A 57671-nucleotide genomic window follows, 5' to 3' on the forward strand; every position below is an offset into this window, starting at 1 on the left:
GATACCCTGCCATTCCTCGGTGATATTCCGCCACTGCTGACCCGCCTGTATGCGGCGCGGGGCGTGCAATCCGAAGCGGAGCTGGACAAGAGCCTGGCGCGGTTGATTCCGTTCCAGCAGCTCAAGGGCATCGATGCCGCCGTGGACTTGTTGGTGACGGCGCTCGAACAGCGCCAGCGCATTCTGATCGTCGGCGACTTCGATGCCGACGGCGCGACGGCCAGTACCGTGGGCACGCTGGGCCTGCGTCTGCTGGGGGCGGCGCATGTCGATTATCTGGTGCCCAACCGTTTCGACTACGGCTATGGCCTGACCCCGGAGATCGTCACGGTCGCGCTGGAGCGTCAGCCTCATTTGCTGATCACCGTGGACAACGGCATCTCCAGTGTCGAAGGCGTGGCGGCGGCGAAAAAGGCCGGGCTCAAGGTGCTGGTAACCGATCACCACTTGCCCGGTGACGAACTGCCCTTGGCTGATGCCATCGTCAACCCGAACCAGCCGGGTTGCGCATTCCCGAGCAAGGCGCTGGCCGGTGTCGGAGTGATTTTCTATGTGCTGATGGCCCTGCGTGCGCGGTTGCGCGAGCTCGGCTGGTACACCACCAAGCCACAGCCGAACATCGGCGAATTGCTCGATCTGGTGGCCTTGGGCAGCGTGGCCGACGTGGTGCCGCTGGATGCCAACAACCGGATTCTGGTGCATCAGGGCCTGGAGCGGATTCGTGCCGGACGTGCGCGGCCGGGGATCAAGGCGATCCTCGAAGTGGCCAAGCGCGACCCTGCGCGCATCACTTCCACCGACCTGGGTTTCATTGTCGGCCCGCGCCTGAATGCGGCAGGGCGCCTGGATGACATGAGCCTGGGCATCGAATGCCTGCTGACTGAAGAAGCGGGTCTGGCCCGTGAGATGGCTGCTCAATTGGACGGCATGAACCAGGATCGCAAGTCCATCGAGCAGGGCATGCAGCGCGAAGCTCTGGCGCAGCTCAAGGAGTTGCCGGAGGAGTCGATGCCGTTCGGATTGTGCCTGTTCGATCCCGAGTGGCACCAGGGCGTCATCGGTATTCTCGCGTCGCGGATGAAAGAGCGTTATTTCCGCCCGACCATCGCTTTTGCCGATGCCGGAGATGGCCTGCTCAAGGGCTCGGGGCGTTCGGTCCAGGGCTTTCACATCCGCGACGCCCTGAGCGTGGTGGCGGCGCAGTATCCGAACCTGATCACCAAGTACGGCGGCCACGCGATGGCGGCCGGCCTGACGCTGCCGGAGGCGAACTTCCCGTTGTTCGCCGAAGCCTTTGACGCTGAAGTGCGTCGGCAACTGCGCGAAGAGGACCTGACTGGCCGCCTGTTGTCGGACGGCACGCTGGCGGTGGAAGAGTTTCACCTGGAGCTGGCCCGTGCCCTGCGGCATGCCGGTCCTTGGGGGCAGCACTTCCCGGAGCCGTTGTTTCATGGGGTGTTCCAGTTGGTCGAGCAGCGGGTTGTGGGTGAACGGCACCTTAAAGTCGTGCTCAAAAGTGAATGTGGTTCCGTGAAGCTCGACGGCATCGCTTTCGGGATCGACCGCGACATCTGGCCGAATCCGACCGTCAAGTGGGTGGAACTGGCCTACAAACTCGACCTCAACGAGTTTCGGGGCAACGAGACTGTGCAACTGATGATTGCCCACATCGAGCCGCGTTGACCCGAAACCTCTGCAGGAGCGAGCACGCTCGCGATGGACGTTAACGATGGCGCTGGGGACCTGATGCCCCGCGGTGTCTTGTCGTCCATCGCGAGCTTGCTCGCTCCTACAGGGGGGCGACATCCCTCGATGTCGACTAGGCTCTAAGCACTGCTTGATTTTAGCCTTGTGACGTCTTGTCGAATTTTTTGCCCGCGGGGGCGGGTGCCGTACCTTTTTCCTGTCACTCGTCGACTATTCAAACAGAACCTGGAGCCTGCCCACTGATTCGAGAGGTGCCCCATGAGTCTGCTGCTTGAACCCTTTACCCTTCGCCAATTGACCCTGCCCAACCGTATCGCGGTATCGCCGATGTGCCAGTACTCCAGTGCCGACGGCCTGGCCAATGACTGGCACCTGGTCCACCTCGGCAGCCGCGCTGTCGGCGGGGCCGGGCTGGTGTTTACCGAAGCCACGGCGGTCACCGCCGACGGCCGTATCACTGCTCAGGACCTCGGCCTGTGGAATGACGAGCAGATCGAACCCCTGCAACGCATCACCCGTTTCATCAGTGCCCAGGGCGCCGTTGCCGGCATTCAACTGGCCCATGCCGGGCGCAAGGCCAGCACCCACAGGCCATGGCTCGGCAAGCATGGTAGCGTCAAGCCCGACGAGGGCGGCTGGGTGCCGGTCGGGCCTTCACCGATTGCGTTCGATCCTCAACACACACAACCCAGGCCGCTGGATGACGCTGAGATCGCCAAGGTGATCCAGGCCTTTGTCGATGCGGCAAAACGCTCACTGACGGCCGGTTTCAAGGTGGTCGAGGTGCACGCCGCCCATGGTTACCTGTTGCATCAGTTCCTTTCGCCGTTGAGCAACCAGCGGCGCGATCAATATGGCGGTTCGTTCGAAAATCGAATTCGGCTGGTGTTGCAGGTCACCGAAGCGGTGCGTGCGGTGTGGCCTGAAGAGTTGCCGGTGTTTGTCCGGGTCTCGGCCACTGACTGGGTGGAAGACGGCTGGAACCCGGATGAAACCGTGGAGCTGGCGCGCCGCCTCAAAGCCTTGGGTGCGGACCTGATCGATGTCTCGTCGGGGGGAACAGCGGTGAATGCCGAAATTCCCACAGGCCCCGGTTATCAGACTCGCTTCGCCGAACGTGTGCGCAAGGAATCGGGCATGGCCACCGGCACAGTGGGCATGATCACTGAGCCGGCCCAGGCCGAGCACATCCTGCGTACCTGTCAGGCGGACATCATCTTCCTGGCCCGTGAGTTGTTGCGTGATCCGTACTGGGCGTTGCATGCAGATGACGACCTGGGCGGGCACAAGGCCGTGTGGCCGGCGCAGTACCAGCGGGCGACTCACCGCGAGCAGCCCATCCACGAATCGGATTTGCGCGACTGAAATCCATCGATACGAAAAAGCCCCTGAATCGCGAGATCCAGGGGCTTTTGTTTATGCCAGTGAGCGATCAGGCCGCTTCGATCTTGCTGCGGTTCTGTTCGACCTGGTTCAGGTAGTCCTTGAGCTTTTCCTGCTCGGCCACCGTTGTGAACAGGCCGAGCTTGCTGCGACGCCAAAGGATGTCGTGGGCGCTGGTTGCCCATTCTTCGCTGCACAGGTAGTCGACTTCGCGGGTGTAGAGACCGCCGCCGATGTGTTCGCCCAGATCGCTGAGGTCCTGTACGCCTTCGAGCATGCGCCAGGTACGGCTGCCATAGCTGGTGGCCCAGCGGCGAGCGATCTCGCTCGGTACCCAGTCGAACTGGTCGCGGATACGCGAACTCAAGGCTTGCGGGGTAGTCATGTCTTCACCGCCCGGCAGCGTGGCGCTGGCGGTCCAGCCTGGCTGGATGTGCTTGAAGTAGGGCGCCAGTTGCGCCAGTGCCGACTCGGCCAGTTTGCGATAAGTGGTGAGCTTGCCGCCGAATACGGAGAGCAACGGCGCTTCTTCGCCGCTGCCGGACAGCGCCAGGGTGTAATCGCGGGTCACGGCCGACGGGTTGTCGGATTCGTCGTTGCACAGCGGGCGCACACCGGAATAGCTGTGCAGGATGTCGTCGCGGCTGATCTGCTTTTTGAAGTGGGCATTGACCACGTTCATCAGATAATCGGTTTCACCGTCGGTAATCGCAACGGCTGCCGGATCGCCAGTGTATTCCCGGTCGGTGGTGCCGATCAGTGTGAAGCGGTTCAGGTACGGAATGGTGAACACGATGCGCTGATCTTCGTTTTGCAGGATGTGCGCGTGTTCGCCTTCATACAGTTTTGGCACGATCAGGTGGCTGCCCTGGATCAGGCGGATGCCGTAAGGCGATTCCATCTTCAGGTCATCGCGAATGAACTTCGCAACCCAGGGGCCGGCCGCATTGACCAATGCCTTGGCGCGGATCGAAAACAGGCTGCCATCGGCGCGCTCCAGGTGAAGGTGCCACAGGCCTTTGGTCCGGCGCGCGCTGACGCAGCGAGTCCGGGTGTGAATGTGGGCGCCTTTTTCCCGGGCGGCCATGGCGTTCAACACCACCAGGCGCGCGTCGTCGACCCAGCAGTCGGAGTATTCGAAGCCTTTGGTGATCTCGCTTTTCAGTGCGCTGTCGGGGCCGAATTTCAGGCCTTTCGAACCTTGCAGTTGCTCGCGCTTGCCCAGGTTGTCATAGAGGAACAGACCGGCGCGAATCATCCAGGCCGGGCGCAAGTGTGGGCGGTGTGGCAACACGAAGCGCATTTGCTTGACGATGTGCGGAGCCTTGGCCAACAGCACTTCACGTTCGGCCAGTGCTTCGCGCACCAGGCGGAATTCGTAATGTTCGAGGTAACGCAGGCCGCCGTGGATCAGCTTGCTGCTGGCCGACGAGGTATGGCTGGCCAGGTCATCCTTTTCGCAAAGGAACACCGAGAGGCCGCGACCGGCGGCATCCGCTGCGATCCCCACGCCATTGATGCCGCCACCGATGACGGCGATATCGTAGACCTCGGCAAGAGGGGGTGCAGGCAAGGTAGAAGTGGGCATCGGCACGGCCTCGGATATCTTTGATGTTCTGTATTTGAATTCGAACATTTATGTTCATTTACGAAAATACTAGCCCATAAAGACGCGCGCAGCCAGTCAGCTTCGATTGAAAATACTCATCGAAGGGCCGGTAAAGGAAAATATTCGAACATTGAACGTGGAGGAAGGGCGTGTTGAAGTGGGATTTACTGTAGGGACCAGCCTGCTGGCGATGGCGTACTCAAGGGCACCATCGCCAGCAGGCTGGCTCCTACAGGTTGTTTAACCGCCTTCGGCGTTAAACAACTTCCAGCCGGACCTTGTGCTGGTGCAACAGCTGCGCCAGCGCCGGGGAAGGTTGCCGGTCGGTGACCAGGCAATCGACCAGGCTGATCGGCCCCAGGCGAATCATGGCGTTGCGCCCGAACTTGCTGGAGTCGGCCGCGAGGATCACTTGTCGGGCATTGGCGATGATCGCCTGGGATACCCGCACCTCCTGATAGTCGAAATCCAGCAGGCTGCCGTCTTCATCGATGCCGCTGATGCCGACCAGGGCGAAATCGACCTTGAACTGGTTGATGAAGTCGACACTGGCCTGACCCACCACGCCGCCGTCGCGCCGCACGTTGCCGCCGGTCAGCAGCACGTCGAAGTCGTCCTTGGCGCTGAGCATCGAAGCCACATGCAGGTTGTTGGTGATGATTTTCAGGTGACTGTGGTTGAGCAGTGCTCGGGCAATGGATTCGGTGGTCGTGCCGATGTTGATGAACAGCGAGGCATGGTCGGGAATCTGCGCGGCAATGGCTTCGCCGATACGCTGTTTCTCATCGCGCATCTGATCGGCGCGCATGGCGTAGGCGGTGTTTTCAACGCTGGAGTCGTAAGCTGCGCCGCCGTGATAGCGACGCAACAAATTGGCTTCCGCGAGCTGATTGATGTCGCGGCGGATGGTTTGCGGTGTAACAACGAACAACGTGGCCATTTCCTCGATGCTGACATAGCCGCGTTCGCGAACCAGCTCGAGGATTTGCTGCTGACGGGGAGGCAGATTCATGGGGCGTCCTTTGGGCTGCCGTGCAAAATTTGCCCATGATGACGCAGGAATCTGCTCCCGACCAGTTCCACCGTGTCGCGGCTTATTCAGCCTCGTCTTCAACGGCCCAATCGCGGGTGCGGCTGACGGCTTTTTTCCAACCAGCGTAGAGTTTTTCCTTTGCCGTTTCATCCAGCGTCGGCTCGAACTGGCGTTCGATCACGGCCTTGCCGCGCAACTCCTCCAGGCTGCCCCAGAAGCCACAGGCCAGGCCTGCCAGGTATGCCGCGCCGAGTGCCGTGGTTTCGCGCATTTGCGGGCGCTCGACCTGGGTGCCGAGGATGTCGGCCTGGAACTGCATGAGGAAATTGTTGGCCACTGCACCACCATCCACGCGCAGTGCCTTGAGGCGTTCGCCGGAGTCCTGCTGCATGGCGTCGAGCACGTCGCGGGTCTGGTAGGCGATCGACTCCAGTGCCGCACGAATGATGTGATCCACGCGAACACCACGGGTCAGGCCGAACAACGCGCCTCGGGCGTACGGGTCCCAGTACGGTGCGCCAAGACCGGTAAAGGCCGGCACCAGGTACACACCGTTGCTGTCCTTGACCTTGTTGGCGAAGTACTCGGTGTCGTGGGCGTCATTGATGATCTTCAGTTCATCGCGCAGCCATTGCACGGTGGAACCGCCGTTGAACACTGCGCCCTCCAGCGCGTAAGCGACTTCGCCGCGAGGGCCGCAAGCGATGGTGGTCAGCATGCCGTGTCGGGATTTCACCGCTTTTTCGCCGGTGTTCATCAGCAGGAAGCAGCCAGTGCCATAGGTGTTTTTCGCCTGGCCTGGCTCGACGCACATCTGGCCGAACAGGGCCGCTTGCTGGTCGCCGGCAATGCCGCCGATGGCGATGCCGCTTTTGGTGTGGCCGTAGATTTCGGACGACGATTTGACCGCCGGGAGCATCTCGCGCGGGATGTCGAGGACTTCCAGCATCTTCGTGTCCCACTCCAGGGTGTGGATGTTGAAGAGCATGGTGCGCGACGCGTTGGTGTAGTCGGTAACATGCACCTTGCCGCCGCTGAATTTCCAGATCAGCCAGCTGTCGACGGTGCCGAACAACAGTTCACCGTTGCGTGCGCGCTCGCGGCTGCCTTCGACGTTATCGAGGATCCACTTGAGCTTGGTGCCGGAGAAGTATGGATCGGTGACCAGGCCGGTGGTTTCGCTGATGTATTGCTCGTGGCCATCGCGTTTGAGTTGCTGGCAGATCTCGGTGCTGCGTCGGCACTGCCAGACGATTGCGTTGTAGATCGGGCGGCCGGTGTTCTTGTCCCAGACAACCGTGGTTTCGCGCTGGTTGGTGATGCCGATGGCAGCCACCTGGTCGTGGTGCAGGCCGGCTTGTGCCAGTGCCTCGACCATCACGGCGCTTTGGGTGGCGAAGATCTCCATCGGATCATGCTCGACCCAGCCAGCTTGGGGGTAATGCTGTGCGAACTCCCGTTGGGCAGTGCAGACCACGTTCGCGTCGCGGTCGAAAATGATCGCGCGAGAGCTGGTCGTACCCTGATCGAGGGCAATGATGTAGTTCTTATTCTGTGTGTCGGTCATGTCGATTGCCTTGGACGAAGTAAGGGAGTGAGGTCTGGCGCGTGATCCGAGGGCACGTGCCTACGGTATCAAGAAGTTCTGGGTTTGCCGTCAATGGCTGGTGTTTCATCCTTCGCAGCAGTTACGGCGCCAGTCAGATGACGGGCAATCAGCCCGCGATAGGCAGCGGCGCCGAGGCAGGCACCGACAATCGGTGCAAAAACAGGAATCAGGAAGTACGGAATATCGCGTCCGCCAGTGAAGGAAATTTCACCCCAGCCAGCGAAGAAAGTCATCAGTTTAGGGCCGAAGTCCCGCGCCGGGTTCATGGCGAAGCCGGTCAGCGGTCCCATCGAACTGCCGATCACCGCAATCAGCAGGCCGATCAGCAGCGGTGCCAGCGGGCCTTTTGGCAGGCCGTTGTTGTCGTCGGTCAAGGACATGATCACGCCCATCAGGATGGCCGTGATGATGACTTCGACCAGAAAGGCCTGAGCGGTGGTCAGCACGGGATTAGGGAAGGTGGAAAACACCGAAGCCAATTCAAGGCTGGCCTGGGTACCGCGAACCATGTGATGCGTTTGTTCGAATTCGAAGAACAGATTGCTGTAGAGCGTGTAAACCAACATCGCGCCACAGAACGCCCCGGCCACTTGGGCGAGTACGTAGAAAGGCAGTTTGCGCTTTTCGAAATCCGTAAAAATGCTCAGTGCAATGCTGACGGCAGGGTTCAGGTGCGCCCCGGAAACCCCGGCGGTGAGGTAGATCGCCATGCTGACGCCGACGCCCCAGATAATGCTGATTTCCCACAAGCCAAAACTGGCACCCGCGACTTTGAGCGCGGCAACGCAACCCGTACCAAAAAAGATCAGCAGCGCCGTACCCAGAAACTCGGCCATGCATTGGCTCGAGAGCGACGGTTGTTGTAAAGCGGATGTCATTGAAACCTCATTTTTCTTGTTGTCTGGCGCTTGTCCCATCGTGGTCGAAGCGCGGTTTTCGCCGAGGCAGGATTCTCATCCTGATCGCGGTTTACTGCTGGGTGCTGCGGTAGGATGTTTCGTACAGTTTCATAAACGAAAAAATATAGACAAGAAACACTGCTGTCAAAGGTCGAAAGTGAACCGTCGGTCATAAAGAAACTATTCGTCGCATGAATGAACGAGTCATTGAATGATGGAAAAGCCGGGCTGTGGCGTTATGGATGTGCTGCCCTGGAGCCTTTTAACGATCAGATGTCCTAGAATCCGGCGCAGTGTTTTTCTTCTGCCGCCCAGTCTGGAGCTGTCATGACCCCCGCATTGGATTTGTTGAAAAAGGTTCGGGCCGAACATCGCGTACACAGTTACGAACATGACCCGAAGGCCGCTTCCTATGGTCTGGAAGCTGCGGAAAAACTCGGGCTCGACCCGGCGCAGGTGTTCAAGACCTTGCTGGCAGCCAGCGAAAAAGGCGAGTTGCTGGTGGCCGTGGTGCCGGTTGTCGGTAGTCTGGACTTGAAAGGGCTGGCCCATGCCGCTGGCGTGAAAAAGGTCGAAATGGCCGATCCGGCAGCGGCGCAGCGTTCCACTGGCTATCTGTTGGGCGGCATCAGTCCGCTGGGGCAGAAAAAGCGTTTGCGTACTTTCATCGATAATTCAGCCCAGCCCTTCGCCAGCATTTTTGTCAGTGCGGGTCGACGCGGGCTGGAAGTCGAACTGGCACCGGCCGTGCTGGCCGAGCACACCCAGGCGAAGTTTGCCGATATCGGTCGTGCTTGAAGAACCCGCGTTGCGCTGTATGGTGAAAATCAGCCTGCTCTGTCACTGGTGCCGGTTCGGCCGGCGCGGCATGCTCGACGGTCTGACAAAGGGAGAAGGTTATGCAGCTTGAGTTTCATCAGGTCGACGCGTTCAGCAATCAGCCATTCAGTGGCAACCCGGCGATGGTCTATCGGCTCGATGCCTGGCTCGCCGATGAATTGATGCAGAAGATTGCCGCAGAGCACAACCTCGCCGAAACGGCGTTTGTCGTGCGTGAAGGGCAGGGCTGGCACATCCGCTGGTTTACGCCGACCACCGAAGTGCCATTGTGCGGGCACGCGACGCTGGCCAGTGCCTATGTGTTGTTTGAGGTCTATAAAGAACCCGTCGAGCGACTGGATTTCACCTGTAGATCCGGCCCGTTGAGCGTGACCCGTGAAGATGGGCGCCTGTGGCTGGATTTCCCGTCGATCATCCCCTCGGAGATCGGCGTGACCCTGGATGTCGAGCGTGCCCTCGGCGTCGAGGCTGTCGATGTGCTGGGCTCGAATGAGTTGTTCGTGGTGCTGGAGTCTGAGCAGGCAGTGCTCGACTGCAAGCCGGACATGGTGGCGCTGGCGAATTTGCCATGGTTGGGCGCCATCGTCACTGCACGAGGTGACCAGCACGATTTCGTGTCCCGCTATTTCGCCCCGGCGATCGGCATCAACGAAGACCCGGTGACCGGATCGACCCATTGCCTTCTGATTCCATACTGGTCGGAGCGTTTGGGCAAATCGAGCCTGACGGCCTGTCAGCGCTCGGCGCGGGGCGGTGAGTTGTTCTGCAGGCTGGAAGGCGATCGGGTGAAGATCGGTGGGGATGCGACGCTCGTAGCAAGCGGAACGCTGATGCTGGGCTGATCCAAAACCTCTGTAGGAGCGGGTGCCCGCTTGCGGCACGCTCGCGATGGAGGCACAGGCACCGCGGGGTGTCAGGCAGCCAGTGTCATCGTTAACGTCCATCGCGAGCTTGCTCGCTCCTACAGGGGGTGGTGTTTAGTTGGCTGTGCTGTAGCGCCGGACACCTGATTCAACAACGGGAATCTGCGCCGCCATGCTGCCTGACGCCTGGAACAACACCAGGTGTTCGGCTGCGACACGAATACCTACATCCGTCCCGACCTGGCGATCGACATGGCTCGGGAAGATCGATTCCAGCTGTGCGCCTGTCGGCAGTTGCAAGCGATACAGGGTCGACGCCCCCAGGAATGTCTTGCCAGCGATTCGCGCCTTCAATGCGCTGTCCGGTGCATAGACGATATCGTCCGGGCGCAGCAGCACATCCACCGCGCCACCTACCGGCCAGGTGTAGGCCCGGTTGCCGCGCAACTCACCCAGTTCGGTTTGCACCGACTCGGGGCTGCTCAACTGACCGCGAATGAAATAGCCCTGGCCGATGAAGCTGGCCACAAAGGGTGTCAGCGGTTCGTGATACAGGTTGTAGGGCGTATCCCACTGTTCCAGTCGACCTTCCTTGAACACGCCAACGTGGTCGCTGACCGCGAAGGCTTCTTCCTGGTCGTGAGTCACCAGAATCGCGCTGGTGCCACGGGCCTTGAGGATGTCGCGTACTTCGTGGCTGAGCTTGCGGCGCAATTCGCCATCGAGGTTGGAGAACGGTTCGTCGAGCAAAAGCAGTTGCGGTTCCGGCGCCAGGGCGCGGGCCAGGGCGACACGTTGCTGTTGCCCGCCGGAAAGCTCATGGGGGAAGCGTTTGCCGAGGTTCTTCAGGTTGACCAGTTCCAGCATTTCTTCGGTAACGCGATCCATTTGCGGATGCTTGCGAATGCCGAAGGCGATGTTGTCTGCCACGCTCAAATGTGGAAAGAGTGCGTAGTCCTGGAACACCATGCCGATACGACGTTTTTCCGGGGCAAGGGTGAAACCGGCGCTGGAGATGGTCTCGCCAGCCAGCTGGATTTCGCCTTCATGCACCGGTTCGAAGCCGGCGATCGCCCGCAGCGTGGTGGTCTTGCCGCAGCCCGAAGAACCCAGCAGGCAACCAATGTCGCCGGCGTTCAAATGCAGGTTCAGGTTCTGCACGACGCGCTGGTCTTGATAGCCGCAAGCGAGGTTACGCAGGTTAAGCAGTAATGGCTGGCTCATGCGTGGTGATACGCCGGTTCGACGAGGAATTCGAGCAGGGCTTTTTGCGCATGAAGACGGTTTTCGGCTTGATCCCAGGCCACCGAGCGTTTGTCGTCGAGCAGGTCGACGCTGATTTCTTCGCCGCGGTGCGCCGGCAGGCAGTGCATGAACAGCACATCGTCAGCGGCCAGGTCGAGCAGGGCGCGGTTGACCTGGTACGGTGCGAACAGTTTCAGGCGCTTGGCGGTTTCCTCTTCCTGGCCCATGGAGGTCCAGACGTCGGTGCTCACCAGATGTGCACCGCGCACGGCATCTTTCGGGTCGCGTACGATGGTGACCCGATCGCCGGCCTTGGCCACGAATTCAGGATTGGGCTCGTAGCCTTCCGGGCAGGCAACGCGCAACTGGAAGTCGAACTGGATCGCCGCTTCTATATAGCTGTTGCACATGTTGTTGCCATCGCCGATCCAGGCCACGGTCTTGCCCTGAATGGAACCGCGGTGTTCGAGGAACGTCTGCATGTCCGCCAGCAACTGGCACGGATGCAGGTCATCGGACAGGCCATTGATGACGGGTACGCGGGAGTTGGCGGCGAATTCGGTCAGGGTGCTGTGGGCAAAGGTACGAATCATCACCGCGTCGAGCATACTCGACATGACGATGGCGCAGTCTCCGATCGGCTCGCCGCGACCCAGTTGGGTGTCACGTGGCGACAGGAAGATTGCCTGGCCGCCGAGCTGGATCATGCCGGCCTCGAAGGAGATCCGGGTGCGGGTCGAGGATTTCTCGAAAATCATCCCCAGGACGCGGTTTTTCAGAGGCTCGAACAGTACGCCGCGGTTACGCAGGTCCTTGAGCTCAACGCCTCGACGGATCACGCTGACCAGCTCTTCGGGCGTGCAATCCATCAGGGAGAGAAAGTGCCTTGCGCTCATCATTGACTACCTTTTTGCTACAAACCGCAGATGCTCAAAGCCTTGTTTATCGGAACAACGGGCGAGACCTGCGGCGTAAGCCGCACGGGGCGACGAAATAGGGGAAGGCGCGATCTTATAATTAAATGTCGCGTCTTACCAATAGGGCTACAGTTTTTAGGGAGTTTCAGAGGTGCTACGGGTTCACCGAGGTAGCGCTTTGAAGCCTGATTCCTTATAGCAGCGGCTCATTTGTACACCGGCCTCTCGGGGCTTGGCAATCAAACGGGGCGGCAATGGTGTGATGGCAGTCGGTTTCTGACCTGTCATTCATCAGGGCCAGGCTCGCTGAGCACTGGCGCCGGGCGGCCATCGGCTGGCCTGATGACCCTCGATTCACAAGATGAACGTCGCTGGCGTGGTAGCGGGCCTGGCGCCATAGTTTTGTTTCCGCGGCCAACGTTGCCCGCCCATAACAAGACAGAGACTGGCCATGACCAAGACTCTCCATCACCGTGCCTGCCATTTGTGCGAAGCCATCTGTGGCCTGACCATCGAAACCTCCGAGGTCGAAGGCGGTAGCGTCCAGATCACGTCGATCAAGGGCGACCCCCAGGACACGTTCAGTCGTGGGCACATCTGCCCAAAGGCGGTGGCGCTGCAAGACATCCAGAACGATCCGGATCGCCTGCGCCAGCCGATGCAGCGGGTGGGCAATGAATGGCGGCCTATCGAGTGGGAAGCGGCATTCGATCTGGTCGCCGAACGCCTCGCTGCAATTCAGGAGCATCACGGACAAAATGCCGTGGCGGTCTATCAAGGCAACCCGAGCGTGCACAATTACGGGCTGATGACCCACAGCAATTACTTCCTCGGCCTGCTGAAGACCCGCAACCGTTTTTCTGCGACGTCGGTCGATCAGTTACCCCATCACCTGTCCAGCCATTTGATGTACGGCCATGGTTTGTTGCTGCCGATCCCGGACATCGATCACACCGATTTCATGCTGATCCTTGGCGGCAACCCGCTGGCTTCGAACGGCAGCATCATGACCGTGCCGGATGTGGAAAAGCGTTTGAAGGCGATACAGGCCCGCGGCGGCAAAGTGGTGGTGGTCGACCCGCGTCGCAGTGAAACGGCGGCCATTGCCGATCAGCATCTGTTCGTGCGTCCGGGTGGGGATGCTGCGTTGTTGTTCGGGCTGCTCAACACCTTGTTCGCAGAAGGTCTGACCCGCGACAGTCATCTGCCGGTAGACGGTCTGGAGGAAGTGCGGGAGGTTGTAGCGCCATTCACCGCCGAAACCATGAGCCCGTTGTGCGCCGTGCCGGCCGGGCAGATCCGCCAATTGGCGAGGGACTTTGCCGCGGCACCGAGTGCTGTCTGCTATGGCCGCATGGGCGTTTCGACCCAGGCTTTCGGTACGCTGTGTCACTGGGTGGTGCAGTTGATCAACCTGGTCACCGGTAACCTTGATCGCGTGGGAGGGGCCTTGTGCACCGAGCCGGCGGTGGACCTGGTGGCGTCGACCTCGGGCGGGCATTTCAATCGGTGGCAGAGCCGGGTGTCCGGGCGCCCGGAATACGCCGGAGAACTGCCGGTCTCGGCACTGGCCGAAGAGATGCTCACCGAAGGCGAGGGGCAGGTCCGTGCGCTGATCACCGTGGCGGGCAATCCGGTGTTGTCCACGCCCAATGGCCGAAAGCTCGAGCAGGCACTGGAGGGGTTGGAGTTCATGGTCAGCGTCGACCTGTACATCAATGAAACCACGCGTTATGCCGACCTGATCCTGCCGTCCACGTCAGCGCTGGAAAACGACCATTACGACACCACGTTCAACCTGTTTGCGGTGCGCAACGTCAGTCGTTTCAATCGCGCCATCCTCGCCAAACCCAAAGGCGCGTTGCACGACTGGGAAATCTTCGTCGGACTGGCCAAGGCATTTGCCGCCAGGACCGGCAAAGAGTTGAAGCCCACCATTGCTCCCGCGCAAATGATCGATCGCGGCCTGCGCATGGGGATGTACGGCGACACGTCAGCGCACAAGCTGTCGCTGGCGACGTTGTTCGATCATCCCCATGGCGTCGATCTGGGCGCGCTCAAGCCTAACCTTGCACCGCGGCTGAAGACTGCCAATCAACGCATCCAGGCCGCGCCGGCCGCGATTCTCGCTGACCTGGCGCGCTTTGCAGACTTGAAGGCACCCGCCGCCGACGAGTTGTTGATGATTGGCCGCCGGCATGTGCGCAGCAACAACTCATGGATGCATAACTATCATCGGTTGGTGAAGGGCAAGCCACGTCATCAGTTGCTGATGCATCCGGACGATCTGGCAGTTCGCGGGCTGAGCGACGGGCAGCGCGTAAGGGTCAGTTCGCGGGTGGGTGTGATTGAAGTCGAAGTGCTTGGCAGTCTGGACATGATGAAAGGCGTGGTCAGCCTGCCACATGGCTGGGGCCATGCACGGCCCGGCGTGCAGATGTCGATTGCCAGCAGTCAGCCAGGCTCCAGCGCCAATGATCTGACCGACGAATGCCAGATTGACGAATTGTCGGGAAATGCCGCGCTCAATGGTGTTCCGGTAACCGTGGCAGCTGCTTGAATCAGTCTGACGGAGAGACCGAGCAGGGCGCTCGGCTTTCCGTTACAATGCGCCACCGTGCCGACCCATGAGTCGGAAAGTTCAGCCGAGGTGCTCCATGGATATCATCGAAACGATTAAAGAGCAGATTGCCAACAACACCATTCTGCTTTACATGAAAGGCTCGCCGAATGCCCCGCAGTGCGGCTTCTCCGCAAAAGCCGCGCAGGCCGTGATGGCTTGTGGCGAAAAGTTCGCGTACGTGGACATCCTGCAGAACCCGGAAATCCGCGCCAACCTGCCAAAATACGCCAACTGGCCGACCTTCCCACAACTGTGGGTTGCCGGTGAGCTGGTCGGCGGTAGCGATATCATGATTGAGATGGCTGCTGACGGTTCGCTGCAGAGCCTGATCAAGGACGCTGCTGCAAAAGCTGCTGCTCCAAAGACCGAAGCCTGATTACGTTTCTCTGTAGGAGCGAGCAGGCTCGCGATGGACGTCAACGATGACGCTGGCTGCCTGATGCCCCGAGGTGTCTGGTCCACCATCGCGAGCGTGCCGCAAGCGGGCACCCGCTCCTACAGGTACAGCGCAGGCAATAAAAAGCCCCGCCACTCGATAGAGGGCGGGGCTTTTTATTATGTCGAGATTAATGGCGCAGAACTTACTCGTCGTCGCCCATTTGCGATTGCAGGTAGTTCTCGATACCGATCTTGTCGATCAGGCCCAACTGGGTTTCCAGCCAGTCGATATGTTCTTCTTCGGACTCGAGAATATCTTCAAGCAGTTCACGGCTACCGAAGTCGCCAACTGTTTCGCAATGAGCGATGGCGGCTTTCAGGTCGGCGTGGCCGGTTCTTTCGATTTTCAGGTCGCACTCAAGCATTTCCTTGGTGTGCTCGCCGATCAGCAGCTTGCCCAGGTCCTGGACGTTGGGAATTCCCTCGAGGAACAGGATGCGCTTGATCAGCTTGTCCGCGTGCTTCATCTCGTCGATGGATTCGTGGTACTCGTGCTTGCCGAGTTTGTTCAGGCCCCAATCTTCATACATGCGCGCATGCAGGAAATATTGATTGATCGCGACCAGCTCATTGGCAAGGATCTTGTTGAGATGCTGGATGACTGTAATGTCGCCTTTCATGATGGGGTCCTGCCCTGTGCTAGCTGTCAATACAACAGAGTTTGAGCCGCGTAATTGTTAGTGTCAAACCTAAGTTATTGAAACTTATATGAAAATTAATCGGAATAAGAATGTTTGTGTTCCGCGTCTAGAGCATAACCAGTTGATTTTCAGACATAAAAAAACCGGACATATGTCCGGTTCTTTGAAATTCGAAATTCAAGCGGCTGTAAATTCTGCTGGATATGGAATTGCAGCCTGGGCCGTTTGCAATTTGGTCAGGGTCTCGCGGACCACTTCCTTGGCGAGGCAGGCACATTTGCCGCATTGGCTGGCAACGCCGGTGGCCACACGGACTTCCTTGTAGCTGCAGCATCCTTCATAGATCGCATCGCGGATTTGACCGTCGGTGACGCCAGTGCAGAGGCAAACATACATAAGGAAGGACCGTCGCTGATTTTGACTCGATTGCGATGGATCTTAATGTTAACGAGAATGATTGTCAAAGTGGTTTCAGAGCACTTTTCGTCATAAGTGCGGATGGCTGACGAACGGTCTGCCTGGCAAGTCGGTGATGCAAAACCGTCGTGGATTTCATCGTTCAGGGAAAAAAACAGCTAAGCCAGCTCAAACACGCGGTGTATGATGTTCGGTCTTTGCGACCGGGGATCGTGTCACAGGGCTGTCGCCTCAGGGTGGCAGGCTGATGCGAACCCTGTCATTCACGCTATTACACCAGGAGATATCCAATGAGCGTACTCGTAGGCAAACAAGCCCCTGACTTCACCGTACCGGCCGTACTCGGCAATGGCGAGATCGTTGACAGCTTCACCCTGTCTTCGGCGATCAAAGGCAAATACGGCCTGGTGTTCTTCTACCCACTGGACTTCACCTTCGTTTGCCCGTCCGAGCTGATCGCTCTGGACAACCGCATGTCCGAGTTCAAGGCACGCAACGTTGAAGTGGTCGCCGTGTCGATCGACTCGCACTTCACCCACAACGCCTGGCGCAACACCCCGGTCAACAATGGTGGTATCGGCGAAGTTCGTTACACCATGGCTGCCGACATCAAGCAGGAAATCATGAAGGCCTACGACGTTCAGTCCGCTGACGGTGTGGCTTTCCGTGGCGCGTTCCTGATCGACGACAAAGGTGTTGTCCGCTCGCAGATCATCAACGACCTGCCGCTGGGTCGTAACATGGAAGAGCTGCTGCGTCTGGTCGACGCTCTGCAATTCCACGAAGAGCACGGCGAAGTTTGCCCTGCCAACTGGAAGAAAGGCGACAAAGGCATGAACGCTTCGCCTGAAGGCGTTGCGGCTTACCTGACCGAGCACGCTGCCGCTCTGTAAGGCGCACGCTCCGGCTGTAAAAGCAGGTACAAAAAAACCGGCCTTCGCGGCCGGTTTTTTTATGCGTTGGATTCTGACCCTGTAGGAGCGAGCATGCTCGCGATGCGGGGTGTCAGGCTCCCTGCGTTATCGCTGACGACCATCGAGCGTGCTCGTTCCTGCAGAAAATCATCAATCGTCGAAGTCTTCCCAGCCACCCATCTGTTTCCAGCGATTGACGATGCCGCAAAACAGCTCGGCGGTCTTCTCGGTATCGTAGCGGGCCGAGTGGGCCTCACGACCATCGAAGTCGATGTCTGCTGCCTGGCAGGCCTTGGCCAGCACGGTTTGACCGTAGGCCAGGCCAGCGAGCGTAGCGGTATCGAAACTGGAGAACGGATGGAACGGATTGCGCTTCATGTCCAGTCGCGCAACCGCTGCATTCAGGAAACCCAGGTCGAAGCTGCTGTTATGCCCGACCAGGATCGCCCGTTTGCAGCCATTGGCCTTGAGGGCCTTGCGCACGCCGCGGAAGATATCGTTCAGGGCAGACTCTTCGCTCACGGCCATGCGCAGCGGGTGATCGAGCTTGATCCCGGTGAACTCCAGGGCGGCCGCTTCGATGTTCGCGCCTTCGAATGGTTCGACACGGAAGAAGTAGGTGTGATCCGGGTAGACAAAACCCTTTTCATCCATGGCGATGGTGGTCGCGGCGATTTCCAGCAAGGCATCGGTGGCCGAGTTGAAGCCACCGGTCTCTACGTCGACGACAACCGGCAGGTAACCACGAAACCGTGCGGCCATGGGATGACGAGAACCGCCGCCGCCACCTTGACCTTCCAGTTCGTCGTCGAAATGGTCTTCACTCACGCGTGTTCCTCCAGCAGGCGCCAGCGCAGTTTTTCACCGGCGCGCAGCGGGACAACGGTCAGCTCGCCGAAGGGCAGGCTGGCAGGGGCGGTCCATTCTTCGCGGACCAGGGTGATGCGATCGGTGTTGGCCGGCAGACCATAGAACCGAGGGCCGTTGAGGCTGGCGAAGGCCTCGAGCTTGTCCAGCGCATTGCGCTGTTCGAAGGCTTCGGCATACATCTCGATCGCCGCATAAGCGGTGTAGCAACCAGCACAACCGCAGGCCGCTTCCTTGGCGTGCCGGGCGTGGGGCGCCGAGTCGGTGCCGAGGAAGAACTTTTCGCTGCCGCTGGTGGCGGCGTCGAGCAGGGCTTCCTGGTGGGTGTTGCGCTTGAGGATCGGCAGGCAATAGAAGTGCGGCCGAATCCCGCCCACCAGCATGTGGTTGCGGTTGTACAGCAGGTGATGCGCTGTGATGGTCGCGCCGACGTTGGCCGAAGCCGAGTTGACGAACTGCACGGCGTCTGCGGTGGTGATGTGTTCGAAGACCACCTTGAGGGTCGGGAAACGTTCGACCACACGGCGCATGTGCTCATCGATGAAGATTTTTTCGCGGTCGAACACGTCGACATCGCCACGGGTGACTTCACCGTGGATCAACAGGGGCATCCCGACTTCGGCCATGGCCTCGAGCGCAGGGAAGATCTTGTCGATGCTGGTGACGCCAGAGTCCGAGTTGGTGGTCGCGCCGGCCGGGTACAGCTTGGCGGCATGCACGAATCCGGTGGCCTTGGCCTCGCGAATCTCTTCAGGCTGGGTGCGGTCGGTCAAGTACAGGACCATCAGCGGCTCGAACGGGCTGCCGGCCGGGCGGGCAGCGAGAATCCGCTGGCGATAGCCGTCGGCTTCGGCCGCGTTGCGCACCGGTGGAACCAGGTTGGGCATGATGATGGCGCGGCCAAAGGTGCGCGCGACATCCGCGACGGTATTGGTCAGCACGGCACCATCGCGAAGATGAATGTGCCAGTCGTCGGGACGCAGCAGGGTCAGGCGGTCGGACATGAGGGGATTCCAGGCGGGTCAAACTCAAGGGAATGCTACCGGAAAAGACTCTTGCAGGCACTCGCTATCAAGTTTTGCCGGAAGCTTCCGATATCCAACAGGTATGCCGTAAACATCTGTGTGTCGGTCTTTTTGTTGTAGAAGCCAGTGGAGCCCCCCGTGCGCCAGCGTTATTTAGCCTTGCTCAGTGTGTTTGCCAGCCTTCCCGCGATGGCGCTCACTTTCCAGACGCGTCTGGAGAACATTGAGTGGACGGTCGAAGGCGACAAGTTCGAATGCCGCCTGGCGCAGCCGATTACCGACTTCGGTTCGGGCGAGTTCGTACGCAAGGCCGGTGAGCAGGCAACGTTTCGCCTGAAAGCCTATAACCCGATGATGGGCGGCGGTTCGGCGACCTTGCTGGCCGCAGCGGCACCGTGGCAACCGGGGCGTGACGATATCAACCTGGGAACGGTGAGAATCGGCAGCGGCAACGTCCTGTTCAACAGTTCACAGGTTCAGGCTGGACGCCTGATCAGTGGCCTGATGGACGGTCGCAGCCCGGTGGTTCGCCATTCCTCGGGGGATGGTCGGGTATCGGAAGTGCGATTGCTGCCGGTCAGGTTCACCAAGGCATATGCCGACTACCAGGGGTGCGTGGCGAAACTGTTGCCACAGAATTTCGAACAGGTGAAGCAATCCGAAATAGGCTTCCCCGGCGGCGGAATCGAACTCGACAGCGCTGCAAAAGCCAAACTGCAGGTGATGCTGGAGTACATGAAGGCCGATCCGACGGTCAATCACATCGAACTTGACGGTCATTCCGACAATAGCGGCAACCGCCTGACCAACCGAGACCTGTCGCGGCGCCGAGCCCTGGCTGTGATGGAGTTCTTCAAGGCCAACGGCATCCAGGAGTCGCAAATCACCGTGCGTTTCCATGGCGAACGTTATCCGCTGGCGCCTAACACCAGCAATGCCAACCGCGCGAAGAACCGTCGTGTGGCGGTACGCCTTGAGCGCGGAGCGCCGGCGGAGCAAGTCGCCCCGCAAGCGACGAAAGCGGCCACGTCGGCAACTTCCTGACTTGGCGGTCATCGTCGCCCTCTCGACATAATCTGTCGCTTCGTCGTCATAAGCTGTCGCCCCACTGTAAATTATTCTGCATGAGCGGTAGACTTCCCGGCTTTCCGTAGAACCCCGTGGAGTGATGGCATGGCGGACGTAAACAAGGTCGTTCTGGCGTATTCCGGCGGCCTGGACACTTCGGTGATCCTCAAGTGGCTGCAGGATACTTATAACTGTGAAGTGGTGACCTTCACCGCTGACCTGGGGCAGGGCGAAGAGGTCGAGCCTGCACGCGCCAAAGCTCAGGCCATGGGCGTCAAAGAGGTCTACATCGACGACTTGCGCGAAGAGTTCGTGCGCGATTTCGTTTTCCCGATGTTCCGCGCCAACACCGTTTACGAAGGCGAGTACCTGCTGGGTACCTCCATCGCTCGTCCGTTGATCGCCAAGCGTCTGATCGAAATCGCCAACGAAACAGGCGCTGACGCCATTTCCCATGGTGCCACCGGCAAGGGTAACGACCAGGTTCGTTTCGAACTGGGTGCGTACGCCTTGAAGCCTGGCGTGAAAGTGATCGCTCCGTGGCGCGAATGGGACCTGCTGTCCCGTGAAAAGCTGATGGATTACGCCGATAAGCACGCGATCCCGATCGAGCGCCATGGCAAGAAGAAATCCCCGTACTCCATGGATGCCAACCTGCTGCACATCTCCTATGAAGGCGGCGTGCTGGAAGACACCTGGACCGAGCACGAAGAAGACATGTGGCGCTGGACCGTCTCCCCGGAGAACGCTCCCGACAAGCCGCAGTACCTGGAACTGACCTACCGCAACGGCGACATCGTCGCACTGGACGGCGTCGAAATGACTCCAGCTACCGTGCTGGCGACCCTGAACCGTATCGGTGGCGAACATGGTATCGGTCGTCTGGACATCGTCGAGAACCGTTACGTGGGCATGAAGTCCCGTGGCTGCTACGAAACGCCTGGCGGTACCATCATGCTGCGCGCCCACCGTGCGATCGAATCGATCACACTGGACCGTGAAGTGGCTCACCTCAAAGACGAGCTGATGCCCAAGTACGCCAGCCTGATCTACACCGGTTACTGGTGGAGCCCCGAGCGTCTGATGCTGCAACAGATGATCGATGCGTCCCAGGTCAATGTGAACGGCGTAGTGCGCCTGAAACTGTACAAGGGCAATGTGATCGTCACTGGCCGCAAGTCCGACGATTCGTTGTTCGACGCCAACATTGCTACCTTCGAAGAAGATGGCGGCGCGTACAACCAGGCGGATGCAGCGGGCTTCATCAAGCTCAACGCCTTGCGCATGCGCATTGCGGCGAACAAAGGCCGGAAGCTGTTCTGAGGCCTTTGAGTCGCTGATGGATGCCTGATCTCGTCCAGGACGAGGTCAGGCACCTGAAAACGGGGGGATGCCTGTTCCTGCGTTGTCTGTTGTTTTCGTTTGCGCTGACGATTTCCTGTCTTTTTTCCTTCCTGTGGCCTTTCTGTTCTACGTATTGTTGTTTGCCGGTTGTCCGGCTTGATCAATGACCGTCAACCTGTGCGAGTCCGGGTCGTAGGCAAGGCAAATGGCGGAGCTGCGCTTCCTGGTCTGCTGTGAATGTTTGAGCGCACTGGCTTTCAGTAAAGTCTCCGAAATGGCGCAAGTGACAAATAAAATCACGTACGCCGTCTTTTCCCGTGGCCTCTGGATTTTCTCCAGCAGCGCCCCAAATTCGATTTCCTGGCTCATCCTGCGTATATCAACGATGCACAGGTCTTTGACAAGTTCTGGTAACTGAAGTTGATGCTGCACAAGGACGGTGGAGTGCAGGCCAATCTCCCTGGGCGGATCCTGTGCGCCGCAGGGCGTCCGAGCTGACGGCTGGTCATTCCTGGACTCGGATGCCTTCCCGGAAGTCTTTTTTTCCGACCGCCCAGCATCATCCATGAGCTTCATGAAGTGTTTTCCCTTTTCAAAGTCGGAAGGCGCATACAGTGATTTGTAGTTGAAGTTCAGTGTCGCGAAAAAAAGTAAAAGCAAATAAAACGGAAAGCTGATCAGAAACCAGACGTAGATCCCTCTTTCTTCCTGGCCCAAAAAAGGTAGAGAAACAGCGGCCGAAGTTTCAGAGAGTGCTGCGAATATCGCGATAATGGTCATTGGGTTGGCAATCCGTTTTCTATCCTGTTCTGTGCTCATGTCGAATTTTCTTTTTTTGAATGGTTTATGAAGATTGGTTTATCGGTGGGTCGTTGTGGTGGGTTTTTCTGTTTGTCGCTCCTTTGTATTATGAGATTGATGGTGTTTTAATGATTGCCCAAAAAATATTATTTACTGTAAGAGTAAATGGATGCTTGTTGTGTGATATTTCTGGTGTGAGTGTTGATCGCGTAAGTAACTGTTACGTTTTAACGAGGTGGTAAGCGCTTATGTTTATCAGCCCGCAATCACTAAGGCTGGCTTCCGGAGTATTTTGGTTGTAAGTCGGTAGGGTCGATCGCTGGAAACTGCGACAACATGACACTGTTACAGTTTTCAACTCATTCCGTTCGACGGTTTTTTGTAGGAGAAATCCGTGTTGTTTGTAGGGGATGTCTCTTGGTGCGGGTGGGTGGAAGGGGCGACATGCCATGTGTGAAACGACTAGGCTATTGTGCGGGCTCTGAAAATTCGAACAGCGAAAATTGGACTTGCCCATGAATAAAGTGCTGATCGTGGATGATCACCCCGTCATTCGTCTTGCGGTACGTATGCTAATGGAGCGTCATGGCTACGAAGTTATTGCGGAAACCGATAATGGTGTGGATGCACTGCAACTGGCTCGTGAACTTGCGCCGGATATTGTCATTCTGGATATCGGAATTCCGAAGCTGGACGGATTGGAAGTCATCGCGCGTTTGTCTTCGACCTCAATGCCAATGAAAGTGCTGATCCTGACTTCCCAGGCGCCGGGGCATTTTTCCATGCGTTGCATGCAGTCCGGTGCGGCCGGCTATGTTTGCAAACAACAAGACTTGACGGAGTTGCTCAGTGCAATAAAGGCTGTGTTGTCAGGTTATAGTTACTTTCCCAATCAAGCCTTGCATACGGTGCGTTGCAGTTTGGGGAACGCCAGTGAGGCCGATATGGTTGATCGGTTGTCGGGGCGGGAAATGATGGTCCTGCAACAGTTGGCCAGAGGAAAGACCAATAAAGAGATTGCCGATGGCATGTTTCTCAGCAACAAAACAGTCAGTACTTACAAGACCCGCCTGTTGCTCAAGCTGAATGCGAGATCCCTGGTCGATTTGATCGAACTGGCACAACGCAATGGTCTGGTGTGATGAGGCAACTGTGCGACAAGGGGGGCAATCGGGGGAAGGCACATAAAAAAAGCCTCCGTTTCGGGAGGCTTTCAGGTGTCATAAGTCAAAATCGTAATCGGCCAATTGCTTTTGCAGTCGGCGCTCCTCCAGCAGATTGTCGATGGTGCGGCGTTTGCTCAGATTAGTTTTCGCTACTTCAACCACCGGTTCTGCGTCATCGGGTTCGGCGGTGGTGAAGTCGTCTTCTACGTCCAATTGCTCTTTGCCAGTACTCATTTAGTTACTCCAGGCTAAGAAGGCCTTTGGCGCTCCTTATATCGACAATCTCCCGGCGGGTAAAAAAGATTTTTTCAATCGATAATCGAATAAACCCAATAGCGCCTCAATCGTCGGAGGTTTTGTGCTTGTATTCGCACAAGTCTTCGATCCGGCAGCTTCCGCATCGCGGCTTGCGGGCCAGGCACACATAACGCCCGTGCAGGATCAGCCAGTGGTGCGAGTCGAGCAGGTACTCCCTGGGCACGAATTTCATCAGCTTTTTCTCGACTTCCACCACGTTTTTGCCGGGTGCAATGCCAGTCCGGTTACTGACTCTGAAAATATGCGTATCGACGGCCATGGTCAGCTGACGAAATGCGGTATTGAGTACCACATTGGCAGTTTTGCGGCCGACACCGGGCAGCGCTTCCAGCTCTTCACGGGTTTGTGGCACTTCGCCGGCGTGGCGCTCGACCAGCAGGCGGCAGGTTTCAATCACGTTTTTCGCTTTGCTGTTGTATAGACCGATGGTCTTGATGTATTCCGACAGTCCCTCGACCCCCAATGCATGGATCGCTGCCGGGGTATTGGCGACCGGGAACAGCCTGGCGGTGGCCTTGTTGACGCCCACATCGGTCGACTGCGCCGAGAGAATCACGGCAATCAGCAATTCGAACGGCGAGGAATAGGCCAGTTCGGTTTTCGGTTCCGGGTTGTCCTCGTGCAGTCTGCGGAAAATTTCCAGACGTTTTGCGGCATTCATGGGCGGTGCGTTTCCTCGAAGGCAATCAAAGTGTGGGCGCGGGGCGCCAGGCCCGCCAGGCGGCGATCAGCAGTCCGAGCAGAATGAATCCGCCGGGGACCAACGTGGCCAGGCGCAGACCGCCATCAGCTACCAGCACCCAGCCTTGCCAGTCAGTTTGTGTTGCGTCGATCAACCACGATAGATGGTTTCCAATTGTTCCATTGCCGATGAGCTCGCGCAGCAGGCCGAGCGCGATCAGCAGCGTGGCGAACAGGCCATTGAGTCGCAGACGTTGGCGCCAACCGTTCTGAAAGAACCCGGTTTGCTCCAGCACAACGCATTGCAAGGCGATCAGGGCGCCATAGAACCCTAGTTGTTGCTGCCATTGCAGCGACCAGGCTTGTGCCATGAGTTCCGTGCAACTGGTGAGCGTGGCGGCCAACAGGATGCTGGCCGCCAAGCGGGCCGTCGGGACCAGTCGGGATCGCAGGGCGCCCATGGCCAGGCTGAACAGCTGGGTCACCACCATGAACATCAGGCACAGGCCAAGCGCGGCCGTCAGCGACTGGGTGGCACCGATCAGCGGCGTCAGCATCAAGGTATTGCGCAGAGTCGATGAGTTATCCATGGGCAGGTTTTCCGAGCAGTTGTTGCCGGTGCTCATCGAAGTAGCGCAAGGCATCGTGGACGCCATTGATCACCGCTCTTGAGGTGATGGTTGCACCTGCGATCTGATCGAACTGCCCCTGGTCCTTTTTCAGCGCCCAGCCGCTGTCACCAGGTTCTGTTCGAGATTTGCCGGAAAAAATCTGCAGCCATGAATTGGGCCAGTCAGCGATCCGCGCTCCCAGCCCTGGTGTTTCCGACTGTTTGAGGGTTTTCACGCCCAGCAACCTGCCATTGGCATCGACAGCGATCATCAGGTCGATGGCACCGGCGTAGCCAATGGTCTGAATGCGCAGCAACACCGCGACAGGTTGATCGTCCCTGGTCGCCAGATAACCACCGAGCACAGTGCTGTTGGTCAGGGCAGTTGTTTCGAGCTTGATGGGGTGTTCGAGTGGTTGATTGTCGTAGCTGTCCGGCGCGATCAGGTCCAGCAGATTGCGGCTGTCGATCAGGCGCTGTTCGGCTGCAATGCGTGGCGCGCTGCCGAGTTGCACGAAGTACGTCACGCCAAGGCCAAGTGTGGCCAAAAGCACGAGAAGTGCGATGCTCGATGTCCGGTTCATGGCACCTCCGGCTGTTGTCTGGCTGCCACGAACCGCTCCAGTGTCGGTACGCACAGGTTCATCGCCAGCACGGCAAAGGCGATGCCGTCCGGATAGCCGCCCCAGGTACGAATGAAGTAAGTCAGGAGACCGACGCCGACGCCGAACAGAAGTTTTGCCCTGGGGCTTCTGGCACCGGATACCGGTTCGGTGATGATGAAGAACGCCCCCAGCATGGTCGCGCCGGTCAGCAGATGAAACAGCGGCGAGCCGTGGGAGTCGGAGCCCGAGCCGTTCCAGCACAGCAGGCTGATGATGAACAGACTGGCCAGCATGCCAACCGGGGCGTGCCAACTGATTACCCGTCGCTGCAAGAGAAGCATTCCGCCCGCCAGGAACGCCAGGTTCATCCACTCCACCCCGCGACCGCCGTAGTGGCCGAATGCCGGGTTGCCGGCAAACAGTTCATCCATGGTCAGGCTTTTATTGATCCGCAGACTATCCAGTGGTGTGGCCTGCACCCACGCATCCGGTGCTTGGCCGACACCGAACACCTGCTGCAATCCACTCAGCAAATCCATGCCATGGGGCGATGGCCAATGGGTCATGGGTTGCGGAAAAGTCACCAGCGCCAGAGCAAAACCGAGCATCGCCGGATTGAAGGGGTTCGAGCCGACGCCGCCATACAAGTGCTTTCCAAAGACCATCGCAAAAGCGGCAGCGCTGAGGGTCAGCCACCATGGGCAGTAAGGCGGCAGCGCCAGGGCCAGCAACGTTGCACTGACCAGCGCGCTGCCGTCACACAAGGTTGGCCCCAGCGGTCGCTTGCGCCATTGCACGATGGCGGCTTCGATGGCCAGCATGGCCAGGGCTGCCAGAACCAGGTTGATCAATACACCCCAGCCGTACAGCCAGAACGCCGCGAGCACTCCCGGTAGCGTGGCCAGCAGCACCAGCTTCATCGCTTGCTGCAGGCGAACATCGACTGCTTCAAGGGCCGGCATGGGCGTTCACCTGGCGTTCGGCCTCGCCGAGTGCGCGCTCCAGGGCTTCGATTTGCTCCGCCGGTGCTTCGTTGGCCTGAGCTTTCTTCAGTTCGGCACGGCGCATGGCCAACTGGATCTTGGCCCGTTTCAGGTCGGCATCATTTGACGACACCGTTGCCGACGTCGGCGCAGGGGGGGGCGGGGCGGCGCTTTCCAGTTGCGCCAGGTTTTTTTCGGCGGCTTCGAACTGCTGTTGCAGGACGATCAATTGCGACTGCTGTTCGAAGGTCGGCGGATGTCCGAAGGCCTTCAGCGATTTGTGCAGTTGCGCCCGACTCATCGCCATATCGATCTTGGCTTTTTTCAACGCGGCGTCGGCATTGGCGGCTTTCTGTGCGCGGACGCGCTCGAGGGCCGCCTGTACCGGGTCGGCTGTTGGCTCTGCGGGTTGCGCGGCGCGCTGTCGAGCCTGCCGCTCGGTGATTTTCTGTTGCTCCTCACGCTGCAAGCGGGCATTGCGTTGTTCGAAACGGCGCCGTGCGTGCTCGCGCTTGAGGGTGCGGGCCTCCCGCGCCTGCGGTGTGAAAGCCAGGCCCCCGACAACGGGCAGCACCGTGTTCGGCAGCAGTGGCCGCATTTCGATGCAGTCCACCGGGCAGGGTGCCACGCAGAGGTCGCAACCGGTGCACTCATCGATGATCACCGTGTGCATCAGCTTGGCCGCGCCGACGATGGCATCCACCGGGCAGGCCTGGATGCACTTGGTGCAACCAATGCACTCGGCTTCGCGGATGTAGGCGATCTGCGCAGGTGCAGAACCTCGGGTGATGTCCAGTTCCAGCACCGGCACCTTCAACAGTTCGGCCAGGGCGGCGATGGTTTCGTTGCCGCCGGGTGGGCACTTGTTGATCGGCTCACCGCTGGCGATGCCTTCGGCATACGGCTTGCACCCGGGGTGGCCGCATTTGCCGCATTGGGTTTGCGGCAAGAGTGCATCGATGAGTTGAATCAGACTCATGTTTTGATCAGTCCGCTGAATCCGAGAAAAACCACTGCGATCAGGCCGGCACCGATCAGGTCGATCGGCAAGCCGCGAAAGGGTAGTGGCACATCGTTGTCGGCCGTGCGCTCACGCAAATCCGTGAACAGGCTCAACACCAGCCAGAAGCCCAGCCCTGCACCCAGGCTCAAGGCTGTGGCGTGAAAGAAGCCCTTGTCTTCCTGAGCATTGAGCAAAGCCACGCCGAGCACGCCGGCATTGCCCAGCAGCAACAGCCAGAGACCTTCGAATGGCAGTGTCGAAAACACCCGTGCCAGCAACTTCAGCAACGGGCTGACCAGCAACACGCTCAATGGCAGAAACACGAACAGACGCAACGGCGTCAATTGCAGTGGCACCAGCAGCCATTGATAGAGCGCGTAGCCGAGCATACCCACGATCAGCATCAGGCAGGTCGTCGCAATACCCAAGGCATGGACCTGAGGGCGCTGGCCGGCCAACAGCGGATCGACGGCCAACGGCCAGTGCAACACAAGGTTGTTGATCAAGGCGGCGCTGATAAGCGTAAGCAGGATTTCGGTCATTGTTCGTGCCGGCAGGAACAGGGCTTTTTAGCGCAGTTGTCTAAAAAGAGTAGGCATTATCCGGCAAGGCGGGAGGGTGGGCCAGACATGAAAATCCCACAGCCGCGTCAGGCACGACTGTGGGATCGATTTGCTGCAGGCCTTACTTGATGCGCTGACCCGGCTTGGCGCCGCTGTCAGGGCTGAGCAAGTAGATTTCTTCTCCGCCAGGGCCGGCTGCCATCACCATGCCTTCGGAGATACCGAACTTCATTTTCCGTGGCTTGAGGTTGGCGATCATCATGGTCAGGCGGCCATCGAGCTTGGACGGGTCCGGGTAAGCGCTCTTGATACCGGAGAACACGTTGCGTTGCTCGTCACCGATGTCCAGGGTCAGGCGCAGCAGCTTGTCGGCGCCTTCCACGTGTTCAGCCTTGACGATCAGCGCGACGCGCAAATCGACTGCCGCGAAGGTGTCGAATTCGATTTCCGGCGACAGAGGATCCTTGGCCAGTTCGCCATTGCCGGCAGGTGCGGCTTCGCCGGTGTCGGTCTGGCTGGCGGTCAGGTCTTCCTTCGAAGCATCGGTCATGGCTTGCACTTTGACCGGGTCGATTCGGGTCATCAGCGGCTTGAACTCGTTCAACTGATGGTTGCCGAGCAAGGTCGCGTGGTCGTTCCAGGTCAGCGGCGCAACGTTCAGGAACGCCTCGGCGTCGGCGGCCAGCAGCGGCAGGACCGGTTTGAGGAAGATCACCAGCTGGCGGAACAGGTTGACGCCGGTGGCGCAGATGGCCTGGACTTCATCCTGTTTGCCTTCCTGTTTGTTCAGCGACCACGGCGCCTTGTCGGCGATCCAGGCGTTGGCGCGGTCGGCCAGGCCCATGATCTCGCGCATGGCGCGGGCGAAGTCGCGGGCTTCATAAGCGTCGGCAATGCTCGGCGCAGCAGCCAGGAAGGCTTCGGTCAGTTCCGGCGCGGCGTTGGTGTCGACCATCACGCCAGCATTGCCCTTGTTGATGAAACCGGCGCAACGGCTGGCGATGTTGACGACTTTGCCCACCAGGTCGGAGTTGACCTTCTGCACGAAGTCTTCGAGGTTCAGGTCGAGGTCATCGACACCGCGGCCCAGCTTGGCCGCGTAGTAGTAGCGCAGGTATTCCGGCGACAGGTGTTCCAGGTAGGTGCGGGCCTTGATGAACGTGCCGCGGGACTTGGACATCTTCTGGCCGTTGACGGTCAGGTAACCGTGCACGTTGATCCCGGTGGGCTTGCGGTAGCCCGCGCCTTCGAGCATGGCTGGCCAGAACAGGGCGTGGAAGTTGACGATGTCCTTGCCGATGAAGTGATACAGCTCGGCGGTGGAGTCCTTGCCCCAGAACGCGTCGAAGTCCAGCTCCGGCGTGCGGTTGCACAGGTTCTTGAAGCTGGCCATGTAGCCGATCGGCGCATCCAGCCAGACATAGAAGTACTTGCCCGGTTCGTCGGGAATTTCGAAGCCGAAGTACGGCGCATCGCGGGAGATGTCCCACTGTTGCAGGCCGGAATCCAGCCATTCGGCGATCTTGTTGGCCACGGCATCTTGCAGGGTGCCGCTGCGGGTCCAGGTCTGCAGCATTTGCTGGAAGTCTGGCAGCTTGAAGAAGAAGTGCTGGGAATCCTTGAGCACCGGGGTGGCACCGGAGATCGCCGATTTCGGATCCTTCAGGTCGGTTGGCGCGTAGGTTGCGCCGCATTTTTCGCAGTTGTCGCCGTACTGGTCTTCGGTGCCGCATTTCGGGCAGGTGCCCTTGATGAAGCGGTCGGCCAGGAACATTTTCTTTTCCGGGTCGAAATACTGGGTGATCGAGCGCGTGGCAATGTGCCCGGCGTCACGCAGCTTCAGGTAGATCTGGCTCGACAGCTCACGGTTTTCTTCGGCGTGAGTGGAGTGGAAGTTGTCGAAGTCCACCAGGAAGTCGGCAAAGTCGGCGCTGTGTTCAGCCTGGACGTTGGCGATCAGTTGTTCCGGGGTGATGCCTTCCTTTTCCGCGCGCAGCATGATCGCCGAACCGTGGGCGTCGTCGGCGCAGACATAGATGCATTGATTGCCGCGGTGCTTCTGGAAGCGCACCCACATATCGGTCTGGATGTATTCCAGCATATGGCCGAGGTGAATCGAACCATTGGCATAGGGCAGGGCGCTGGTGACGAGGATCTTGCGTGGCTCGGACATGGGGCTCGGCTACTTGATGAAACGGAGGTCGGCCACTATAAAGCGCTGGCGCATATTTTTCACCCTGTGAGCCTGTTTCATTGGATGAGTAACGGGTCGATGCCATCTTTTGAGCATCCCGCCGAGCGCTCGGAACGGGTACGATACCCGATATCTTTTCCAGTCCTGTTTTCGGAGTTGCCCATGAGCGCCGTCAATCGCGCAGCGGTGGAAGCCGTCCTTCGCCAATACACCGACCCTTACCTGAACCAGGACCCGGTCAGCGCCGGGTGCGTGCGCAATATCGAGATCCAGGGCGACCGCGTCAGCGTCCAGCTAGAGCTGGGTTACGCCGCCGGTCTGTTCAAGAGTGGCTGGGCTCAGATGCTGGAAATGGCCATTCAGGGGTTGGACGGGGTGGCAAGCGCCCGCGTCGAGATCACCAGCGTGATCGCTGCGCACAAGGCCCAGGCACAGATTCCGGGGCTTGCCAACGTCAAGAACGTGGTAGCCGTGGCCTCCGGCAAGGGCGGCGTGGGCAAGTCCACCACGGCGGCCAACCTGGCCCTGGCCCTGGCCCGTGAAGGCGCCAGGGTCGGGATTCTGGATGCGGACATCTACGGCCCGAGCCAGGGCATCATGTTCGGTATCCCCGAGCGCACCCGTCCCGAGGTCAAGGATCAGAAGTGGTTCGTTCCGCTCAAGTCCCATGGCGTCGAAGTGATGTCCATGGCCTTCCTCACCGATGACAACACACCGATGGTCTGGCGTGGTCCGATGGTCTCCGGTGCCTTGCTGCAACTGGTAACGCAAACCGCATGGGGCGACCTGGATTACCTGGTCATCGATATGCCGCCGGGCACCGGTGACATCCAGTTGACCCTGGCGCAGAAAGTGCCTGTGGCCGGTGCAGTCATCGTTACCACCCCGCAGGACCTGGCATTGCTGGACGCGCGCAAGGGCGTGGAAATGTTCCGCAAGGTCAACATTCCGGTGCTTGGCGTGGTGGAAAACATGGCCGTGCACATCTGCTCGAACTGCGGCCATGCCGAGCATCTGTTCGGTGAGGGTGGTGGCGTGAAGCTGGCCAGCCAGTATGGCGTCGAGTTGCTGGCCTCGTTGCCGCTGTCGATGGCGATCCGCGAGCAGGCCGATGGTGGCAAGCCAACGGTGATCGCCGAGCCTGACAGCCCGATCGCCCTGGTTTACCAGGAGCTGGCGCGCCATGTCGGTGCGCGGATCGTATTGCAGGAAGCGTTGACGCCGGCGATGCCGAACATCAGCGTCAGCGACGATTGAGGGTGTGAACGCAATCGCCCTGTAGGAGCGAGCAAGCTCGCGATAGCGGCACTTCAGTCAACGAATCTGTTGAATGATAATCCGTCATCGCGAGCTTGCTTGCTCCTACAGGAGTCGTTTTGTGGGGGCTTTAGATACGCAGCCCGCCATCCATCTCCAGGATCCGGCCGGTGTAATAGTCGTTCTCGAAGATGTACGCCGCCGAATGGGCGATTTCCTCCGGCTTGCCCATGCGCTTGAGCGGAATGCCGGCGGTCATTTTCTCCAGGGCTTCAGGCTTCATGCCCAGGGTCATTTCGGTTTCGATGAAGCCCGGCGCAATGCCGGCGACGCGAATACCGTAGCGCGCCAGTTCCTTGGCCCAGGTCACGGTAGCCGCCGCGACCCCGGCCTTGGCCGCCGAGTAGTTGGTCTGGCCGACGTTGCCGGCGCGGGAAATCGACGAGATATTGATAATCGCGCCGCTGTTTTCCAGCTCGACCATTTTCGCCGCGACTTCGCGGGTGCACAGGAACACGCCAGTCAGGTTGACGTCGATCACGGCCTGCCACTGGGCCAGGCTCATCTTGGTCATTTCACCATCCTTGACCTTGAGCAACAGGCCGTCGCGCAGAATCCCGGCATTGTTGATCAAGCCGTGGATCGCACCGAAATCTTCGGCGACCTGGGCCACCATGTGGGTCACTTGCTCTTCATTGGCGACGTTGCACAGGTAGGCGCGGGCTTCGACGCCCTTGGCCTTGCAGGCCGCGACGGCGGCGTCGAGTTTTTCCTGATTGAGGTCGACCAGTGCGAGCTTCGCGCCCTTGCTGGCGAAATACTCGGCCATGGAGCGACCTAAACCCTGGCAACCGCCAGTGATAATGATTACTTTGTCAGTGAGTTGCATTCGCATGCCCCCGGTAGCAGGTCTGAGTGGTTTACTTGTGGAGGGCCTCTCGATCTGCGCCTGACATGGCCCGGCTGCACATGAGATCTGCCCCCCGATGCGTGCTGGGGTTTTCACCAGCAGCTTGTCCGTTTTGTGACGGATTCTATTTAAGGAGTCATAAATTGAGCGTTGAAGCGGCTAAGCATGCACGAGAATTGCTTCTCAAGGAATACCGTGGTGTGCTCTCGACACACTCCAAGTCGATGCCCGGTTTTCCGTTCGGCTCCGTGGTTCCGTACTGTCTGGACGAGCTGGGCCGACCGCTGATCCTGATCAGCCGCATCGCCCAGCACACGCATAACCTGCAAAAAGATCCGAAGTGCTCGCTCTTTGTCGGTGAGCGTGGAGCTGAAGATGTCCAGGCCGTTGGTCGACTGACATACCTGGCCGAAGCGCATCAGATAGAAGACGAAGCCGCCATTGAGGCCGCCTCCGAGCGTTATTACCGCTATTTCCCGGAGTCGCAGGGTTATCACCAGGCTCACGATTTCGATTTCTGGGTGCTCAAGCCTGTACGCCATCGCTATATCGGCGGTTTTGGCGCGATTCACTGGGTCAACGAGCTGACCCTGGCCAACCCGTTCGCCGGCAAGGCCGAGGTGAGCATGGTCGAGCACATGAATGCCGATCATGCCAAAGCCATTGCCCACTACGTGGACCTGGCGGGCCTGCCGAAAACTTCACCGGCGCAGATGGTCGGTATCGACACCGAAGGCATGCACCTGCGTATTGGTCAAAGCCTGTACTGGTTGCCGTTTCAAGCGCCTTGTAATACCCCGACACAAGTCCGCGAAGCCTTGGTTTCTCTGGCTCACGCCGAACATTGGCCGAAAAATGAAGTGACCGACGCTTGAATTCACGAAACGGCGACGTCATCTAATGTGAACTGGCAAGGCATTCTTGCGTTGAGGAACCATTTGATGCGCCCTTTTTTGTTGCTCTTTCTGCTGTTTCCGGTGTTGGAGCTGTTCGTATTCGTCAAGGTGGCAGGGGCTATCGGGTTTTTCCCGGCCCTGCTGCTGATCATTCTCGGCTCGATGTTCGGCGTGTTCGTGCTGCGTATCGCCGGCCTGGCCACGGCCCTGCGTGCCCGTGAAAGCCTGAGCCGCGGCGAACTGCCGGCCCAGACCATGCTCGAGGGCCTGATGCTGGCATTGGCAGGCGGTCTGTTGATTCTTCCGGGCTTTATCAGCGATGTGATCGGTCTGTTCCTGTTGCTGCCGTTCAGTCGCCGTCTGTTGGCGGGCAAAATGCGCCAGCGCGCCGAAGAGCAGGCCATGCGTCAGCGAGCGTTCGCCGACGACCTGCAGGCACGCGGCGGCCCAGCCCCGCGCGAGCCACTGGGGCGTGAACCGACCGTGATCGAAGGCGAGTTTGAACACCGCGACACCAAGTAATACCAGGCAACACACGGCACCTTGGGGTGCCGTGTTCGTTTGCGGAGTCTCGATCTGAAAAATTTTCGATCCCGCCCTTGTAATAAGCTTGTGCGCCCTTATGTAACGGTCACCGCAAGGTTTCTGGCAATCACGCCAGACAGACTTCCGCGGTTCGCTTGACGAACCGCAACCGGCACCGCCGGCCTTTGTTAAACCCGCCGGGACAACACCGGCCGATGAAAACCACAATTAGGAGAGATCGACAATGAAGCTTCGTCCTCTGCATGACCGCGTCGTCATCCGTCGCAGCGAAGAAGAAAAGAAAACCGCTGGCGGTATCGTCCTGCCAGGTTCGGCTGCTGAAAAAGCCAACAGCGGCGAAATCCTCGCTGTAGGCACCGGCCGCGTACTGGACAACGGTGAAGTGCGTGCACTGTCCGTGAAAGTGGGCGACAAGGTTGTGTTCGGTCCTTACTCCGGCAGCAACACTGTGAAAGTCGACGGCGAAGACCTGCTGGTAATGAGCGAGAACGAAATCCTCGCTGTTATCGAAGGCTGATTACCCGCTCATTTTCCCGCTACTTCAAAGTATTTAAGGAATATCGATCATGGCTGCTAAAGAAGTTAAATTCGGCGATTCCGCCCGCAAGAAAATGCTCACCGGTGTCAACGTCCTGGCTGACGCAGTAAAAGCGACCCTGGGCCCGAAAGGCCGTAACGTGATCATCGAGAAGAGCTTCGGCGCTCCGACCATCACCAAGGACGGCGTTTCCGTAGCCAAAGAAATCGAACTGGAAGACCGTTTCGAAAACATGGGCGCGCAGCTGGTCAAAGACGTTGCCTCCCGTGCCAACGATGACGCGGGCGACGGCACCACCACCGCTACCGTTCTGGCTCAATCGATCGTCAACGAAGGCCTGAAAGCCGTCGCTGCCGGCATGAACCCGATGGACCTCAAGCGTGGTATCGACAAAGCGACCATCGCTATCGTCAAGGAATTGAAAGCCCTGTCCAAGCCTTGCGCCGACACCAAGGCAATCGCTCAGGTAGGCACCATCTCCGCCAACTCCGACAACTCCATCGGCGACATCATTGCCGAAGCCATGGAAAAGGTCGGTAAAGAAGGCGTGATCACCGTTGAAGAAGGCTCGGGCCTGGAAAACGAACTGTCGGTTGTCGAAGGCATGCAGTTCGACCGTGGCTACCTGTCCCCGTACTTCGTCAACAAGCCGGACACCATGGTTGCCGAGCTCGACGGCCCACTGATCCTGCTGGTCGACAAGAAAATCTCGAACATCCGCGAAATGCTGCCAGTACTGGAAGCCGTTGCCAAAGCCGGCCGTCCACTGCTGATCGTGGCCGAAGACGTTGAAGGCGAAGCCCTGGCGACTCTGGTTGTGAACAACATGCGTGGCATCGTTAAAGTCGCAGCCGTCAAGGCTCCAGGCTTCGGCGACCGTCGCAAGGCCATGTTGCAGGACATCGCTGTTCTGACCGGCGGTACCGTAATCTCCGAAGAGATCGGCCTGAGCCTGGAAAGCACCACCCTGGAGCACCTGGGTAACGCCAAGCGCGTCACCCTGTCCAAGGAAAACACCATCATCGTTGACGGTGCTGGCGTACAAGGCGACATCGAAGCACGTATCGCCCAGATCCGCGCCCAGGTTGCCGAGACTTCCTCGGACTACGACCGTGAAAAACTGCAAGAGCGTCTGGCCAAGCTGTCCGGCGGCGTTGCAGTGATCAAGGTCGGCGCTGGTTCCGAAGTTGAAATGAAAGAGAAGAAAGCCCGCGTTGAAGACGCCCTGCACGCTACCCGTGCAGCCGTTGAAGAAGGCGTGGTGCCTGGCGGTGGCGTGGCCCTGATCCGTTCCCTGCAAGCTATCTCCGAGCTCAAGGGCGACAACGCTGACCAGGACGTTGGTATTTCGGTTCTCAAGCGTGCCGTCGAAGCTCCGCTGCGTCAGATCTCCGCCAACAGCGGTGACGAGCCAAGCGTTGTGGTCAACGAAGTCAAGAACGGCAAAGGTAACTTCGGTTACAACGCTGCTTCTGGCGAATACGGCGACATGATCGAAATGGGCATCCTGGACCCAACCAAGGTAACCCGTTCGGCGCTGCAGGCAGCCGCTTCGATTGCCGGTCTGTTGCTGACCACCGACGTTGCGATCGCTGATGCACCGAAGAAAGATGCTCCAGCTGGCGGCGGCATGCCAGACATGGGCGGCATGGGTGGCATGGGCGGCATGATGTAAGCCAGCCTTACCCTTGTACGAAAAAACCCCGCCTGCGCAAGCAGGCGGGGTTTTTTATTGCCTTCATTTTGGGGTTGGCTGGAGATCGCGTCGCGCCCATCGCGGGCAAGCCACGCACCCACAGAATCTGCATCGCCTCTGTGGGAGCGTGGCTTGCCCGCGATGACGTCAGGTCAGGCGCTGAGCGGATCCGCGTTGACCGCTCGCTCAGTCTTCATCATCGGTCGATACAGGATGTAGTAATACGACCCCAGGCAAATCAGCCAGCAGAACACTGCCGTCCACACGTTGTGCGAGAAGAAGTGTGCACCCTGCAACATCCTCCCGATGGAGAACACCGAGCCGAGGGCAAAGGCGAAGACCAACGCTGCACGAGCCATGCGTGGACGACGGTCACGCAAGACGAAAAACAGGGCAAACAGGGTGAAACCGGTGGCCGCATGGCCGCCGGGCCAGCAACGACCAGGCTTTTCGGTGTGCGGGCGCGGGCTCAACAGTTCGCTGTAGGTCTCGTGGCCGCCGAACTGCTCAAGGCTCCAGGGACACTGCACCGCGGTCACCGCTTTCATCGGCGTGACAAAGGAAGTCGCCAGGCCCAGGGTCAGCACCAGGCAACCCAGTTCACGCTTGATTGGTTTGAGTTTGGCCATGAAAAACGAGGCGATGTAGCCGAAGATGGCAAGCACCGAAAAGGCGATGACCACTTGCTTGGCGCGATCGTGCAGGATGTCCTCGAGGAAGTAACTGTGGCGTCCGATGAATTCCCCGGCGACCGGGTCGTAAAACAGCTTGGCCAGGTCCATGTCCAGGCTGGTCAATTCGAGCAATACCAGAACGATCGCCGCAATGGCGGGGACGCCCAGACACACCCAGAAGTTGAGCGGGCGAGGGGCAGGGCGGACAGCGGTTGATGACATGGTGGATCCTGAACAAAGGAAAAACCCCGGGGCATCGGCCCGGGGCGGTTCGGTTAACGTTCGCCGACTTGACCGGCACCCTCCTTGGGCGCCTTCCAGCCAAGCAGCTGTTGCTTGAAGCCATAACTGGCGGTTTGGTAATAGGTGATTGCACGGGTAATCAGCGGGTCATCGGCGCTGGAGCGGGATTCGCGGCTTTCGGTCAGCGCTTCATCGTGACGACGCAAGCCCTGGCGAGGGCTCAAGATCGCCAGGTCCTTGCCGTCGAACAACCCCAGGTGCTGATAGTTGCCGACCACCACCCGTGGTGGCAGCGGGTTATCTTGCAACAGGTTACGTCCAAAGAATGTCGATTCATAATCCAGATTGAGCAGGCCGAGCAACGTCGGTGCCAGGTCGATCTGGCTGGCCAACTGTGCGGTTTCCCGAGCCTCGATCAGCTTGGGTGCATAGATGAACAGCGGGATCTGATAGTTGGCGATAGGCAAGTCTTCCTTGCCGGCGCTGCCTGCGGTGTGGTCGGCGACAAAGACGAAGATTGTATTGTCAAACCAGGGTTTTTGACGCGCCTGATCAAGGAACTGACCAATGGCGTAGTCGGTGTATTTCACTGCGCCGTCACGGCCGTTGCCGGACTTGATGTCGATCCGGTTGTCCGGATAGGTGTAAGGACGATGGTTGGACGTCGTCATCAGTTGCAGCAGGAATGGCTGTTGCCTGGCGTAGTCGGCATCGGCCAGTTTCAGTGTCTGCTTGTAGAGATCTTCGTCTGCCATGCCCCAGGCATTCTTGAAGTGAATCTCCGACTCCTCGACGCTGCTCTGGTCCACGATGCGGTACCCGTTACCGCTGAAGAACGCATTCATGTTGTCGAAGTAACCGCGCCCGCCGTAAACAAATACGCTGTCGTAACCCACGGCATTGAGTTGCTGGCCAAGGCTGGCAAAGCCGCTTTCACGACCCACGCGCTTGACGATCGAGCGGCCTGGCGTCGGCGGAATCGACAGGGTGATGGCTTCCAGGCCGCGGTCGGTGCGGGTGCCGGTGGCGTAGAAATTGTTGAAATACAGGCTCTGCTTGCGCAGGGCATCAAGATTGGGGGTCAGGTTACGGGTGTCACCGTTGCTGCCCATGTACTTGGCGCTCAAGCTTTCAATGGTGACCAGCACGATATTGGGCTTGCGCAGCGCGCCCGGGTTATCGATCTGTCGGCGTATGTCCTGCGGGTCCTCACCCACGAAGCGGGCATTGGGTTCTGCCAGTTCAGCGCGAATCTGCTGGGCAACCACGGCCGGCGGCAGTGTGCTGTAGAACTGCGGGTAGTCCAGTTCGTTATTACGGAATGCCGCGAAGAATTGATAAGGGCCATTGCTCGCCAGTTCATTCTGATAGGCATTGCCGCCTTGGGCGCGCGGGGCATCCTGGCTGAGCAATTGCAAGCTCAGGCCGGCGGCGATCAACAAGCCGAGTGCATTGAGCAAGCGGCCACGCAGCGGCGGCAATGGCGCATCGAGCGCAGCGATGAAAGCTTTACGCAATGCGAAACTCAGGGCCACGGCCAGCACGGCGAGAATGCTCAGCAGCGTGCCGATCGGGTAGGACTCCAGCAGGTTGTTCAGTACTTCGTCGGAATACACCAGATAGTCGACGGCGATGAAGTTGAAGCGAACGCCGAATTCATCCCAGAACAGCCACTCGGCCACCGATGTGAACAACATCGCAAACAGACTGACCGTCAACAGACCTTGAAGAAACCAGCGGTGCCCACGGCTGCGCCATAAGGCCGGCGGGCACAGCAACAGGTAGAGACCCATGGGCAGTGCCGCATAGGCAATGAAACCCAGATCGTATAGCAAGCCGATGCCGAAGACCGACACGAAGCCGCTTCCGGCCTCATCGAGGTGCGTGAGGAGAAGGACCGTTCGAGTCAGAAAAAACAATGCCAGCCAGGTGCCGGTCACCAGCAGCAAATAACGCATGGGCGCTGTCTTCAAAGAGTCCATTTTCTATATTCCTTATTATCAATCGCGTGACAGTCTCTATCGACCGCCGTAGTCAGCGTGTGAATCGATAGTGAAAAACTTGTCAATCTTACCTTGTGGTTGAACGAATTGATCCATCCAAAGCTTGCCCCTAGTCGTGAGCCACGCTTGGCCTTAAGCTGCGCGGGCCACGACGGCCGTTACTGTGAACGGAGAGACACCCATGCGAATTCTATTGGTTGAAGACAACCGCGATATCCTGGCCAACCTGGCCGATTACCTGGGGCTCAAAGGCTATACCGTGGATTGCGCGCAGGATGGTTTGTCTGGCCTGCATCTGGCGGCCACCGAGCATTACGATTTGATCGTACTCGATATCATGTTGCCCGGCATCGACGGCTATACCCTGTGCAAGCGCCTGCGCGAAGACGCCCGCCGCGAAACGCCGGTGATCATGCTCACGGCCCGTGATCAACTGGATGACCGCCTGCAAGGCTTCAAGTCCGGTGCCGATGACTATCTGATCAAACCGTTTGCCCTGTCTGAGCTGGCAGCGCGTATCGAAGCGGTCATGCGTCGTACCCAGGGTGGCGGGCGGCGGACCTTGCAGGTCGGCGATCTGAGCTATGACCTCGACACCCTGGAAGTCACCCGCGAAGGACGGTTGCTCAAGCTCAACCCCGTCGGCCTGAAGTTGTTGGCGGTGCTGATGCAGAAAAGCCCCCATGTGTTGCGTCGTGAAATTCTTGAAGAGGCCCTGTGGGGCGATGACTGTCCGGACAGCGACAGCCTGCGCAGCCATGTCCACCAACTGCGCCAGGTAATCGACAAGCCGTTCGCCAAGCCGTTGTTGCAGACCGTGCACGGTGTGGGGTATCGCTTGGCCGAGGGGCGTGATGGAGTTTAAGCAGAGCCTTTCCCAACGCATCATCATCGCCTTTGCGCTGATGAGCGTACTGGTGGCGGGTGCCTTTGCCATGGGCATCGTGGCAACCGTGCACCTGGTTGAGGAAAAACTGATTTCGGCGGGCCTGGGCGGCGATTTGCAGCGCCTGTTGCTGATGGACAATGTCACGGACTGGAGCCATCGACCCGAACCGGACCAATTGTTCTACTTCAGCAGCGGTCCGGGGGATTTCAGGTTGCCCAAGGACCTGCGGCACCTGGAGCCGGGTTTCCATGAAGTGTTCCGTGAAAACCTGTCGTACCACGCCATGGTCGAAATCGTCGACGGCCGGCGGTACGTGCTGTTGCAGGATCAGAGTGACTTTGAGGAACGTGAGCGGGTGCTGTTTGCGGTGGTGCTGGTGGGCTTCGTGCTCAGCCTGGCGCTTGCGGTGTTTCTCGGCTGGGTCCTGGCTCGCAAGGTGATGGCTCCGGTGGTACGCCTGGCCCGCCAGGTACGCCATCGCGATCAACTGCTGGGGTTGGCTCCTCCTTTGGCCCCGGACTATGCCGCTGACGAAGTGGGCGAACTGGCCGTGGCTTTCGATGCCACCCTCGGGCGCTTGCGTCAGGCCCTGACCCGCGAGCGGTTGTTCACCAGCGATGTCAGCCACGAATTGCGTACTCCCCTGATGATATTGGCCAGCTCATGCGAGCTGTTGCTGGAAAACCCGGGCATCGATCAGCGCGGCCGCGCCCAGGTCGAGCGCATCGCCCGGGCCTGTGAAGAAATGCGTGAACTGGTCCAAACCTTCCTGATGCTGGCCCGCGCCCAGCGCGAAGACGCCAGCATGTCGCCGCAGCAGTCTCTGGGCCAGGTGGCCGAGGGCCTGCTGAATCTGTGGCGCGAGCCTATTGAAAGCAAAGGGTTGAAGCTGATCTTCGAGCCGGGAAATCCTGAGGGCAAGGGCTACAACGCCACGCTCTTGCATGCGGTGATGGGGAACTTGCTGCGCAATGCCTTGCATTACACCGAACAGGGCTTCATCCGCCTGACCCTGACGGGCACAGGCTTTCTGATAGAAGACAGTGGCGTGGGCATTCCCGAGGACAAACGCGAGGCGATGTTCGAGCCGTTCGTTCGTGGCACTGAAAAGCGCGGGGAAGGCCTGGGGCTTGGGCTTTCACTGGTACAACGGATCTGTGAAAACCAGGGCTGGAGCGTCAGCCTGACAACCGTGGAGCCCAATGGCTGCCGTTTTCAGGTGGATCTGTCCCGAACTTGAGCTATTGAGCCAAGCGTCCGGAAACCCTGCCAGCTCTGTAAAACGCTGCAATACTTTCAGATTTCCATAACGAAATTTTCACAAATGGATCACCTGAAACCGACACCCCGAAACCTAAGGTGGTTGGAATCAGAAGTTCAGGAGACCTGATGTATGGACGGCCCGATCAAGCTCGATTTTTCCGAAAAATATGACGATCAACACGCGCAACGCTATTTGCGCAAACACCAGGATGGTCTCGGCCGTCGATTGTCCCACTGGCGTGACGTGCAGCTGGCGCGCAAGGCGCTGGCCCTGGTTGGCGAACCTGGCCTGGTCCTCGACCTGCCGTGCGGTGCGGGGCGTTTCTGGCCCATGCTGGCGGAAAAGCCCAACCGCGTGATCATCGGCGCCGATAACTCGGAGTCCATGCTGAAGATCGCCACCCAGGCGCAACCTGCCGATGTGGTGAAACGGGTACAACCCTTGCACACTTCCGCATTCGACATCGCCTTGCCGGACAATTCCGTCGACAGCATTTTTTGCATGCGCTTGCTCCACCACATCGGCGAAGCCGAGCATCGCTTGGCCATATTGCGCGAGTTCGAGCGCGTTTCCCGTGACAGCGTGATCCTTTCGTTGTGGGTCGATGGCAACTTCAAGGCCTGGAAGCGCAAGCGTTCGGAGAGAACCCGAGGGCAGGAAGGTTACCAAAACCGGTTTGTGTTTCCGGTCGCTACCGTAGAAAAGGAATTTGAGCAGGCAGGTTTCCGCATCCAGGAACGACTGGACTTTTTGCCGCTCTATGCCATGTGGCGAGTTTACGTATTACGCAAGAGGTAACAGGATGGCAGTGCAGTGTGCAGCAGAAACGGAAGTCGCTCCCCAGGACCGCTTCGATTACTTTTGGAATCAGCGCGGTGAATGGGTAGAAGAACCCAACGTCCGTCGCGGTGGGGAAAGCGGTGTTCAACGCGTTATGGGCAGTGATGGTCAACTGCTCTACGTCAAGCGTCAGACCGGGCATATCCATCGCAGTTGGCGGCACCCTTTCGGGCGGCCTACGGTGCTGCGCGAGCAAGCGGCCCTCATCGGCGTAACTGCGCTGGGCGTTCGGGTTCCGCAAATCGTTTTCTGCGGCGCGCAGCGTGATCCTGTGCACAAATGGCGCGCATTGCTGGCCACCAAGTCACTGGATGGCTTCGAGGAGATCGAGCACTGGTACGCTGGTGGTGGCCGCGAACGTCATGGCGAAGCCGTTTACGACCGTGTGCTCAAGGATCTGGCTGAAAACCTGGCTCGTATGCACAAGGGCCGCTGGCAGCACAGTTGCCTCTACATCAAGCACGTATTCGTCCGCGTGACCGGTGAGGGGGAGTCGGCCAAGGTCGAAGTGGCCCTGATCGATCTGGAGAAATGCCGACAGCGTTTGACCGCCAATCGCGCTGCTGCCCATGACATGAAGCAATTGCGTCGCCACTCGTCGTTCAACGATGCAGACTGGAAAAAGCTCGTCTACTTTTATGAGACGGCGTTTGGCAGCGCTATCAAGGGTTTATAGCGATGAAACTCGAAATTGCACGAGGTTTGTTTCTGGTTGGAGCCTTGGCAGTTGCATCGATCGCGATGGCAACCTGGGAGCAACCGCGCCCCCAGGTTCTCAGCTCGACAAGCGCAGAAGAACATTGTCCATTGCCACGCGTTGCCAAGGCATCCGTGGCCACTCGGCCCGATCATGATTTGTTGCTATTCGTGTTCGGACTTTCTCAGGGATTGAGGCCGCAAAGTTGAACCGATTGAAGCCCAAATGAAAGGCCTCGCTGATGCGAGGCCTTTTTTTCTGCCCTGACTTTCAACTCAATAAGATTCGATGTGGGAGCGAGCCGGCTCCGGGCGGCGTGCCGACGAAGGCGGCTTAATATTCAACAAGAATGTTGACTGACACTCCGCTTTCGCGAGCAGGCTCGCTCCCACAGGTTCGTCTCCTGCAAATACATCTGTTTCAGCGCTTATCGGGTTTTGCCAGCAACGTGTACACGCAAGGCAACACGAACAGGGTGAACAATGTGCCGATCGACATGCCCGTCGCGATGACCGTGCCGATGTCGAACCGGCTTACCGCGCCAGCCCCGGTGGCGATGATCAATGGCACCATGCCGAACACCATTGCCGCGGTGGTCATCAGGACCGGACGCAGCCGGATGGCCGCCGCTTCTTCTACCGCTTCGCGCGCTGTCAGGCCCTTGTCCTTGCGTAGCTGGTTGGCGAACTCGACGATCAGAATGCCGTGTTTGCTGATCAGCCCGATCAACGTCACCAGCCCGACCTGGGTGTAGATGTTCATGCTCGACCAGCCCAGAAACAGCGGAATCAATGCGCCGCAGATAGACAGGGGCACGGTGACCAGGATCACCAGCGGGTCGCGGAAGCTTTCGAACTGGGCGGCCAGTACCAGGAAAATGACCGCCAGTGCCAGGGCAAAGGTGATCCACAGGGCGCTGCCCTCCTGAACGTACTGCCTCGATGCGCCGGCGTAGTCGACGGCAAAACCGGCGGGAGCTTCTTCCCTGGCGATCTGGCGCACGAGGTCGATGGCTTCCCCCATGCTCACCAGCGGCACGCCGGACAGGATGGCCGAGTTGAGTTGCTGGAACTGGTTCAGCTGTCGCGGTCGGGCTCGGTCGGTGACGGTGATCAGGGTCGATAACGCCAGCAGTTCGCCCTTGTTGTTTTTCACGTAGTAATTGTTCAGCCAGTCCGGATTGTCACGGAACGGCCGCTCGACCTGGGCAATGACCTTGTAGCTGCGGCCTTCGATGGTGAATCGGTTGATCTCGCCTTCACCCAGCAGGGTCGCCAGGGTTCCTCCCAGATCCTGCATGGAAACCCCCATCTGCGCGGCCTTGGCGCGGTCGATGTCCACCACCACTTCCGGCTTGTCGAAGGCCAGGTCAACGTCGACAAAGGCAAACTTGCCGGATTCCATCGCACGTTTTTTAACCCGGTCCACCACCTGCAATATCAACTCGTAATCGTGGGCGGAGTTGATGACGAACTGGAACGGCAAGCCCTCGCCGGTGCCCGGCAATGACGGCAGGTTGAAGCCGAAGATCTGCAGCCCCGGGATCTTTTCCAGTTTGGCCTGGACCTCGGGCAGGATCGCCATTTGCGTGCGGCTGCGATCGCCCCATGGTTTGAGCAGGAAACCGCCGATGCCCGATTGCACACCGTTGAAACCGTTGATCTGGAAGGACGAGTAGTACTCGGGAAACGCCTTGAAGATCGAGACGAACTCGTCGGTGTAGGTGTTCAGGTAGTCGAGGTTGGTCTGTTGCGGGGCGTTGGCGATCATGAAAATGATGCCCTGGTCCTCATCCGGCGCCAGTTCCGATTTGGTGAAATTGAGCAGGACCGGAATCAAGCCCAACACGATCACGGCGAACACCAGCACCACCGGCCGGGTATTGAGGGTGCCGTGCAGCAAGCTCTGGTAGCGGCGCTTGAGGCGTTCGAACATCATGTCCAGGCGATGGGCCAGGCCACTGGGATTCTCGTCGTGACGCAGCAGAAACGCACACATCATCGGCGACAGGGTCAGGGCGACGATACCGGAAATCACCACCGCGCCAGCCAGGGTCAGGGCGAACTCCTTGAACAGCGCCCCGGTCAGGCCGGTCAGGAAACCGATCGGGGCGTACACCGCCGCCAGGGTGATGGTCATCGAAACCACCGGCATGGCGATTTCCCGGGCGCCTTCAAGGGCAGCCTCCAGCGGTGTCTTGCCTTCCTCGATGTGACGGTGAATGTTTTCCACCACCACGATGGCGTCGTCCACCACCAGGCCGATGGCCAATACCATCGCCAGCAGGGTGAGCAGGTTGATCGAGTACCCCATCATCTGCATGAAGAACATGACGCCAATCATCGATAGCGGGATGGTGACCACCGGGATCACCACCGAGCGCAGGGCGCCAAGGAACAGGAACACCACCACGATCACGATCAGTACCGCTTCGAACAGGGTTTTCACCACTTCGTCGATCGAGGCCTGGATGAACAGGGTGGCGTCGTAGGCGATTTCACCTTTCAGGTTCGGCGGCAACTGGGCATCAAGATCCGGCATGATCTTGCGCACTTCCTTGATCACATCCAGCGGGTTGGCGCCGGGTGTCGCCTTGATGCCGATGTACACCGACGGGGTGCCACCGAACGAGCTGATGGAATCGTAGTTTTCCGCACCCATTTCCACACGCGCCACATCGCGCAGCAGCACACGGCTGTCGCCATCGATCTTCAGCGGAATCGACCCGAAGGCTTCGGCGGACTTGAGTTCGGTATTGGCGTTGATGCTGGTGACCACGTATTCGCCTTTCACCTCGCCGGCGGCAGAGAGGAAGTTGTACTGGCGCACCGCGTTGGTCACGTCGCTGGCACTCAGGCCGAAACCCGCCAGCTTCACTGGGTCCAGCCACAGGCGCATGGCAAACACCTGGTTGCCGAGGATCTCGGCTTCGGCCATCCCGGGCAAGGTCGCCAGCTTGGGCTGGATCACCCGCGACAGGTAATCGGTAATCTGCGGGTTGCTCAACTCCTTGCTGAAGTAGCTGATGTACATCAGCACTGATGCATCGGCAGACTCCTTGCTCAGCACCGGGTCTTCAGCGTCCTGGGGCAGCTTGTTCTTGACCTCGTTGGCCTTGGCCAGCAGTTCGGTAAACAGGCGATCGCTGTTGGAGCCGACGCGCGCGTAGATCGAGATCACCGAGAAGTTCTGGCGACTGACCGAGGTCATGTAGTCGATGCCCTCGGCGCTGGCCAGGCTTTGCTGCATCGGCTGGGTGATATAGCCCTGGATGGTCTCGGCGTTGGCCCCTGGGTAGGCGGTGGTCACCGTGATCAGGGCGTTTTCCATTTGCGGATACTGGCGCAGCGGCAGCTTGCCCCAGGCCTGGAAGCCCAGCAGCACAATCAGCAGGCTGACCACGGTTGCGAGAACCGGGCGGCGAATGAACGGATCGGTAAAAGCCATGGGGATTCCTTGATCAGTCCGCGCGGGGCGGGCTGTTCTGCTCGGCGAGGGTCTTGTCTTCGCTGATGGCAATGTGTGCGCCGTTGTCCAGTTTGAGCTGGCCGGCGGTGACCACTTTCTCGCCGTTCTGCACGCCTTTGGTGATCATCACTTGCCCATCGCGGCGTTCGCCGGTTTCGACAAAACGTCGTTCGGCGATCAGCACCGGCTGACCCTTGTCGTCCTTTTCCGGGCTGCCATCTTCGGCCTTCTTTGGTACGGCCACATACACCGAGTTGCCGTAGAGCGTGTAGGTAATCGCGCTTTCCGGCACCACGATGCGCGGCTGCGGGTCGGGCAGGAGCACCTGGAGGCTGGCGAACATGCCTGGCATCAACTTGCCATCGGGGTTGGCCAGGGTCGCGCGGACCTGAACGTTACGGGTGCTGTTCTCTACCTTGGGGTTGATTGCACTGATAGTGCCGGGATACTCCTGGGTCGGATACGCCGCGACAATGGCCTGCACTGGCTGGCCAAGCGCAATCTTCGGCACTGACTGCTCGGGCACGAAAAAGTCGACATACAGGCTACTGAGGTCTTGCAGGGTGGCGATCATGGTGCCACTGGCCACGTAGTCGCCGACGTCCACCTGACGAATGCCGATGGTGCCGCTGAATGGCGCGATGATGCGTTTTTTCTCAAGCGCGGCCTTGAGCTGATTGACCGTGGCCCTGCTCTTTTTCAGGACCGCCGAGAGTCGGTCGAACTCACCTTTGGAAATCGCCTGGCTGCCTACCAGTTGGCTGCCACGGTTGTAGTCCAGTTGGGCCAGCCCGAGGTCGGCCTGGGCGGTTTCGAGCAAGGCGCTTTCCACGGCGCTGTCGAGCCGGACGATGGGTTGGCCGGCCTTGACCTTCTGCCCTGACTCGAATTGGACATCGATGACGGTGCCATCGGTCTCCAGGCTCAGGTCCACGCCCTGCAATGCCTTGAGCGTGCCAACGGTAGGCAGGCGGGCTTGCCATGGGCGCTCGGTGGCGGTGGCCACGGCAACGCTGATTGCCGGTCTGGGCGCAGAGAAACCTTGAACCATCGTGTAGATCGAGAAGGCTTTGTACGCAGCCAGGACCAACACAATCAGTAGCACAACACCCAACATGATCAGCATGCGGCGACGCAGCATATTCCAGTTCCTTGGAGAAAATCAGGTGAGACAGTGGGGCACAGTACCGGGAGTTTAGAGGGTAATCCCACTGCCGTTTTTACAGGTTGTGAAGTATTAGAGAGGTGAAAGCCTGAAAGATTCGCCGCCTTGGGACTCGCCTGCGGTGTGTGTCCTCCCGATGCGGGCGGCGATCTTTTCAGTGACTCAGGCCATCAGATGCAGATGGTTGTCCCAGAGCCCTGCGGGTAGCTCAAGGGGCTTGGCAACAAGATTGGTCTGGCGGCAGTCGTAGTAGCGGCACCGTCCCTGGCCCGAGGTCACGACAAAGCCATCGGCCACGGCCCCGACCCCGGCGCAATCGGGCAGTGGGGCATCCAGGCGTACTTCGCCACTGTCCAGGTCCCAGATGAAAAAACGGTTGCCCCGTGGTGCAGTCAACGCCACCAGGCGCAAATCGTTGTGTACAGCGACGCTGGCGGTGTAGTGCCCCATGGCCTGCAACTGGTGTTCGGGCACCGGGAAGGCGACGAAAGGCTGGCCGGGACGCTTGATCGCCAACAGCTCCGACGACTCATGGGCCGCGCCCATGAACTGCTGGCTGGCGACGATGGTGCCATCACTGGCGATGGCCAGGTGGCGCACGCTGTTCATCTGCTGGGCGAGGGTTTCCTTGCTCAGCAGCGTGCCGTCACGCTGCATCAGGACCAGGCTCGGTTCCATGGCGTCGAGGTTCATCTCCACCCGGCTTTCGGCTTCGGTGCGAATCCCGCCGTTGGCCACCACCAGGGTTTCGCCATCGGGCATCCACGACACCTGGTGTGGACCAAGGCCGTGGGTGGAAATCTCGCCGCTGTGCACCAGCCGCTCGCCTTCGAATTTGTACACGCCGAGCAGGCCGCGACCGGGATCGGTGGTGTCGTTTTCGGTGGCGTACAGCCAGTCGCCGCTGTGGTGAATGACCGCGTGTCCGTAGAAGTGCCGGTTCGGCTGCGACACCACGGTTTGCAGGAGCGCGCCGTCGCGCAGGTCGATCAGGTAGCTCTCGGTCCCCGGACGGCGGGCGACGAACAGCGCAATCGGCTGTGTCGGGTGGTTGATGATGTCGTGGCAACGCTGGCCGACCCGGGTGGCGAACACCTGGGTGCCATCGAGCCGATAACCGACGGCGTAATGCTTGCCATCGCTATCGTCCCGTGCCGAAAGCAACAACGGACTCTTGTCCTTTTGCTTGAACAGCTTCCAGCCGCCCAGCGTCACCGCACCCAGCAACAAACTACCCAAGGTCAGAGCCTGGCGTCGCAGCATGGAACTCGCCCCCATCAGTCGCCGTCGTTGGCATTGAAGCCCAGTTGGATGCCCAGCGCCTTGGCCAGATCAGCCTCGTGCAAGCGATGGACAACGTTGAGGCTGTCGTACAACTCGTTGAGTTGCTGGCGGCCGGCATCGTCATTGAGCATGTCGGTCAGCGAGCGCTGGTTGCTGGCGAACAGCTTCAGTGAGGCGGCATAGGCGGCATCGATCTTGTCGGCCAGCGGTTTCTGTTCGCTCGGCAACAGGCTGCGCAGGCCTTTGTTATCCACGCCTTCCCAGACTGTCCTGGCGGCTGCGAGACTGGCTTCGAGGCTGGCCAGGGACGACTGGCTACGCCATGCGTCGGCCTGGAACGGTTGCGGCACGCCCTTGCTCTGGCGGCCCATCGGCGTGCCGAGTTTTTTCTTCAGGGTATCGATGGCCGTGACTTGCACACGCAGCAGATCGGCGATCGCTTCGTGGGAGTCCGCGTAGCGCTGGTTCGGGAATTTGCTCATTTGCGCGAGCATGCCGTCGGTGTTGTTCCAGGTTTGCAGAATCTCTTCGGCCAATTGCTTCTGGCGCTCGCCGATGGCAATCAGCAGCGGGCAGTATTTGGCCTTCTGCTCAGCGTTGGCCACGTCAGGCTTGCTGTCGAACAGAACGTATTCGTAGGCCGAGAGACCCTGTACCACAACGCTGGACTTGGCCAGGGCAGCGGCATCGATCTGCGGCTGGGCGGTGACCAGTTGCTCGACCTGACGGCCGACCAGGTTTTTCTTGTCCGGCCAGAACTGCACTTGCCACGAGCGGTTGCCTTCGGCCAATGGCCCGATCAGCAGCGGTTGCAGCTCGGCCCAGGCCTTTTGCGCGTGCAGGAAATCGGCACGGGCGGTTTCCAGGGTTTCCTTGCCTTCGCAGTAGGCGAGGGCGCTGACCGCCAATTGACGGTCGGCTTCAACCCAGCGGGTGTAGGTCGGCAGGATCACCGACTTGGCGATGGCTGCCGACGTGACCGCTTGCGGGTCCTGGGGCGAGCAGGCGCCCAGGGCGAGTGCGGCAAGGCTTGTGAACAGCAGTTTGGGACGGAACATGTCGGGCTCCCGCGAGTGGAATGCGTGTTAAAGGGAATTCAGGAACGCCAGCAGCGCGCTGCGCTGCTCGGCATTGAAAGACAAAACCTGTTGCTGCGCCGCCGTCGCTTCGCCGCCATGCCAGAGCACCGCCTCGAGCAGGTTGCGGGCGCGGCCGTCGTGCAGGAACTGGGTGTGGCCGCTGACCGTTTGTGTCAGGCCGATGCCCCACAATGGCGGAGTACGCCATTGGCGGCCGTTGGCCTGGAATTCGCTACGGTTGTCGGCCAGGCCGTCGCCCATGTCATGCAGCAGCAGATCGCTGTACGGGCGAATCACTTGATTGGCCAGTTCAGGTTCGGCGGCGTTGGCGGCGGTGGTGTATTTCGGTGTGTGACAGGACTGGCAACCGGCCTGATAGAACAAAGTCTTGCCGGCCAGCACTTCAGGTGAGTTGACGTCACGACGGGCCGGAACGGCGAGGTTGCGGCTGTAGAACAGCACCAGGCGCAGGATGTTATCGCTGACTTCCGGCTCGCCATCCGGGCCGATGCCACTGGGTGCCTGCTTGCAGGCCGTTTGCGCGTCCGTGCAGTCATCGAAGGGGCTCAGGCTGGTCGTGAGCCCCATGTCTCCGGAAAACGCGTGAACATTTTGTTGATTGAGGTTCGGTTGCCCGGCTTTCCAGCCAAATCTTCCCAACACTGTCTTCTGTTGGGCGTCGTCCCACACCTGGTTCGGACGTCCGGCAATGCCGTTGTTCGCCTTGGCCTGCGCCTCGGCGTTGGCCAGGATCGCCTCCTCGGGAATCGCTTCGAGCAGGCCCAGGCCAATCATCGGCGGCGCTACACGTGCCGAGAAGCGAGTGTCGGGGTGCATCGGGCCGTAACCCAGTTGGGTGATGTTCAGGCTCGGTTTGCGCAGCTCGATTTCGGTGCCGTCCTTGAAGCGAACCGGCACGGCGGTGTAATCGACCCGTACTTTGCCTTCGGGGGCGACACCGGGTACGGCCATGTCCTGGAACTGTCCACCGTAGACGGGCTCCGGCACCACGCCGAGCTGTTCGATGACCTTGGCATACGCCGGGGCGTCGGGAATCGACAGGCGTACCAGCATCGACACGGCATTCACATCGTCCGGAGTCGGCGGATGGCCGCGGCCGTCCTTGATGTGACAGCCCTGGCAGGCATTGGTATTGAACAGTGGGCCGAGGCCATCGCGAGCGGTCGTCGTCGACGGGGCGATCACCCAGGGGCTGCGGAAGAAGCTGTTGCCGACACTGAAATCCACGCGCCGTGACGGCGGCAGGTTCGCCGATGGCATGGAAAACGCGTTCTGATCGCTCTTGCGCACCGTCGCACTGCCGCCGGAGCGGGCTTCACCGGGTTCGGCCCGGGTGAATTTCGGGGCGTCATCGCAGGCACTCAGGCCCAGGGCCAGGAACAGTGCGGACAAGCGAAGAGGCAGCGGGGGCATCAGACATCCTGCAAGACGATTAAATCAAGGGCGCAAAGTCTAACAGGGCAGGGGAGTTTGAATAAGAGGAATTATCGTTTACTTGATTGGCAGGTGGTTTCGGTAAGGGGCCGTCCCATCAGCCTATACATATGTACCTCACAAGCTGGTTGTCGGGGTGCAAGGATGCAGAACACTCCGACAACATAGAGTCTCATCATGACCAGCCAGTCTCCATCCTCTCTTCGCGACCTGATGAACAACAGGGACACCCCCTTGCAGGCCGACCTGCGCAAAAAACTCACGGCACTGGACGTCCAGCTCACTGAGTATTTTCAGGCACAACCAAGTTTCCACGCCTTCGTGCAACAGAGCTTCAATCAGGCGTTCAGCGACCTGACAGCGCATTTGGATTTGCGGCACTGCTTTGTTCGATCCAGTGACAACCCATCCCCATCCGAGTCGCAACTGCAACCCAGCCTGATGGATGCAGTGGTAAGCCGTATCGTCAGCTCCGAGCCAGCGAACCATGCCCAGCGACAGTCCCGGTTCTACGCCGCCCCTGCAGCGGGTGATGCCCCCGAGCACTATACGGCCCTTTCTGCACAGGCGTTCGACGCCTTTGTTGATGGGCTGGCCAATGACGTGCTGGTGCAATATCCGTTGTATCTGCAGCGCTATTGGAACAGTCCGCTCAGCTCGACCGATCCACGAACCCGTCAGCAATGGCTGGAGCAGATCCGGCGCGAGCAGATGAAAACCGAAAGTGCGCTGCTCAAGCTCGACGGTCTGCTCAGCAGTGCGGCACAAGCGCTGCTCGAAAAACTGCTGGAGTACCCGGATGCGGTGGCCCGACAGGCGTTGAAAGGCTATCGGCCCTGCGTCTATGCCATGGCACTTGGTGTCGACGAGGCGTCGGCGATCCCTGTGCATGGCGCCTTTATCCTCACCGCGCGTGATCCGCAGGATGGGCAGGTGAGGCCGGAGACCGACGCGGCGGTGCCGGTGGTTCGTCCCATCGAACCGAGCGCCAACGTCGGGCTGGTGCTGCTGTTCACTCCGAACCAAGGCCTGGAGGAGTTCGACTCGCTGGCCAGCCTTGATCGTGAGTTGCATCGGCGGCTGGGACACTCCCGAGAGTGTGCGAGCCTGCTGGAGATGGTCGCCGACAAGGATCAGGAATCTGTATTGACGCTGCATCGCAGTGTGCCGATCAGTGGTCAGGTGCGATATCTGGAGCGCCTCGACTCGCCTTTCACCTTCGGGATCGAATCGCAATGCCTGCTGATCCGCGACAACGTCGCGTCGAACATTGCCCGATATCAAACGTTGGGTGTGCACGCTGGCTCGGCGGACTTGCCGCGCACGCTGGATCGGCTCAGCGATCTGCGGCGCGCTTTCAACATTGACGCAGTCCTTCAGGCCAGACACCAGAAATGCGCACTGGCACGCTTGCAGGCTTTTCTTGCTGGCGCCTCTGATGACGACAAAGCGTCCTGGGTAAAAGCATTCACTGAATACGCCGAGACCCTGGCCAATCTGCCTGACTCCGAAGGTTTGCCTTCATTCAGCCAGTTCAGTGATCGGCGTTCATTGCTGACCTACAGCAATCGCCAACTGCGCGCCGTGCTTGAGTCTGAGCATGGGTTGACGGTGGACCCGGATGACATCCTCGTCACCACCTCGGAGCCGGATATCGGGTCGGCGAACTTTGTACCGGGCGCCCCCGGATCGACGATTCGCGAACCCACGGGCGCGCCACGCAGGTATCGCTCACGGACATTGACCGAGTTGGCCCTGGAGAATGTCGGGGGGCTGGACTTCAACTTCAGCAACTTCTCTACGCTGACCCTCAAGACTGCCAGTGGCTTGAGGCCCGTCAGTATCCCGTCGTCGCCGAACGTCAATCCTGTCGCAGGATTGCCTGCCTATGAGGATTTGACTGTCGAGCAGGTCAAGGACCTGGTGCGTCGGCTGAACGTCGGTAAAACCTATCGGGACTTTTTGCGCGAGCACCTGATCACTTCCGAGGAAGCGAAGCTGCGCAAGCAGACCTTTGCCCGGCTCATGGCCGCGCAACTGCGCCTGGATGCCATCGAAGCGAAGATCGCCGGGGATTTTGTGGTGGATCGATTGGCACGCGGCTTCAACTGGGTGAAAGCAGTGCTGGACCAACCCGTCGACAACGATCAGCGCGCAGAGGTCGAAGGTCACCGGATCATCGTGCAGTACCTGAACATACGAGGACAGCGGGTGCGTGGCGTACTGCTGTTCTCCACGGCGACCAGTGGTGGCGGTAGCGTTGTGGTGTATACACCCCAGGCGCCTGACGGCCAGGTGTTCCACGAGTACGCCAGGGAGGACCTGATGAAGGCGTTCGTGTTCAACAGCGCTTGGCGCGAATATCTGGTCGGTCGGGTAGAACTGGCGTTTCAACCTCATGTCTGGGCTGTGGTCCAGGGACGAGGGGACGTCTCAATGGTCCATCTTGCCAATATTGCGAACAATGTCTTCGAGGATGGGTACGAGATCGAGGCCAGTTTCGCGATCAACGACGCGGCAGCCCAATCGACGACTACCGGGCAGACCGATATCGAGACCGGTCTGACCATCGGCGAAATTGTGCTGGATGTGGTGACCATGGTCCTGCCAATTCGCGTGACACTGCCTATCGGCATGGCCCGCAGTCTGTTTGCCATGTTCAACGCCATTGAGGCCGCGAAAATTGGCGATCGTTCCGGTACAGCCCACTACGTGGTACGCGCGTTGGGCGAATTCACCGGTGCGCTGATCGATGGTGCGGTCGGCAAAGGCGTTGCGGGGGCTGCACCAAACCCGAGTGTGAACGTGGCATCGAGGGCGCGCAGGCTGAACCCGGAAATGGCCGTGGGCAAAAAACCGCAGGGCCTCAGCCCCTTGCCAGGCTGGGAGGACAAAGGTATCCATTACCGGCTGGCGAAAGAGGAGGGAGGCAGGCAGTACTTCCTCAAGGAAGCGGAACATTGGTACTCGGTCCTTGATGAAGGGTTTGAGGAAGCCTGGCGCGTGAGGGATGCGCGCAAGCCTGTTCAGTATCACTATTCGCCGATCCGCCGCAATGCGGCAGGTCACTGGGAAATCGGTACACACCCGGATGCGCCGGCGTTGGGAGGGAATTCTCCGGAGCGCGCACTGAGGGATCTTTATCCTTTTCTGGACGAGTTTCAGGCCCGGCGCGTGTTTGAGTCCTTCCTGTTTCCCAGTGGCCGCGAAATGGAGTTTGGCTTGAGCCTGGTGCATTACTTGCGCGCAGGTCGGACGCTGGAAGCGTTCGGTCCCTATTTGATCGTCACCCCCCAACGCCTGCAATTACGCCTCAGGGGGCTGGACATGGCGACAGGGTTCAGCGGTGGAGGTGTGGTTGGAGAGTCTGCTCGCTTCCCGACGGTCGAACCGGTTCCGGGACCCAGTCGTCCACGTCCGCCGGAGCCGATTCCCGGGCCCAGTCAGCCAACCCCCGTGGTTGTGCGACCCGCTCGGCCCGCCAATGAGCAATTTGTCGATTGGGGGCAGACGCTGGATCCGGCGCAACTGCAATTGCTCAACGCCGAGCAGGGTATCTATAGGCGTATTGCCGGGGATCAGCAGATGATCGGGCGCGAATACGTGAAAATCGATCAGCGCTATTTCCCTGTCCTGCCTTCAGGTGCGGACATCAATAGCGGTATCGTGCTGATGCATGAACCGTCCATGTCCCTCGATAGCTTCGTGGCGTTCGAGCAGATGCTCGGTGCTGATCTTTACCGCCAGCCACGATTGGCGACATTCGACCCGTCGATGTCCCGCTGGCTGAATTCAATCGAGTTATCGTTCGAGAAAACGCTGGGCAGTTATGTAGCGGATGCATTCCCGACATTGACTCCGACCTCGCGGTTGCAGGTTGCTAACGTGCTGTTCAACCTGACTAACCCTGCAGGTTTGACACTCTGGGGGGTGGCGGCCATGCAGCGCACACTGCAAAGCTGGCGCTCGTTATCGGTTCCGACGTTGCCTGTGCAGGGCGAGCCATTGTCTCTGCTGCCGGTCACACGGACGAATGCCGCCGGCGTCTGGCGCCTTGATAATATTCCCGAGGCGTATCATTCCCTCAATTTCAGTAGCGATGGCGTGTCGATATTGATGCGTGAGGCCGTGGACTTGCCTACCGAAAGAGTACTGAGGTCTTTGATGGTCGAGCGGCTGGAGGGGAGCCACTACCAAATGTATGGGGGGTTCAATCAGCCGGGCGAACTGTTGTTCACGCGACCTGGTACCAATAATCAGGTTTTTTGGCTGTCGTTGCGCAGTGCCTCGAACGGGCTGGTCGCGGGACCTTATCAAGTGTCACCGAGACTGGACCTGATGACACCTTTTACACGATCCATTGTCCAGAATGCGCAAGCTAACAACAGCTTTGTGCGCTTGATCGGTGGTGTTCATCGACTGCCGGGTAATCGGGCGACGATCTTTGTATTCAGGGTCTGACAATAGCGTTGCGCAATAAAAATGCCCCGAACCAGTCGGGGCATTTTCATTCAGCGGGGTAAAACCGGCTGGATCAGAACTCGTGATCGGCGTTGTCCGGGTTCAGATCATTGATGCCCAGTTTGCCAGCGGCGGCTTCGATCGAACCGGTCTGCTTGACCAGGGCCGCGATGGCGTCACGGACGATCTGGTTGCCCGCGGTGTTGCCGGCGGCGATCAACTGGTCGTAGTGCTCACCCTTGTTGGCATGGTCGACCATGATCTGGATCTTGGCTTCGGTGGCGGCCAGGTCGTCTTTGAGCGCCGTGTCGGCAGCCGGGTCGACCTTGGCCACCAGGGACGACAGGCTGGCGCCGGTCATTTTGCTGCCGTCGACACGGGTGTATTCGCCCAGGTACACGTTACGAATGCCCTTGGCATCGTAGAAGTGCGAGTTGTGGGTGTTGTCGCTGAAGCAATCCTGTTCGTCTTCCGGGGAGTTGGCTTCCAGGGAAACCTTCATGCGCTCGCCCGCCAGTTCGCCCAGGGACAGGCTACCCATGCCGAACAGCATTTTGCGCAGGCCGGATTCAGCCGGTTCCGCTTCCAGGGTGGCGCGGTAGTTGTCGGCCACGTTCGGCTTCCAGTTACCGACCATTTCTTCCAGGTCGCTGACCAGCAGTTGGGTGACGGCTTTCAAATAGGCGCGACGACGGTCGTTGTGACCGCCGGTCGCGCCTTTGCCTTCCAGGTAGTCCGAAGCCGGACGGTTGCCGGCGCCAGGGCCGGTGCCGTTCAGGTCCTGGCCCCAGAGCAGGAATTCGATGGCGTGGTAGCCGGTGGCAACGTTGGCTTCGGAACCGCCCAGCTCGTTCAGGCTGGCGAGTTTTTCCGGGGTGATGTCTTTGACATCGACCTTGTCTTCGCCGATCTGCACTTCAGTGTTGGCGATGATGTTGGCAGTGGCACCCGGGTTGCCCAGGGCGTGTTCGTAGGACTTGTCGACATAGTCGATCAGGCCTTCGTCCAGCGGCCAGGAGTTCAGCTGACCTTCCCAGTCGTCGACGATGGTGTTGCCGAAGCGGAACACTTCGCTCTGCAGGTAAGGCACGCGAGCGGCAACCCAGGCCGCCTTGGCGGCTTTCAGGGTGTCGGCGTTCGGCTTGGCGAGGAAGGCGTCGATGGCGGTTTGCAGGGTCTTCGCGGTGGATTCGGCATCGCTGTAAACGGCGAAAACGATGTCTGCGTAATGGGCGACAACGGCTTTGGCGGCGGCTTCGTCGACTTTGCCGGCAGCGGCAGGCGCAGCAGCTGGGGCAGCCGGGGCAGCCGCAGTGCTGGCAGCTGGTGCAGGCGCAGCAGCTTTTTCTTTGTCTTTGCCTTCGCCGCAACCGGCGAGGGAAATAGCGATGGCCAACAGACTGGCGGTAGCCAGAGGCATACGAATCATGGCGAACATCCTGCTTCGATAAGGGGTGGATTCGTGCAGTGCGCACGCAAAACTGCGACATAATGCAAATCTTTCGCATTATGTGTAAAGAGTCGTAGCTGGAAATATTTCTTATTCAGGGCGTGAGGTTTGCAATCCTGTAGGAGCGAGTGCCCGCTTGCGGCATGCTCGCGATGAACGCCAGAACACCGCGGGTATCCAGTGAGCCCGCGTTTTCGTTAACGACCATCGCGAGCTTGCTCGCTCCTACAGGGTTACAAAATAGCGGCGTTGCTGCGTTGCGCCTGCTTCAGGTAAACGCCCAGTTCCCGTGCCGGCAACGGCTTGCTGTAGTGATAGCCCTGACCTTCGTGGCAGCCTTCGGAAATGATGTAGGCCTCTTGCTCGACGGTTTCCACGCCCTCGGCAATCACCTGCATGCCCAGGCTCTTGCCCAGCTGGATGATGGCGCGAACGATGGTCGCGTCGTCGTCGTCATCGAGCAGGTCCTGAACGAAACTCTTGTCGATCT

General features: G+C 59.4%; 50 protein-coding genes (2 of these 50 running past the window's edge). 21 read left to right on the forward strand and 29 right to left on the reverse strand.

From position 1 onward, the window contains the following. Both recJ and CAG47_RS06840 read left to right on the forward strand, forming a co-directional pair. Positions 1–1683, forward strand: the 3' portion of a protein-coding gene (gene recJ, locus CAG47_RS06835) for a single-stranded-DNA-specific exonuclease RecJ (RefSeq protein ID WP_085724148.1). It extends 27 nt beyond the left edge of the window; 1683 of the gene's 1710 nt are visible here — the last part of the coding sequence; its start codon lies beyond the left edge, outside the window; the stop codon is at positions 1681–1683. A 282-nt stretch (positions 1684–1965) separates the two neighbouring features. Next, complete coding sequence (locus CAG47_RS06840; protein ID WP_085724149.1) at positions 1966–3072, forward strand: NADH:flavin oxidoreductase/NADH oxidase; 1107 nt, start codon at positions 1966–1968, stop codon at positions 3070–3072. Positions 3073–3139: 67 nt separating this feature from the next. Here CAG47_RS06840 and glpD read toward each other — a convergent pair whose 3' ends face one another. The 4 genes from glpD to CAG47_RS06860 all read right to left on the reverse strand — a co-directional run bounded on the left by glpD (position 3140) and on the right by CAG47_RS06860 (position 8219). Beyond that, the gene (gene glpD / locus CAG47_RS06845; protein WP_085724340.1) at positions 3140–4678 is read right to left on the reverse strand and encodes a glycerol-3-phosphate dehydrogenase; all 1539 of its coding nucleotides are present in this window, start codon (positions 4676–4678) and stop codon (positions 3140–3142) included. A 277-nt stretch (positions 4679–4955) separates the two neighbouring features. Continuing rightward, on the reverse strand, positions 4956–5711 hold the full coding sequence (locus CAG47_RS06850; RefSeq protein WP_085724150.1) for a DeoR/GlpR family transcriptional regulator: 756 nt from the start codon (positions 5709–5711) through the stop codon (positions 4956–4958). A gap of 82 nt (positions 5712–5793) precedes the next feature. Further along, positions 5794–7299: a glycerol kinase GlpK gene (gene glpK, locus CAG47_RS06855; RefSeq protein ID WP_085724151.1), complete on the reverse strand. Its 1506-nt coding sequence runs from the start codon at positions 7297–7299 to the stop codon at positions 5794–5796. 68 nt (positions 7300–7367) lie between these two features. Then, positions 7368–8219, reverse strand: a complete 852-nt coding sequence (locus tag CAG47_RS06860) for an MIP/aquaporin family protein (RefSeq protein WP_085724152.1) — start codon at positions 8217–8219, stop codon at positions 7368–7370. 348 nt (positions 8220–8567) lie between these two features. On the opposite strand from CAG47_RS06860, the gene ybaK reads away from it, so the two are divergent. Both ybaK and CAG47_RS06870 read left to right on the forward strand, forming a co-directional pair. Further along, positions 8568–9038: a Cys-tRNA(Pro) deacylase gene (ybaK, locus tag CAG47_RS06865; protein WP_007971306.1), complete on the forward strand. Its 471-nt coding sequence runs from the start codon at positions 8568–8570 to the stop codon at positions 9036–9038. 101 nt (positions 9039–9139) lie between these two features. Further along, on the forward strand, positions 9140–9922 hold the full coding sequence (locus CAG47_RS06870) for a PhzF family phenazine biosynthesis protein (protein WP_085724153.1): 783 nt from the start codon (positions 9140–9142) through the stop codon (positions 9920–9922). Positions 9923–10057: 135 nt separating this feature from the next. Here the strand turns inward: CAG47_RS06870 and CAG47_RS06875 are convergent, their stop codons facing one another. Together CAG47_RS06875 and argF are read right to left on the reverse strand one after the other, a co-directional pair. Further along, entirely contained in the window at positions 10058–11167 is a 1110-nt protein-coding gene (locus tag CAG47_RS06875; RefSeq protein ID WP_085724154.1) for an ABC transporter ATP-binding protein, read from the reverse strand. Continuing rightward, positions 11164–12084 carry an ornithine carbamoyltransferase gene (argF, locus tag CAG47_RS06880; protein WP_085724155.1) on the reverse strand — a complete coding sequence of 307 codons (921 nt, stop codon included), beginning with the start codon at positions 12082–12084 and terminating at the stop codon, positions 11164–11166. The genes CAG47_RS06875 and argF overlap by 4 nt, the downstream gene beginning before the upstream one ends. A 472-nt stretch (positions 12085–12556) precedes the next feature. On the opposite strand from argF, the gene CAG47_RS06885 reads away from it, so the two are divergent. Continuing rightward, on the forward strand, positions 12557–14665 hold the full coding sequence (locus CAG47_RS06885; protein WP_085724156.1) for a molybdopterin oxidoreductase family protein: 2109 nt from the start codon (positions 12557–12559) through the stop codon (positions 14663–14665). A 97-nt stretch (positions 14666–14762) separates the two neighbouring features. Further along, positions 14763–15104: a Grx4 family monothiol glutaredoxin gene (grxD, locus tag CAG47_RS06890; RefSeq protein ID WP_085724157.1), complete on the forward strand. Its 342-nt coding sequence runs from the start codon at positions 14763–14765 to the stop codon at positions 15102–15104. A 205-nt stretch (positions 15105–15309) separates the two neighbouring features. Here grxD and bfr read toward each other — a convergent pair whose 3' ends face one another. Both bfr and CAG47_RS06900 read right to left on the reverse strand, forming a co-directional pair. Further along, the gene (bfr, locus tag CAG47_RS06895) at positions 15310–15786 is read right to left on the reverse strand and encodes a bacterioferritin (RefSeq protein WP_085724158.1); all 477 of its coding nucleotides are present in this window, start codon (positions 15784–15786) and stop codon (positions 15310–15312) included. Positions 15787–15984: 198 nt separating this feature from the next. Beyond that, on the reverse strand, positions 15985–16203 hold the full coding sequence (locus CAG47_RS06900) for a bacterioferritin-associated ferredoxin (protein WP_007985869.1): 219 nt from the start codon (positions 16201–16203) through the stop codon (positions 15985–15987). 311 nt (positions 16204–16514) lie between these two features. Between CAG47_RS06900 and CAG47_RS06905 the strand changes: the two genes are divergently transcribed. Beyond that, positions 16515–17117 carry a peroxiredoxin gene (locus CAG47_RS06905; protein WP_007971324.1) on the forward strand — a complete coding sequence of 201 codons (603 nt, stop codon included), beginning with the start codon at positions 16515–16517 and terminating at the stop codon, positions 17115–17117. 171 nt (positions 17118–17288) lie between these two features. On the opposite strand, the gene rnt is transcribed toward CAG47_RS06905, so the two are convergent. Both rnt and pyrC read right to left on the reverse strand, forming a co-directional pair. Next, entirely contained in the window at positions 17289–17966 is a 678-nt protein-coding gene (gene rnt, locus CAG47_RS06910) for a ribonuclease T (protein ID WP_085724159.1), read from the reverse strand. After that, positions 17963–19009: a dihydroorotase gene (pyrC, locus tag CAG47_RS06915; RefSeq protein WP_085724160.1), complete on the reverse strand. Its 1047-nt coding sequence runs from the start codon at positions 19007–19009 to the stop codon at positions 17963–17965. Before pyrC ends, rnt begins: the two co-directional genes overlap by 4 nt. Before the next feature lie 159 nt (positions 19010–19168). On the opposite strand from pyrC, the gene CAG47_RS06920 reads away from it, so the two are divergent. Together CAG47_RS06920 and CAG47_RS06925 are read left to right on the forward strand one after the other, a co-directional pair. Next, positions 19169–20074, forward strand: a complete 906-nt coding sequence (locus CAG47_RS06920; RefSeq protein ID WP_085724161.1) for an OmpA family protein — start codon at positions 19169–19171, stop codon at positions 20072–20074. A 129-nt stretch (positions 20075–20203) separates the two neighbouring features. After that, positions 20204–21421: an argininosuccinate synthase gene (locus CAG47_RS06925; RefSeq protein ID WP_085724162.1), complete on the forward strand. Its 1218-nt coding sequence runs from the start codon at positions 20204–20206 to the stop codon at positions 21419–21421. Positions 21422–21568: 147 nt separating this feature from the next. On the opposite strand, the gene CAG47_RS06930 is transcribed toward CAG47_RS06925, so the two are convergent. Then, positions 21569–22261 carry a hypothetical protein gene (locus tag CAG47_RS06930; protein WP_085724163.1) on the reverse strand — a complete coding sequence of 231 codons (693 nt, stop codon included), beginning with the start codon at positions 22259–22261 and terminating at the stop codon, positions 21569–21571. Positions 22262–22758: 497 nt separating this feature from the next. Between CAG47_RS06930 and CAG47_RS06935 the strand changes: the two genes are divergently transcribed. Then, positions 22759–23385 (forward strand): response regulator transcription factor, encoded by a 627-nt coding sequence (locus CAG47_RS06935; RefSeq protein WP_085724164.1) that lies wholly within the window; start codon positions 22759–22761, stop codon positions 23383–23385. A 78-nt stretch (positions 23386–23463) separates the two neighbouring features. Here the strand turns inward: CAG47_RS06935 and CAG47_RS06940 are convergent, their stop codons facing one another. The 8 genes from CAG47_RS06940 to metG all read right to left on the reverse strand — a co-directional run bounded on the left by CAG47_RS06940 (position 23464) and on the right by metG (position 30345). Further along, on the reverse strand, positions 23464–23643 hold the full coding sequence (locus CAG47_RS06940) for a PA3496 family putative envelope integrity protein (RefSeq protein ID WP_085724165.1): 180 nt from the start codon (positions 23641–23643) through the stop codon (positions 23464–23466). A gap of 106 nt (positions 23644–23749) precedes the next feature. Continuing rightward, positions 23750–24388 (reverse strand): endonuclease III, encoded by a 639-nt coding sequence (gene nth / locus CAG47_RS06945; protein ID WP_008053529.1) that lies wholly within the window; start codon positions 24386–24388, stop codon positions 23750–23752. Positions 24389–24413: 25 nt separating this feature from the next. Then, the gene (locus CAG47_RS06950) at positions 24414–24998 is read right to left on the reverse strand and encodes an Rnf-Nqr domain containing protein (RefSeq protein ID WP_085724341.1); all 585 of its coding nucleotides are present in this window, start codon (positions 24996–24998) and stop codon (positions 24414–24416) included. Then, complete coding sequence (locus CAG47_RS06955; protein WP_085724166.1) at positions 24991–25602, reverse strand: RnfABCDGE type electron transport complex subunit G; 612 nt, start codon at positions 25600–25602, stop codon at positions 24991–24993. Before CAG47_RS06955 ends, CAG47_RS06950 begins: the two co-directional genes overlap by 8 nt. Further along, positions 25599–26585, reverse strand: a complete 987-nt coding sequence (locus tag CAG47_RS06960; protein WP_085724167.1) for an RnfABCDGE type electron transport complex subunit D — start codon at positions 26583–26585, stop codon at positions 25599–25601. The genes CAG47_RS06955 and CAG47_RS06960 overlap by 4 nt, the downstream gene beginning before the upstream one ends. Then, positions 26572–27585, reverse strand: a complete 1014-nt coding sequence (rsxB, locus tag CAG47_RS06965) for an electron transport complex subunit RsxB (RefSeq protein ID WP_085724168.1) — start codon at positions 27583–27585, stop codon at positions 26572–26574. The genes CAG47_RS06960 and rsxB overlap by 14 nt, the downstream gene beginning before the upstream one ends. Further along, on the reverse strand, positions 27582–28151 hold the full coding sequence (locus CAG47_RS06970; protein WP_085724169.1) for an Rnf-Nqr domain containing protein: 570 nt from the start codon (positions 28149–28151) through the stop codon (positions 27582–27584). The genes rsxB and CAG47_RS06970 overlap by 4 nt, the downstream gene beginning before the upstream one ends. A gap of 142 nt (positions 28152–28293) precedes the next feature. Then, positions 28294–30345, reverse strand: coding sequence for a methionine--tRNA ligase (gene metG / locus CAG47_RS06975; protein WP_085724170.1), 2052 nt, complete (start codon positions 30343–30345; stop codon positions 28294–28296). Between the two features lie 183 nt (positions 30346–30528). Between metG and apbC the strand changes: the two genes are divergently transcribed. Then, positions 30529–31623, forward strand: coding sequence for an iron-sulfur cluster carrier protein ApbC (gene apbC, locus CAG47_RS06980; RefSeq protein WP_085724171.1), 1095 nt, complete (start codon positions 30529–30531; stop codon positions 31621–31623). Positions 31624–31753: 130 nt separating this feature from the next. Here the strand turns inward: apbC and CAG47_RS06985 are convergent, their stop codons facing one another. After that, positions 31754–32512 (reverse strand): SDR family oxidoreductase, encoded by a 759-nt coding sequence (locus CAG47_RS06985; RefSeq protein ID WP_085724172.1) that lies wholly within the window; start codon positions 32510–32512, stop codon positions 31754–31756. Positions 32513–32676: 164 nt separating this feature from the next. Between CAG47_RS06985 and CAG47_RS06990 the strand changes: the two genes are divergently transcribed. The 4 genes from CAG47_RS06990 (at position 32677) to groL (ending at position 36188) form a co-directional block, all read left to right on the forward strand. Continuing rightward, on the forward strand, positions 32677–33408 hold the full coding sequence (locus CAG47_RS06990) for a HugZ family protein (protein WP_085724173.1): 732 nt from the start codon (positions 32677–32679) through the stop codon (positions 33406–33408). 66 nt (positions 33409–33474) lie between these two features. Further along, a complete protein-coding gene (locus CAG47_RS06995; RefSeq protein ID WP_085724174.1) occupies positions 33475–33951 on the forward strand; it encodes an FxsA family protein in 477 nt (158 codons plus the stop codon). A gap of 247 nt (positions 33952–34198) precedes the next feature. Then, complete coding sequence (locus CAG47_RS07000) at positions 34199–34492, forward strand: co-chaperone GroES (RefSeq protein ID WP_075945518.1); 294 nt, start codon at positions 34199–34201, stop codon at positions 34490–34492. Between the two features lie 49 nt (positions 34493–34541). Beyond that, positions 34542–36188, forward strand: a complete 1647-nt coding sequence (groL, locus tag CAG47_RS07005) for a chaperonin GroEL (RefSeq protein WP_085724175.1) — start codon at positions 34542–34544, stop codon at positions 36186–36188. A 173-nt stretch (positions 36189–36361) separates the two neighbouring features. Here the strand turns inward: groL and CAG47_RS07010 are convergent, their stop codons facing one another. Both CAG47_RS07010 and CAG47_RS07015 read right to left on the reverse strand, forming a co-directional pair. Beyond that, complete coding sequence (locus CAG47_RS07010) at positions 36362–37105, reverse strand: phosphatase PAP2 family protein (RefSeq protein ID WP_085724176.1); 744 nt, start codon at positions 37103–37105, stop codon at positions 36362–36364. Positions 37106–37158: 53 nt separating this feature from the next. Continuing rightward, positions 37159–39108 (reverse strand): LTA synthase family protein, encoded by a 1950-nt coding sequence (locus CAG47_RS07015; RefSeq protein ID WP_085724177.1) that lies wholly within the window; start codon positions 39106–39108, stop codon positions 37159–37161. 202 nt (positions 39109–39310) lie between these two features. Here CAG47_RS07015 and colR point away from each other — a divergent pair, with 202 nt between their 5' ends. The 5 genes from colR to CAG47_RS07040 all read left to right on the forward strand — a co-directional run bounded on the left by colR (position 39311) and on the right by CAG47_RS07040 (position 43028). Further along, the gene (colR, locus tag CAG47_RS07020) at positions 39311–39994 is read left to right on the forward strand and encodes a two-component system response regulator ColR (protein WP_007985839.1); all 684 of its coding nucleotides are present in this window, start codon (positions 39311–39313) and stop codon (positions 39992–39994) included. Then, entirely contained in the window at positions 39984–41258 is a 1275-nt protein-coding gene (locus CAG47_RS07025) for a HAMP domain-containing sensor histidine kinase (RefSeq protein WP_085724178.1), read from the forward strand. Before colR ends, CAG47_RS07025 begins: the two co-directional genes overlap by 11 nt. A 153-nt stretch (positions 41259–41411) precedes the next feature. Beyond that, on the forward strand, positions 41412–42080 hold the full coding sequence (locus CAG47_RS07030) for a class I SAM-dependent methyltransferase (protein WP_085724179.1): 669 nt from the start codon (positions 41412–41414) through the stop codon (positions 42078–42080). A 4-nt stretch (positions 42081–42084) separates the two neighbouring features. Next, a complete protein-coding gene (locus CAG47_RS07035; RefSeq protein ID WP_085724180.1) occupies positions 42085–42798 on the forward strand; it encodes a lipopolysaccharide kinase InaA family protein in 714 nt (237 codons plus the stop codon). A gap of 2 nt (positions 42799–42800) precedes the next feature. Continuing rightward, positions 42801–43028, forward strand: coding sequence for a hypothetical protein (locus tag CAG47_RS07040; RefSeq protein WP_085724181.1), 228 nt, complete (start codon positions 42801–42803; stop codon positions 43026–43028). A gap of 211 nt (positions 43029–43239) precedes the next feature. Here CAG47_RS07040 and CAG47_RS07045 read toward each other — a convergent pair whose 3' ends face one another. From CAG47_RS07045 to CAG47_RS07065, 5 genes are all read right to left on the reverse strand, one after another. After that, the gene (locus CAG47_RS07045; protein WP_085724182.1) at positions 43240–46266 is read right to left on the reverse strand and encodes a multidrug efflux RND transporter permease subunit; all 3027 of its coding nucleotides are present in this window, start codon (positions 46264–46266) and stop codon (positions 43240–43242) included. Positions 46267–46279: 13 nt separating this feature from the next. Next, entirely contained in the window at positions 46280–47428 is a 1149-nt protein-coding gene (locus tag CAG47_RS07050; protein WP_085724183.1) for an efflux RND transporter periplasmic adaptor subunit, read from the reverse strand. Between the two features lie 186 nt (positions 47429–47614). After that, positions 47615–48715 (reverse strand): DUF1513 domain-containing protein, encoded by a 1101-nt coding sequence (locus CAG47_RS07055; protein ID WP_085724342.1) that lies wholly within the window; start codon positions 48713–48715, stop codon positions 47615–47617. 14 nt (positions 48716–48729) lie between these two features. Next, positions 48730–49794, reverse strand: coding sequence for an imelysin family protein (locus CAG47_RS07060; RefSeq protein WP_085724184.1), 1065 nt, complete (start codon positions 49792–49794; stop codon positions 48730–48732). A gap of 27 nt (positions 49795–49821) precedes the next feature. Further along, complete coding sequence (locus CAG47_RS07065; RefSeq protein WP_085724185.1) at positions 49822–51249, reverse strand: di-heme oxidoredictase family protein; 1428 nt, start codon at positions 51247–51249, stop codon at positions 49822–49824. Positions 51250–51447: 198 nt separating this feature from the next. Here CAG47_RS07065 and CAG47_RS07070 point away from each other — a divergent pair, with 198 nt between their 5' ends. Further along, entirely contained in the window at positions 51448–55731 is a 4284-nt protein-coding gene (locus CAG47_RS07070; protein WP_256577380.1) for a dermonecrotic toxin domain-containing protein, read from the forward strand. A 73-nt stretch (positions 55732–55804) separates the two neighbouring features. Here the strand turns inward: CAG47_RS07070 and CAG47_RS07075 are convergent, their stop codons facing one another. Both CAG47_RS07075 and CAG47_RS07080 read right to left on the reverse strand, forming a co-directional pair. Next, the gene (locus CAG47_RS07075) at positions 55805–57160 is read right to left on the reverse strand and encodes an imelysin family protein (protein WP_085724344.1); all 1356 of its coding nucleotides are present in this window, start codon (positions 57158–57160) and stop codon (positions 55805–55807) included. A 254-nt stretch (positions 57161–57414) separates the two neighbouring features. After that, positions 57415–57671 carry the end of a bifunctional diguanylate cyclase/phosphodiesterase gene (locus CAG47_RS07080; RefSeq protein WP_085724186.1) on the reverse strand. Its footprint extends 1795 nt past the window's final position, so the window shows 257 of its 2052 coding nt (coding positions 1796–2052); the start codon falls outside the window, past its right edge; it ends in the stop codon at positions 57415–57417.

Origin of the sequence: Pseudomonas sp. R37(2017), assembly GCF_002113375.1 — a bacterium.
Taxonomy (GTDB): Bacteria; Pseudomonadota; Gammaproteobacteria; order Pseudomonadales; family Pseudomonadaceae; genus Aquipseudomonas.

Coding starts and splice junctions, on each gene's coding strand:
- CAG47_RS07045 (WP_085724182.1), bottom strand. CDS start 46,266: ATGGCTTTTACCGATCCGTTCATTCGCCGCCCGGTTCTCGCAACCGTG.
- CAG47_RS06940 (WP_085724165.1), bottom strand. CDS start 23,643: ATGAGTACTGGCAAAGAGCAATTGGACGTAGAAGACGACTTCACCACC.
- rsxB (WP_085724168.1), bottom strand. CDS start 27,585: ATGAGTCTGATTCAACTCATCGATGCACTCTTGCCGCAAACCCAATGC.
- CAG47_RS06925 (WP_085724162.1), top strand. CDS start 20,204: ATGGCGGACGTAAACAAGGTCGTTCTGGCGTATTCCGGCGGCCTGGAC.
- CAG47_RS07075 (WP_085724344.1), bottom strand. CDS start 57,160: ATGATTCGTATGCCTCTGGCTACCGCCAGTCTGTTGGCCATCGCTATT.
- CAG47_RS07060 (WP_085724184.1), bottom strand. CDS start 49,794: ATGTTCCGTCCCAAACTGCTGTTCACAAGCCTTGCCGCACTCGCCCTG.
- CAG47_RS06985 (WP_085724172.1), bottom strand. CDS start 32,512: ATGCAACTCACTGACAAAGTAATCATTATCACTGGCGGTTGCCAGGGT.
- CAG47_RS07015 (WP_085724177.1), bottom strand. CDS start 39,108: ATGGACTCTTTGAAGACAGCGCCCATGCGTTATTTGCTGCTGGTGACC.
- CAG47_RS07055 (WP_085724342.1), bottom strand. CDS start 48,715: ATGCTGCGACGCCAGGCTCTGACCTTGGGTAGTTTGTTGCTGGGTGCG.
- ybaK (WP_007971306.1), top strand. CDS start 8,568: ATGACCCCCGCATTGGATTTGTTGAAAAAGGTTCGGGCCGAACATCGC.
- CAG47_RS06875 (WP_085724154.1), bottom strand. CDS start 11,167: ATGAGCCAGCCATTACTGCTTAACCTGCGTAACCTCGCTTGCGGCTAT.
- CAG47_RS06935 (WP_085724164.1), top strand. CDS start 22,759: ATGAATAAAGTGCTGATCGTGGATGATCACCCCGTCATTCGTCTTGCG.
- CAG47_RS06850 (WP_085724150.1), bottom strand. CDS start 5,711: ATGAATCTGCCTCCCCGTCAGCAGCAAATCCTCGAGCTGGTTCGCGAA.
- CAG47_RS06960 (WP_085724167.1), bottom strand. CDS start 26,585: ATGCCGGCCCTTGAAGCAGTCGATGTTCGCCTGCAGCAAGCGATGAAG.
- CAG47_RS07010 (WP_085724176.1), bottom strand. CDS start 37,105: ATGTCATCAACCGCTGTCCGCCCTGCCCCTCGCCCGCTCAACTTCTGG.
- pyrC (WP_085724160.1), bottom strand. CDS start 19,009: ATGTCCGACCGCCTGACCCTGCTGCGTCCCGACGACTGGCACATTCAT.
- CAG47_RS06900 (WP_007985869.1), bottom strand. CDS start 16,203: ATGTATGTTTGCCTCTGCACTGGCGTCACCGACGGTCAAATCCGCGAT.
- CAG47_RS06840 (WP_085724149.1), top strand. CDS start 1,966: ATGAGTCTGCTGCTTGAACCCTTTACCCTTCGCCAATTGACCCTGCCC.
- CAG47_RS06995 (WP_085724174.1), top strand. CDS start 33,475: ATGCGCCCTTTTTTGTTGCTCTTTCTGCTGTTTCCGGTGTTGGAGCTG.
- CAG47_RS06930 (WP_085724163.1), bottom strand. CDS start 22,261: ATGAGCACAGAACAGGATAGAAAACGGATTGCCAACCCAATGACCATT.
- nth (WP_008053529.1), bottom strand. CDS start 24,388: ATGAATGCCGCAAAACGTCTGGAAATTTTCCGCAGACTGCACGAGGAC.
- CAG47_RS07040 (WP_085724181.1), top strand. CDS start 42,801: ATGAAACTCGAAATTGCACGAGGTTTGTTTCTGGTTGGAGCCTTGGCA.
- CAG47_RS07065 (WP_085724185.1), bottom strand. CDS start 51,249: ATGCCCCCGCTGCCTCTTCGCTTGTCCGCACTGTTCCTGGCCCTGGGC.
- CAG47_RS07050 (WP_085724183.1), bottom strand. CDS start 47,428: ATGCTGCGTCGCCGCATGCTGATCATGTTGGGTGTTGTGCTACTGATT.
- CAG47_RS06970 (WP_085724169.1), bottom strand. CDS start 28,151: ATGACCGAAATCCTGCTTACGCTTATCAGCGCCGCCTTGATCAACAAC.
- CAG47_RS06885 (WP_085724156.1), top strand. CDS start 12,557: ATGACCAAGACTCTCCATCACCGTGCCTGCCATTTGTGCGAAGCCATC.
- CAG47_RS06870 (WP_085724153.1), top strand. CDS start 9,140: ATGCAGCTTGAGTTTCATCAGGTCGACGCGTTCAGCAATCAGCCATTC.
- CAG47_RS07035 (WP_085724180.1), top strand. CDS start 42,085: ATGGCAGTGCAGTGTGCAGCAGAAACGGAAGTCGCTCCCCAGGACCGC.
- glpK (WP_085724151.1), bottom strand. CDS start 7,299: ATGACCGACACACAGAATAAGAACTACATCATTGCCCTCGATCAGGGT.
- grxD (WP_085724157.1), top strand. CDS start 14,763: ATGGATATCATCGAAACGATTAAAGAGCAGATTGCCAACAACACCATT.
- bfr (WP_085724158.1), bottom strand. CDS start 15,786: ATGAAAGGCGACATTACAGTCATCCAGCATCTCAACAAGATCCTTGCC.
- CAG47_RS06905 (WP_007971324.1), top strand. CDS start 16,515: ATGAGCGTACTCGTAGGCAAACAAGCCCCTGACTTCACCGTACCGGCC.
- CAG47_RS07030 (WP_085724179.1), top strand. CDS start 41,412: ATGGACGGCCCGATCAAGCTCGATTTTTCCGAAAAATATGACGATCAA.
- CAG47_RS06860 (WP_085724152.1), bottom strand. CDS start 8,219: ATGACATCCGCTTTACAACAACCGTCGCTCTCGAGCCAATGCATGGCC.
- CAG47_RS07070 (WP_256577380.1), top strand. CDS start 51,448: ATGACCAGCCAGTCTCCATCCTCTCTTCGCGACCTGATGAACAACAGG.
- CAG47_RS06955 (WP_085724166.1), bottom strand. CDS start 25,602: ATGAACCGGACATCGAGCATCGCACTTCTCGTGCTTTTGGCCACACTT.
- glpD (WP_085724340.1), bottom strand. CDS start 4,678: ATGCCCACTTCTACCTTGCCTGCACCCCCTCTTGCCGAGGTCTACGAT.
- CAG47_RS07025 (WP_085724178.1), top strand. CDS start 39,984: ATGGAGTTTAAGCAGAGCCTTTCCCAACGCATCATCATCGCCTTTGCG.
- apbC (WP_085724171.1), top strand. CDS start 30,529: ATGAGCGCCGTCAATCGCGCAGCGGTGGAAGCCGTCCTTCGCCAATAC.
- argF (WP_085724155.1), bottom strand. CDS start 12,084: ATGAGCGCAAGGCACTTTCTCTCCCTGATGGATTGCACGCCCGAAGAG.
- colR (WP_007985839.1), top strand. CDS start 39,311: ATGCGAATTCTATTGGTTGAAGACAACCGCGATATCCTGGCCAACCTG.
- CAG47_RS07000 (WP_075945518.1), top strand. CDS start 34,199: ATGAAGCTTCGTCCTCTGCATGACCGCGTCGTCATCCGTCGCAGCGAA.
- CAG47_RS06950 (WP_085724341.1), bottom strand. CDS start 24,998: ATGGATAACTCATCGACTCTGCGCAATACCTTGATGCTGACGCCGCTG.
- metG (WP_085724170.1), bottom strand. CDS start 30,345: ATGTCCGAGCCACGCAAGATCCTCGTCACCAGCGCCCTGCCCTATGCC.
- groL (WP_085724175.1), top strand. CDS start 34,542: ATGGCTGCTAAAGAAGTTAAATTCGGCGATTCCGCCCGCAAGAAAATG.